The organism is Spirulina sp. LEGE 11439, assembly GCF_059821285.1.
In genome coordinates this window covers 1-57671 of the sequence record NZ_JCAMRX010000008.1, presented here as the reverse complement: position 1 = coordinate 57671, position 57671 = coordinate 1, and the positions used below count along the sequence as shown (strand labels likewise).

The 57671-nt window shown below is 43.0% G+C and carries 55 protein-coding genes (1 of these 55 running past the window's edge); 28 read left to right on the top strand and 27 right to left on the bottom strand.

Translation table 11 applies throughout. From position 1 onward, the window contains the following. Positions 1 to 691: the 5' portion of a MinD/ParA family ATP-binding protein gene (locus AC6RV6_RS08045; RefSeq protein ID WP_500240282.1), read on the bottom strand. 74 nt of this gene lie to the left of the window's left edge; 691 of the gene's 765 nt are visible here — the first part of the coding sequence; its start codon is at positions 689 to 691; the stop codon falls past the left edge of the window. A gap of 206 nt (positions 692 to 897) precedes the next feature. Here AC6RV6_RS08045 and kamA point away from each other — a divergent pair, with 206 nt between their 5' ends. Continuing rightward, positions 898 to 2196 (top strand): lysine 2,3-aminomutase, encoded by a 1299-nt coding sequence (gene kamA, locus AC6RV6_RS08040; protein ID WP_500240281.1) that lies wholly within the window; start codon positions 898 to 900, stop codon positions 2194 to 2196. A gap of 33 nt (positions 2197 to 2229) precedes the next feature. Here kamA and AC6RV6_RS08035 read toward each other — a convergent pair whose 3' ends face one another. After that, positions 2230 to 2772: a peroxiredoxin family protein gene (locus tag AC6RV6_RS08035; RefSeq protein WP_500240280.1), complete on the bottom strand. Its 543-nt coding sequence runs from the start codon at positions 2770 to 2772 to the stop codon at positions 2230 to 2232. A gap of 165 nt (positions 2773 to 2937) precedes the next feature. On the opposite strand from AC6RV6_RS08035, the gene nadA reads away from it, so the two are divergent. Beyond that, positions 2938 to 3915, top strand: coding sequence for a quinolinate synthase NadA (nadA, locus tag AC6RV6_RS08030; protein WP_500240279.1), 978 nt, complete (start codon positions 2938 to 2940; stop codon positions 3913 to 3915). A gap of 10 nt (positions 3916 to 3925) precedes the next feature. Continuing rightward, entirely contained in the window at positions 3926 to 5629 is a 1704-nt protein-coding gene (gene nadB / locus AC6RV6_RS08025) for an L-aspartate oxidase (RefSeq protein WP_500240278.1), read from the top strand. Positions 5630 to 5631: 2 nt separating this feature from the next. Here nadB and AC6RV6_RS08020 read toward each other — a convergent pair whose 3' ends face one another. The 4 genes from AC6RV6_RS08020 to AC6RV6_RS08005 form a co-directional block, all read right to left on the bottom strand. Further along, the gene (locus tag AC6RV6_RS08020; protein ID WP_500240277.1) at positions 5632 to 6645 is read right to left on the bottom strand and encodes a hypothetical protein; all 1014 of its coding nucleotides are present in this window, start codon (positions 6643 to 6645) and stop codon (positions 5632 to 5634) included. Next, positions 6645 to 7223, bottom strand: a complete 579-nt coding sequence (locus AC6RV6_RS08015) for a J domain-containing protein (RefSeq protein WP_500240275.1) — start codon at positions 7221 to 7223, stop codon at positions 6645 to 6647. The genes AC6RV6_RS08020 and AC6RV6_RS08015 overlap by 1 nt, the downstream gene beginning before the upstream one ends. A gap of 143 nt (positions 7224 to 7366) precedes the next feature. Next, positions 7367 to 7852, bottom strand: coding sequence for a hypothetical protein (locus tag AC6RV6_RS08010; RefSeq protein ID WP_500240273.1), 486 nt, complete (start codon positions 7850 to 7852; stop codon positions 7367 to 7369). A 179-nt stretch (positions 7853 to 8031) separates the two neighbouring features. Further along, positions 8032 to 8922, bottom strand: a complete 891-nt coding sequence (locus AC6RV6_RS08005) for a metallophosphoesterase family protein (protein WP_500240271.1) — start codon at positions 8920 to 8922, stop codon at positions 8032 to 8034. Positions 8923 to 9054: 132 nt separating this feature from the next. Here AC6RV6_RS08005 and AC6RV6_RS08000 point away from each other — a divergent pair, with 132 nt between their 5' ends. Then, on the top strand, positions 9055 to 10050 hold the full coding sequence (locus tag AC6RV6_RS08000) for a hypothetical protein (protein ID WP_500240270.1): 996 nt from the start codon (positions 9055 to 9057) through the stop codon (positions 10048 to 10050). 129 nt (positions 10051 to 10179) lie between these two features. Beyond that, positions 10180 to 10968 (top strand): molybdate ABC transporter substrate-binding protein, encoded by a 789-nt coding sequence (modA, locus tag AC6RV6_RS07995; RefSeq protein ID WP_500240269.1) that lies wholly within the window; start codon positions 10180 to 10182, stop codon positions 10966 to 10968. Between the two features lie 63 nt (positions 10969 to 11031). Here modA and AC6RV6_RS07990 read toward each other — a convergent pair whose 3' ends face one another. Next, positions 11032 to 11703 carry an N-acetylmannosamine-6-phosphate 2-epimerase gene (locus AC6RV6_RS07990; protein WP_500240268.1) on the bottom strand — a complete coding sequence of 224 codons (672 nt, stop codon included), beginning with the start codon at positions 11701 to 11703 and terminating at the stop codon, positions 11032 to 11034. 127 nt (positions 11704 to 11830) lie between these two features. Here AC6RV6_RS07990 and AC6RV6_RS07985 point away from each other — a divergent pair, with 127 nt between their 5' ends. Continuing rightward, entirely contained in the window at positions 11831 to 13633 is a 1803-nt protein-coding gene (locus AC6RV6_RS07985; protein WP_500240266.1) for a serine/threonine protein kinase, read from the top strand. Between the two features lie 140 nt (positions 13634 to 13773). Here the strand turns inward: AC6RV6_RS07985 and AC6RV6_RS07980 are convergent, their stop codons facing one another. Continuing rightward, complete coding sequence (locus AC6RV6_RS07980; RefSeq protein WP_500240265.1) at positions 13774 to 14481, bottom strand: tRNA-dependent cyclodipeptide synthase; 708 nt, start codon at positions 14479 to 14481, stop codon at positions 13774 to 13776. A 109-nt stretch (positions 14482 to 14590) separates the two neighbouring features. Here AC6RV6_RS07980 and cobN point away from each other — a divergent pair, with 109 nt between their 5' ends. After that, entirely contained in the window at positions 14591 to 18328 is a 3738-nt protein-coding gene (cobN, locus tag AC6RV6_RS07975) for a cobaltochelatase subunit CobN (RefSeq protein ID WP_500240263.1), read from the top strand. Here cobN and AC6RV6_RS07970 read toward each other — a convergent pair. Both AC6RV6_RS07970 and AC6RV6_RS07965 read right to left on the bottom strand, forming a co-directional pair. Next, a complete protein-coding gene (locus tag AC6RV6_RS07970) occupies positions 18325 to 18912 on the bottom strand; it encodes a type I restriction endonuclease (RefSeq protein ID WP_500240262.1) in 588 nt (195 codons plus the stop codon). The genes cobN and AC6RV6_RS07970 overlap by 4 nt on opposite strands. Positions 18913 to 18941: 29 nt before the next feature. After that, the gene (locus AC6RV6_RS07965) at positions 18942 to 21626 is read right to left on the bottom strand and encodes a zinc-dependent metalloprotease (protein ID WP_500240260.1); all 2685 of its coding nucleotides are present in this window, start codon (positions 21624 to 21626) and stop codon (positions 18942 to 18944) included. Between the two features lie 459 nt (positions 21627 to 22085). Between AC6RV6_RS07965 and AC6RV6_RS07960 the strand changes: the two genes are divergently transcribed. Then, the gene (locus AC6RV6_RS07960) at positions 22086 to 24335 is read left to right on the top strand and encodes a PP2C family protein-serine/threonine phosphatase (protein WP_500240258.1); all 2250 of its coding nucleotides are present in this window, start codon (positions 22086 to 22088) and stop codon (positions 24333 to 24335) included. A gap of 4 nt (positions 24336 to 24339) precedes the next feature. On the opposite strand, the gene AC6RV6_RS07955 is transcribed toward AC6RV6_RS07960, so the two are convergent. Continuing rightward, the gene (locus tag AC6RV6_RS07955) at positions 24340 to 25068 is read right to left on the bottom strand and encodes a C40 family peptidase (protein WP_500240257.1); all 729 of its coding nucleotides are present in this window, start codon (positions 25066 to 25068) and stop codon (positions 24340 to 24342) included. On the opposite strand from AC6RV6_RS07955, the gene AC6RV6_RS07950 reads away from it, so the two are divergent. After that, positions 25067 to 26020 (top strand): serine hydrolase, encoded by a 954-nt coding sequence (locus AC6RV6_RS07950; protein WP_500240255.1) that lies wholly within the window; start codon positions 25067 to 25069, stop codon positions 26018 to 26020. The genes AC6RV6_RS07955 and AC6RV6_RS07950 overlap by 2 nt on opposite strands. Positions 26021 to 26130: 110 nt before the next feature. On the opposite strand, the gene petL is transcribed toward AC6RV6_RS07950, so the two are convergent. Beyond that, a complete protein-coding gene (petL, locus tag AC6RV6_RS07945; protein ID WP_500240253.1) occupies positions 26131 to 26223 on the bottom strand; it encodes a cytochrome b6-f complex subunit PetL in 93 nt (30 codons plus the stop codon). 164 nt (positions 26224 to 26387) lie between these two features. On the opposite strand from petL, the gene petE reads away from it, so the two are divergent. After that, positions 26388 to 26774 (top strand): plastocyanin, encoded by a 387-nt coding sequence (petE, locus tag AC6RV6_RS07940; protein WP_500240252.1) that lies wholly within the window; start codon positions 26388 to 26390, stop codon positions 26772 to 26774. Positions 26775 to 26850: 76 nt separating this feature from the next. On the opposite strand, the gene AC6RV6_RS07935 is transcribed toward petE, so the two are convergent. The 6 genes from AC6RV6_RS07935 to AC6RV6_RS07910 form a co-directional block, all read right to left on the bottom strand. Beyond that, positions 26851 to 27900 (bottom strand): S-layer homology domain-containing protein, encoded by a 1050-nt coding sequence (locus AC6RV6_RS07935; protein WP_500240249.1) that lies wholly within the window; start codon positions 27898 to 27900, stop codon positions 26851 to 26853. 152 nt (positions 27901 to 28052) lie between these two features. Next, positions 28053 to 28388, bottom strand: coding sequence for a DMT family protein (locus AC6RV6_RS07930; protein ID WP_500240247.1), 336 nt, complete (start codon positions 28386 to 28388; stop codon positions 28053 to 28055). Positions 28389 to 28431: 43 nt separating this feature from the next. Beyond that, positions 28432 to 28845 (bottom strand): DMT family protein, encoded by a 414-nt coding sequence (locus AC6RV6_RS07925; protein ID WP_500240244.1) that lies wholly within the window; start codon positions 28843 to 28845, stop codon positions 28432 to 28434. A 39-nt stretch (positions 28846 to 28884) separates the two neighbouring features. Further along, on the bottom strand, positions 28885 to 29571 hold the full coding sequence (locus AC6RV6_RS07920; RefSeq protein WP_500240242.1) for a DNRLRE domain-containing protein: 687 nt from the start codon (positions 29569 to 29571) through the stop codon (positions 28885 to 28887). Positions 29572 to 29732: 161 nt separating this feature from the next. Continuing rightward, complete coding sequence (locus AC6RV6_RS07915; RefSeq protein WP_500240239.1) at positions 29733 to 31532, bottom strand: multicopper oxidase family protein; 1800 nt, start codon at positions 31530 to 31532, stop codon at positions 29733 to 29735. Between the two features lie 446 nt (positions 31533 to 31978). After that, on the bottom strand, positions 31979 to 32323 hold the full coding sequence (locus AC6RV6_RS07910) for a hypothetical protein (RefSeq protein ID WP_500240237.1): 345 nt from the start codon (positions 32321 to 32323) through the stop codon (positions 31979 to 31981). 387 nt (positions 32324 to 32710) lie between these two features. Here AC6RV6_RS07910 and AC6RV6_RS07905 point away from each other — a divergent pair, with 387 nt between their 5' ends. The 8 genes from AC6RV6_RS07905 to AC6RV6_RS07870 all read left to right on the top strand — a co-directional run bounded on the left by AC6RV6_RS07905 (position 32711) and on the right by AC6RV6_RS07870 (position 41921). Next, positions 32711 to 33535, top strand: a complete 825-nt coding sequence (locus tag AC6RV6_RS07905) for a class I SAM-dependent methyltransferase (protein ID WP_500240236.1) — start codon at positions 32711 to 32713, stop codon at positions 33533 to 33535. 36 nt (positions 33536 to 33571) lie between these two features. Further along, positions 33572 to 34408, top strand: coding sequence for an amino acid kinase family protein (locus AC6RV6_RS07900; protein ID WP_500240234.1), 837 nt, complete (start codon positions 33572 to 33574; stop codon positions 34406 to 34408). Positions 34409 to 34481: 73 nt separating this feature from the next. Continuing rightward, the gene (locus AC6RV6_RS07895; RefSeq protein ID WP_500240232.1) at positions 34482 to 35321 is read left to right on the top strand and encodes an amino acid kinase family protein; all 840 of its coding nucleotides are present in this window, start codon (positions 34482 to 34484) and stop codon (positions 35319 to 35321) included. Positions 35322 to 35339: 18 nt separating this feature from the next. Continuing rightward, positions 35340 to 37208, top strand: a complete 1869-nt coding sequence (modB, locus tag AC6RV6_RS07890; protein WP_500240231.1) for a molybdate ABC transporter permease subunit — start codon at positions 35340 to 35342, stop codon at positions 37206 to 37208. Between the two features lie 151 nt (positions 37209 to 37359). Then, positions 37360 to 38691: a sensor histidine kinase gene (locus AC6RV6_RS07885; protein WP_500240229.1), complete on the top strand. Its 1332-nt coding sequence runs from the start codon at positions 37360 to 37362 to the stop codon at positions 38689 to 38691. Positions 38692 to 38731: 40 nt separating this feature from the next. Further along, on the top strand, positions 38732 to 39370 hold the full coding sequence (locus AC6RV6_RS07880; protein WP_500240228.1) for a hypothetical protein: 639 nt from the start codon (positions 38732 to 38734) through the stop codon (positions 39368 to 39370). A 190-nt stretch (positions 39371 to 39560) separates the two neighbouring features. After that, positions 39561 to 40862: a CapA family protein gene (locus AC6RV6_RS07875; RefSeq protein WP_500240418.1), complete on the top strand. Its 1302-nt coding sequence runs from the start codon at positions 39561 to 39563 to the stop codon at positions 40860 to 40862. A 192-nt stretch (positions 40863 to 41054) separates the two neighbouring features. After that, complete coding sequence (locus AC6RV6_RS07870; RefSeq protein ID WP_500240227.1) at positions 41055 to 41921, top strand: HEAT repeat domain-containing protein; 867 nt, start codon at positions 41055 to 41057, stop codon at positions 41919 to 41921. Between the two features lie 24 nt (positions 41922 to 41945). Here AC6RV6_RS07870 and AC6RV6_RS07865 read toward each other — a convergent pair whose 3' ends face one another. Continuing rightward, complete coding sequence (locus tag AC6RV6_RS07865) at positions 41946 to 42275, bottom strand: antibiotic biosynthesis monooxygenase family protein (RefSeq protein WP_500240225.1); 330 nt, start codon at positions 42273 to 42275, stop codon at positions 41946 to 41948. Positions 42276 to 42459: 184 nt separating this feature from the next. On the opposite strand from AC6RV6_RS07865, the gene AC6RV6_RS07860 reads away from it, so the two are divergent. After that, positions 42460 to 43302 carry a pentapeptide repeat-containing protein gene (locus AC6RV6_RS07860; RefSeq protein WP_500240224.1) on the top strand — a complete coding sequence of 281 codons (843 nt, stop codon included), beginning with the start codon at positions 42460 to 42462 and terminating at the stop codon, positions 43300 to 43302. A 48-nt stretch (positions 43303 to 43350) separates the two neighbouring features. Here AC6RV6_RS07860 and AC6RV6_RS07855 read toward each other — a convergent pair whose 3' ends face one another. Then, on the bottom strand, positions 43351 to 43731 hold the full coding sequence (locus AC6RV6_RS07855) for a LapA family protein (RefSeq protein WP_500240223.1): 381 nt from the start codon (positions 43729 to 43731) through the stop codon (positions 43351 to 43353). A gap of 37 nt (positions 43732 to 43768) precedes the next feature. Here AC6RV6_RS07855 and AC6RV6_RS07850 point away from each other — a divergent pair, with 37 nt between their 5' ends. From AC6RV6_RS07850 to AC6RV6_RS07825, 6 genes are all read left to right on the top strand, one after another. Next, positions 43769 to 44320, top strand: a complete 552-nt coding sequence (locus AC6RV6_RS07850; protein WP_500240221.1) for an Npun_F5560 family protein — start codon at positions 43769 to 43771, stop codon at positions 44318 to 44320. Between the two features lie 111 nt (positions 44321 to 44431). Continuing rightward, positions 44432 to 45055, top strand: a complete 624-nt coding sequence (locus AC6RV6_RS07845; RefSeq protein ID WP_500240219.1) for a hypothetical protein — start codon at positions 44432 to 44434, stop codon at positions 45053 to 45055. Positions 45056 to 45115: 60 nt separating this feature from the next. After that, entirely contained in the window at positions 45116 to 45526 is a 411-nt protein-coding gene (locus AC6RV6_RS07840) for a DUF4332 domain-containing protein (RefSeq protein ID WP_500240218.1), read from the top strand. Positions 45527 to 45593: 67 nt separating this feature from the next. Continuing rightward, positions 45594 to 46007, top strand: a complete 414-nt coding sequence (locus AC6RV6_RS07835) for an ExbD/TolR family protein (protein WP_500240217.1) — start codon at positions 45594 to 45596, stop codon at positions 46005 to 46007. A gap of 24 nt (positions 46008 to 46031) precedes the next feature. Beyond that, entirely contained in the window at positions 46032 to 46454 is a 423-nt protein-coding gene (locus AC6RV6_RS07830) for an ExbD/TolR family protein (RefSeq protein WP_500240215.1), read from the top strand. A gap of 380 nt (positions 46455 to 46834) precedes the next feature. Beyond that, positions 46835 to 48709 carry a sensor histidine kinase gene (locus tag AC6RV6_RS07825; protein ID WP_500240214.1) on the top strand — a complete coding sequence of 625 codons (1875 nt, stop codon included), beginning with the start codon at positions 46835 to 46837 and terminating at the stop codon, positions 48707 to 48709. 17 nt (positions 48710 to 48726) lie between these two features. On the opposite strand, the gene AC6RV6_RS07820 is transcribed toward AC6RV6_RS07825, so the two are convergent. Genes AC6RV6_RS07820 through AC6RV6_RS07810 form a run of 3 tightly spaced genes read right to left on the bottom strand, consistent with a single transcriptional unit; the run spans position 48727 to position 50984 of the window. Beyond that, on the bottom strand, positions 48727 to 49071 hold the full coding sequence (locus tag AC6RV6_RS07820) for a helix-turn-helix domain-containing protein (protein WP_500240213.1): 345 nt from the start codon (positions 49069 to 49071) through the stop codon (positions 48727 to 48729). A gap of 41 nt (positions 49072 to 49112) precedes the next feature. After that, the gene (gene panB, locus AC6RV6_RS07815; protein ID WP_500240211.1) at positions 49113 to 49889 is read right to left on the bottom strand and encodes a 3-methyl-2-oxobutanoate hydroxymethyltransferase; all 777 of its coding nucleotides are present in this window, start codon (positions 49887 to 49889) and stop codon (positions 49113 to 49115) included. Between the two features lie 42 nt (positions 49890 to 49931). Next, entirely contained in the window at positions 49932 to 50984 is a 1053-nt protein-coding gene (locus AC6RV6_RS07810) for a ligand-binding sensor domain-containing protein (RefSeq protein WP_500240210.1), read from the bottom strand. 166 nt (positions 50985 to 51150) lie between these two features. Between AC6RV6_RS07810 and gntT the strand changes: the two genes are divergently transcribed. After that, the gene (gene gntT, locus AC6RV6_RS07805; RefSeq protein WP_500240208.1) at positions 51151 to 52584 is read left to right on the top strand and encodes a guanitoxin biosynthesis MATE family efflux transporter GntT; all 1434 of its coding nucleotides are present in this window, start codon (positions 51151 to 51153) and stop codon (positions 52582 to 52584) included. Here gntT and AC6RV6_RS07800 read toward each other — a convergent pair. The 4 genes from AC6RV6_RS07800 to AC6RV6_RS07785 form a co-directional block, all read right to left on the bottom strand. Continuing rightward, positions 52519 to 52929, bottom strand: a complete 411-nt coding sequence (locus AC6RV6_RS07800) for a VOC family protein (protein WP_500240206.1) — start codon at positions 52927 to 52929, stop codon at positions 52519 to 52521. The two genes, gntT and AC6RV6_RS07800, sit on opposite strands and share 66 nt — an antisense overlap. Positions 52930 to 53014: 85 nt before the next feature. Then, complete coding sequence (locus tag AC6RV6_RS07795; RefSeq protein WP_500240205.1) at positions 53015 to 53779, bottom strand: phosphosulfolactate synthase; 765 nt, start codon at positions 53777 to 53779, stop codon at positions 53015 to 53017. Between the two features lie 234 nt (positions 53780 to 54013). Further along, positions 54014 to 56632: an ATP-dependent chaperone ClpB gene (clpB, locus tag AC6RV6_RS07790; RefSeq protein WP_500240202.1), complete on the bottom strand. Its 2619-nt coding sequence runs from the start codon at positions 56630 to 56632 to the stop codon at positions 54014 to 54016. Next, the gene (locus tag AC6RV6_RS07785) at positions 56577 to 56774 is read right to left on the bottom strand and encodes a hypothetical protein (protein ID WP_500240200.1); all 198 of its coding nucleotides are present in this window, start codon (positions 56772 to 56774) and stop codon (positions 56577 to 56579) included. Before AC6RV6_RS07785 ends, clpB begins: the two co-directional genes overlap by 56 nt. Before the next feature lie 65 nt (positions 56775 to 56839). Between AC6RV6_RS07785 and AC6RV6_RS07780 the strand changes: the two genes are divergently transcribed. Then, complete coding sequence (locus AC6RV6_RS07780; protein WP_500240198.1) at positions 56840 to 57160, top strand: hypothetical protein; 321 nt, start codon at positions 56840 to 56842, stop codon at positions 57158 to 57160. A gap of 194 nt (positions 57161 to 57354) precedes the next feature. Continuing rightward, positions 57355 to 57603, top strand: coding sequence for a PIN domain-containing protein (locus AC6RV6_RS07775; protein ID WP_500240197.1), 249 nt, complete (start codon positions 57355 to 57357; stop codon positions 57601 to 57603). Positions 57604 to 57671: the final 68 nt, after the last annotated feature.

Sequence of the window (57671 nt, the reverse complement as noted above, 5' to 3'; positions counted from 1 at the left end):
TTCCTTCACTGGCCAAGATCATCATTTCATCGGAATGCGGTAAAACACCCGCGACGGGAACATCATAGGTTTGTTCGACTTTTTCCTGTAGGGAGGTAAAATCAAAACTGGTTGGCACTTTATTCACCACCATTAACATTTTAGGAACTTCTAATTTTCGAGCGACATCGACTGTCACTGCCGTTCCTTGATAATCTTGTCTATCCGGTCGTAAAATTAGCACTAAAATATCAGAAATTGTGATAGAAAGGAGCGTTTCTTCATTCAACCCGGGATGGGTATCAATAAATAAATAATCTAACTCTAAATCCTCGAGTAACATATCGAAGCCATCATTCAATAAACCCACATCGTAACCTTCTCGTAAAACCCGAGCAATTTCACTCGCTTTAACACTCGAAGGAACAAGAAAAATTTGACTTCCTTCCTGCTTGTTGTTGCCTAAAACATGCGTGACATCATGAGCCGCATCGGCAATACTGCATTTTCCCCAAAGATACTGATTGAGACAAGGCTCTAATTGTTGACTGTCTCCATAGCCAAAGAGTACGTGAATTCCCGGAGATTGAATATCCGTATCTACAACAGCAACTCGATACCCATAACTCGCAACAGTTGCTGCTAAATTGGCGGTAGAATTTGATTTTCCCGTTCCGCCTCGATAGGAATGGATAGATACAATTTTTGACATAATATATTCTTGAACGATGATGATTTTGGAAAAATTGTTACACTAGAAAAACAAAACAAAGGTGGAACGATCGTACAAGATCGATCGCGTCGATCGCAACTCACTATCTATGCGATCGTGGAAAACGCACACCTCCTAACAAACTCAAGTTTGAATTTAACATTTCTGAATTTAACATTATCGAACCAATTCCTACGAGAATCACAATGTCACCTTCAAGCCCATCTCTTGCAATTCGACCTCTGTTAAGTCAAACTAAAAAACCTTGGGCTGATGTCTCCCCCAAACATTGGCACGATTGGCATTGGCAGTTGAGCAACCGCTTGAATGCTTGGGAGGAGTTAGCTCAAATTATTAATCTTACTCCCGAAGAAATTCAAGGTTTAACGACAAAAAATAAATTTCGCGTTGATATTACTCCCTACTTTGCCAATTTAATTGATGCCGACGATCCGAACTGCCCCATTCGCCGCCAAGTCATTCCCTTGGGACGTGAACTCGCAGCTTTTGAAGGGATGCTCGCAGATAGCCTAGCAGAAGAGGAACACAGCCCTATTCCGGGTTTAGTTCATCGCTACCCCGATCGCGTTCTCATGCTGGTGACGACCCACTGTGCGAGTTACTGTCGCTATTGTACGCGCTCTCGCTTAGTGGGAGATTTCCAGCAAACGTTTAGAAAACCCGATCTCGAACGACAACTCGATTATATTCGTCAAACACCGCAAATTCGCGATGTTCTCCTCAGTGGAGGCGATCCGTTAACTCTTTCTCCGATCCTGCTCGATTATATTCTGTCGCGCTTGCGGGAGATCGAGCATCTCGAAATCATCCGTATTGGGACTCGCGTTCCTGTTTTTCTACCCCAACGCATTACCGACGAACTGTGTGCCATGCTGCGGAAATATCACCCACTTTGGATTAATGTTCATATCAACCATCCCAAAGAAATTACCCCAGAATTAAGCACGGCGTTGGCTAAGTTGGCAGATGCAGGTATTCCTTTGGGCAATCAGAGCGTACTTTTAGCGGGGATTAACGATCGCCTCGACATCCAAAAAGAACTTCTCCGCAAATTAGTGAAAAATCGCGTTCGCCCTTACTATCTCTATCAATGCGATTTGGTCAAAGGGGCTGGGCATTTCCGCACGACCGTGGCCAAGGGTTTGGAAATTATGGAAGGGTTGCGAGGGCATTTAAGCGGTTATGCGGTGCCAACTTATGTGATTGATGCTCCTGGAGGCGGGGGAAAAGTTCCTGTTATGCCTCAATATCTCATCAGTCAGGGGGTGAATAAGGTAGTGCTTCGCAATTACGAGGGCTATATTACGACTTATCACGAACCGAAGGACTACGATCCCGATGCGATCGATCGCGCCCAACCCGTCGATCGTATTCCTTCGGAAATCGGTCAAGAAGGGGTTTCGGGTTTGTTGCAAGGAGAAGGCGAGTTTATTAAACCCCAAGGATTCGATCGCGTCCACCATCGCGACAGCGAGCGATCGTGAAACAGAATGGGTTTGACTTCGCGAGCCGAAAAGTTAACAACGGGCAGTTATTTTTAATAATTTCTCAATAGATGCGTTCGGATCGAGAAAGGAAAATAAATGCTTATAATGTAAAATCCCTTGGCGATCGATAATAAACTGAGCCGGAAGAGGAGCGCCAAGGGCTTGGCCGACGCGATAAGTTCGGAAAACGTCACAACTGGGATTGCTGAGCAGGGGCATTTTCAAGCCTAAATCTTGGATTATTTTTTCGCTTTGTCGGCGATCGGTGCTGGTTATCATAAAAATTTCTGTTCCTTTTTCGACAAACCTTTCGTAGTTTTCATTCAATTGTTGAATGTGAGGATAACAAAGGGGACAGTATTGTTTTTCAGTAAAGATGCGTGTAAAGGCAAGAATCGCGTTTTTTTTGCCACGATAGTCTGACAAGCGCACCGTACTCCGATCTTTAATATCGGGGAGGAGAAAATCGGGAGTTTTCCGACCGACGATCGGGGAGTTTGTGGCGGGAATGGGAAAGAAATTGTTAAAAAAACGCGGGGTGAATAAGCCCCGAAAATCCATGGATGTTAACATGAAAACTCCTAGAATGCAGGGAAAGCGAGACTCAGCTTTTTAATTTTACCGCGAACGTTCCCAGCTCGCCCTCGAGGGGGAAATTTGTAGCGATCGCCCATCTCCGGCCCCGAAAATAGCGATCGCCGCTAAAATACTAAGCACTCATTCAGAAGGTTAATACTCATGTTTGCGACCGCGATCGCCGATCGTCCCAACCCTCACGCCTCTCTCCCGCAGGATCTCTTTGAGGCAATTGAAGCGCTGAAAAAGGACTTAAACGCGATTATTTTGGCACATTATTATCAAGATTCCGATATTCAAGATATTGCCGATTATATTGGCGATTCTCTCGGTTTGGCGAACCAAGCAGCCGAGACTAATGCCGAGGTCATTGTTTTTGCGGGGGTTCATTTTATGGCAGAAACGGCGAAAATTCTCAACCCCGACAAACTGGTTTTGTTACCCGATCTAGAGGCAGGTTGTTCTCTGGCAGACAGTTGCCCACCTCAAGAATTTGCCGCTTTTAAAGCTGTTCATCCCGATGCGTTAGTTATTTCTTATATCAACTGCACGGCGGAAATTAAAGCCATGAGCGATATTATTTGCACCAGTTCCAATGCGGTCAAAATCGTTCGGCAAATCCCTGAAAATAGACCAATTATATTTGCCCCCGATCGCAATTTGGGACGTTATGTCATGGAGCAAACTGGGCGAGATCTGATTTTATGGCAAGGGAGTTGCATCGTTCACGAAACATTTTCCGAGAAAAAGATCGTGCAGTTAAAAGTGCAATATCCCGATGCTGAATTTATCGCTCACCCGGAATGCGAACCTCAAGTTCTCCGGCACGCGAGTTATATTGGTTCCACCACGGCATTATTAAAATATACCCAAGAAAATACCAGTTCAAAATATATCGTAGCAACGGAACCCGGCATTTTGCACCAAATGCAAAAGAAGGCTCCACAAAAAGAATTTATCCCTGCTCCTCCGATGAATAATTGTGCTTGCAATGAATGTCCGCATATGCGTTTGAATACATTAGAAAAGTTATATTGGGCAATGAAAAATAAAACACCAGAAATTACCCTCCCTGCAAAAATTCAACGTGCCGCCTTAAAACCGATTCAGAAAATGCTAGAATTATCCGTCAAATTGTAGGAGAATTCCCTTGCCCGAATCCCCATCGCCCTCCCCCCGCCACCGAGAAGCCTCTTCTCTGGAAATGCCCGCAGCTTTTGATGTTTTGGTGGTCGGTTCTGGAGCGGCTGGCTTATATGCTGCTTTGTGCTTGCCTTTGCATTTGCGAGTGGGAATTATCACTAAAAGTGAGATAAAAGTCAGTAATAGCGACTGGGCGCAAGGAGGAATTGCGGCGGCGATCGATCCGGGAGATTCTCCCCATCTCCATTTTGAGGATACCTTGCAAGCAGGAGCGGGATTGTGTGAAGAGGAGGCCGTGCGTTTTATGGTAGAAAATGCTGCGACTTCCATCAATTCTTTGCTGGAATTTGGCGTAACCTTCGATCGCTACGGAGAAAAGTTAGCCATGACTCTCGAAGCGGCTCACTCTCGCCCTCGGGTGCTGCATAGCGCCGATCGCACGGGTCAGGCCATCGTGCGATCGCTGGCGGCGCAAGTCCTCGCGCGGGAAAATATTTGGGTTTGGGAACATGCTTTTGCCCTCAAATTATGGCACGATCGCTCTCGAAATCGCTGTCGGGGGCTTTGCTTGCTGTGGCGAGATCGCATCGTTTGGTTGCAAGCCTCAGCAGTCATTTTGGCGACGGGGGGGGGAGGTCGCGTCTATGCGAAAACTACCAATCCTCCTGTAAGTACAGGGGATGGAATCTCTCTCGCATGGCGTTGTGGTGCAATTTTGCGAGATTTGGAATTCGTGCAGTTTCACCCGACCGCCCTCAGCCAGCCCGATGCCCCTCATTTTCTCATTAGCGAGGCAGTTCGCGGAGAAGGCGCTCACTTATTGGATGAAGCCGGGCATCGTTTTGCTTTTGACTATCACCCCAAGGGAGAACTCGCCCCCCGGGATGTGGTCAGTCGGGCTATTTTTCATCATTTGCAAAAGACTGCTGAAAATCCTGCGGAAGCACGAGTCTATTTAGATACCAGTCCCATCGATCGCGATCGCCTACAATATCGTTTTCCCAATATTATTCAAAAATGCCAGTATTGGGGAATTGATGTGTTTAAACAACCCATTCCGGTCTCTCCTGCGGCGCATTATTGGATGGGAGGGGTCGCGGTGAGTCTCGATAATTCCACCTCAATTCCGGGATTATATGCTATTGGAGAAGTTGCTAGTACAGGAGTTCAAGGGGCTAATCGCTTGGCGAGTAATTCTTTATTAGAATGCGTAGTTTTTGCCGCTCAATTTGCCCAACTCGAAGTCGAACAAATTGGGAATTGCAAACCTTTAGAAGTTGTAGTCAAGACAGGAGATTGGCGGGAACAAATGCAGAAACTTGCAGAAATTCAAGCACAATTACCGATTGTCATGTGGCAAGGGGCGGGAATTTGTCGCTCGCGAGAACAATTGTTAAAGGCTCTCGATCGCGTCGAATCATGGCGCTCTCAATTAGAAAGTTTGGACATTGGAACTTACCTATTACAACTGTCTCCCGCACAAACGATTCAGTTAGAATCTTCTCTCGCTGGGGAACAATTAAAACACTGTACGGAAACATTAAATTTATTAGATATTGCGGCTTTAATTCTCAAAAGTGCGGTCTTTCGCGAAGAAAGTCGCGGCGGCCACTATCGCACTGATTATCCCGAAACGCTATCTAATTGGCAACGGCATACTCTCATTCAAGGCGATCGCTTGTGGACGGATTCTGTAAATCAAAAAACTTGAATTCATTGTTTTTCGTCCTCAACTTTTAAAATTCCTTTCAGTTGATGTAACTTTGCACTCAATATTTCTATTCTCGGTTCTTCTGCGTAGCATGAATGGATAAACTTAAGAAAATCATTTAAAGTACAAGGTTTATTCGTTCCTCCCATCCAGCCATGAAATTGCTCGTGAATTGACTCTTCAATTGTAATCAGATTATCTGTATTCGCAACTAAATGAGGATATTGTTTGGCACAATAGAGATGATGAGCTACTACTTTATATTTTGGAGGTCTTGCGCTCTTTTTTTGACCGGTTATCTGACAAATATATTTATCTCGCTGTTTAGCTCGCTGTTTAGCACTGGTAATTTCTTTTTTTAGTATTTTTTCTCGATCTTTTTGAGCATTTCCTAGTAGTTTAAGGCTGGGTTTAATTTGACTTCCTATTGATAAACACATTTGCCTTCTCGCTTTATTTTTTAACTTTTCTCCTAATTCTTTTGCTATCTTTTCAGCCCCAGTTCCGGCAAACCAATAATCACCATTAATATCGTCATAATCGACTCGTTTCTCCAATGGTAAACGAGATTGTTCAATATCTTTAAATGCTTTATTAAATCGACTACCACTTGTTTCTAAAATTCGTCGTAATGATTGCTTGTGCATCATAGGATATCCATTGATTGGCACAATTTTACCTGTTCCAGCGAGTTCATCATTAATTAAACGACGTGCCAGTGAGTTTCGCAATCGTTTTTCATGACGAGTAATAAACTCGATAATATCATGCCAAAGACCTCGCTTTTGCCGATCGAGATAAGTCGCAATTTTTAATGCTCCTGCTGGAGAATAAATACGAATTTTCTCTTTGCGATTTGTGAATTTATAATCGTCTCCTTCGACTAAATCCCAATCATCATCGGGATCGGAGTCAAAAAAATCGACAATTTCAACTAATTTATCAATGGAAATAGAGAACCATTTAGATAGCTCTTCTTCGCGAATTGTACATTTATCTTTCTTTTTAGTTGGCATCAGAGTTTATTTGTAATGGACTCGTACATAATTGTTAGACGGTTAAAAATCTGTGGATTTCCCATCTCTTTGTTGTCTGGGTGATAGATTTTAGCCAGTCTGCGATAAGCGTTTTTAATATCCTTAGTTGTAGCGATTTGAGGATCGAGTCCAAAGATATCCCACGGACGAAAATATTTAAAAATATCAATGCCATTAATGCAATTTTTTCCTTCTTCTTCTTTTTCTTCTGGCAAAATATCAACATATTTTCGATAAAATATTTCCCATGTTTTCTTGTGGCTAAGATTGAGCTTTCCTAGATCGTTTGTTGCTAATTGAAAGCGTCCAGATTTCTTTAATTCTGTTGTATTGTTGACATTAAAATACTGATAAACCGCTTTTTTGAGTTGTGTTACTGTCAAAGGTTTGACTTTTTTCGATTTCTTGGGTTTTACGGGTTTCTGACGATGATTTGTGATGACGAAGTTGGCAAACTCTTCTAATATCTCTGACTCAATGCTGTAAAGTTTGGCGAGACGTTGAATTTCGTTGGCGATCGCAGGATTAATTGAGTTTGTCTCGTTTTTCTTACTCATTGTTTGATTCTCTTGCAGTAATTATCATCTCACTTTTCGAGGTATCGCAGAAAAAACCACAAAAAGCATAAAATAGAGATCTATTGTCTGTTAAGTTACAAAAAATAACAATCAGATTGCTCGATCGCGATCGCAATTCTCTATTAACCAACTGAGCAGGCATTCACAATAACCGGAGAAGTGCGCCTTAAATTATCATAAGCGATCGCGGTATAAGTTCCATTGGGTTGAATTTGGAAAAGAAAGTTATCCGGGCTATAAGTGAGGTGTCTGATATTGGTGCCAAAATAAACGGGATTCGAACCGGAAATGACCCATCCTTGTGGCGAATTTTCAAGTCTCATGGTTTGTTGGACTGCTTCGGGTTGATTGGTGTTTTGATTGAAAAAGCGCGTCACCATTATGCCGCTATATCCATTCATGTAGAGTTCGCTCTCATAAATTATGCCAAAAGGACTATAAGTTAAACGCTGACAACTTGGAGTGAATTGAGCTAAGTGAGTTTTTTCTAGTTTAAAGGGGGTTGAATCGCGATCGCTGGTTGCTGCTAATCCAACATCGACAGAAACCGCTAAACCAAAGACTATTAATAGAGTGCGAATCATTACCCGACTTAAAGATTTCTTCATTCTTTCGCTTTCCTCAACCTCAGATATGAGTAGAATATTACAACTACAACAAAAGCTCGCTCTTGTCAAATTCTGGTGTCGATCGTTTGCTTTGTGAAGCGAGCGCTCAGAAAAAGAGAGCGCTATTTTTCTATTTTTTATCGAAATTATCTTATTTGGAATCCTTAAAGAGGACGAATTTACAAGATTTGACGGTCGATAATTCCGCGATCGAAGATTGTTCCATCCGGTGCGATCGCTTGCACGACTATGCGATCTTCGTGAACTTCATAAGCCGCAAAACCCAAGCGAGAAGCGGATCGCGCCGTCCATTGCGATCGCCCTGCCGATCGCAATCCTGCCGCACAGCCGCAAGTGAGATAAGTTGTACCTTGAATGGGATGGGTGCGTTCGTAGTGATGTTCGTGACCGTTAATATATAACTGCACGCCATAGCGGGCGAACAAAGGCGTTAATTTGGGGGCGAGAAATTCGTTATAGCCATAATGTCCGGAACTATAAACTTGATGGTGGCCAAAAACAATTTTCCAAGAGGCATCGGAGCGATTTAACTCATTTTCCAACCAAATTAATTGCTTGTCCCAGTCGGCTTTATAGTTGGTATCGAGGGCAAAAAACTGAATATTTCCTTCGCTAAATGTATAGTAACGTCCGGTCATATTAAATTCGGGATAAGCCACTTGCGGATCGCCGTTATCTGTACGAATATCGTGATTTCCTAAAACAGCTTGAAAGCGAACGCCGCGATCGCGTAAAGGTTTATAAGGAAGCTCAAAAACTGCTTCAACTTTCTCGATTTCCCCTTGGTTGTAAATATTATCCCCTGCCATAATCACAAGAGGATAGGGATTTTGGTCGTAATAGCGTTTCATCGCCCGAGCAACATCATATTGACCTTTTGCCCCGGTACCGCTATCGGCGATGGAGACAAAGCGAAAATCAGGCGGTGCGATCGAGGAATTAGGATCGATGGCGAGGGAAGAAGCATGCAGCTTAGCGCGTTTGGTCAGAGAGTCGAGTCCCGCGATCGCTAAACCCCCAGAAAGAAAGAAAAATTGACGGCGTTTCATAAAATTATTGAGTCCCGTTAAGCAATTGAGCGATAGACCGAGAGATAGTGATAAATTTGGCCTGTTAAGATTATTTCTTTGTAAAGAATTATCTCAGATTTTCGAGTCGGTGGGGTCTGGAGGACAAAATTTATGCCTGAAGAACGACAAGAACCCGTAACGGGAGAAACTCAAGCAGAAGAAGCATCGCCAAGGGATGAGGTGAGACAGTTGCAAGAGGCGATCGCGCGTTTGGAGTCAATTGCCAATCAACTCGCGCAAAAGCCGGAGACTTCTCTCCCTAGTTCGGCTTTTCAAGTCCTAGCGACAAGTGTGGAAGGGCTATCTACTGCTTTAGAAACGCCGGAAAATTACCGTGATATGGAGGTTCGGACGATATCTGAAGCGGAAACTGCGCGGGTCGCTGAAGTCATTTCCTCGGAAAAACTGGCTCAAGAATCTACGTCTAGCCAAAATGAAGATTTATTAAGCCTACAAAAACTCCAAGATGCGTGGGAATGGGTGTTGGAGAAGGTGCGGGACTTGTTGCCCGAGTCTGTGGAGGAAAATCTTTCCGATGGGGCATTAACGGGGATTTTAGGAGGCTTAATTGCCGCGATTTTTGTGGGAACGATCGCCTTTTCGGGAGGAGAAAAAGCCGAACCTGTGGCGCAAGTTCCAGACGTGAAAAAACCTGCGATCGAACAACCCGCACAGCCGAAACAACCAACCCGCGAACTTCCTCCTGAAATTACTGCACCGACTCCACCTAAACCTGTTGTCACTCCCACATCCAAGCCGTTTTCTCTCCCGTTTACTCGTCCGAAGTTAACCCCAGAACAAAGTTTAATTGCGGCTATTCAAGAACAAGTTGCAGAAATTACCGATCGCTATGCCGATGGATTAATTAGTTCTATTCAAGCTAACTTTTTTAGCGGTTCTTTAACGGTTACAGTCAGCCCGGAATGGTATGTTTTAGAACAGCCCCAACAAAATGAATTAGCCAATGAAATGTTAGCGCGATCGCGACAATTAGATTTTACTAAAATTGAAATTTTAGATGAGAAAGGAGCAATGGTTGCCAGAAGTCCGGTCGTTGGACAGGAAATGGTGATTTTTAAACGCAGTCAACCCGAAACCATTTTTTAAACTCACATTTAAAATTCAACATTGAGGAAATTTAACGTTTCTTCAGATTTATTGTAGCTGAGCAAACTGCTTTCTCTGCCAGACTGATAATATCTTTCTGAATTAATTTATATTTCGGTAAAAATTGTCATGAAAATCCCTAGAAGATATTTTTTGAGTCTGGGTTTAGTTGTCTTTTTAACAGCTTGTGGGAGTCCGGAAAGCAGGAATCTCGGAGAAGAATCCGTGACGCTTACCATATCGGTAGCAGCGAGTTTACAAGATGCGATCGCGGTAGTGGGAACAAAATATAAAGAACAATTTCCTCATGTAGAATTAGTGTTTAATTTTGGCTCTTCGGGTTCCTTACAACAACAAATCGAACAAGGTGCGCCTGTTGATATCTTTATCTCGGCTGCTAAAAGTAAAATGGATGCGCTTCGAGAGAAGGATCTCATTTTAAAAGAAACTCATCAAAGTTTGCTGCAAAATCAGATTGTTCTGATTGCACCTAAAGACAATGAAAAAATTACAGAACTTCAGGAATTAAATACGGATAAGTTTGCTAAAGTTGCTCTCGGAGATCCAGACAGCGTTCCCGCCGGACGTTATAGTAAAGAAGTGTTAGACTCTGCCAATTTTTATCAAAAACTGGAAAGTAAATTTGTGTTTGGAAAAGATGTCCGACAGATTTTAGCTTATGTTGAAACTGGCAATGTTGATGCGGGATTTGTCTATGCAACCGATGCAAAATTATGTAAAAATTGTCAAATTATTTTTGTTGCCTCCGAAGATTCTCATTCTCCTATTGTTTATCCTGTTGCTATTATTAATGATAGCCATAATATTGATTCTTCTCGCAAATTTATTGAGTTTTTATCTATGGAGACAGCAAAAAGCGTGTTTGAAGAATATGGATTTATATCAATCGTTGATTGATATTTGGCAATGCTTGTACTCTAAATCTAAATATTAGAGTGAGTTATCGGTACTAAATATTGTTCATTCCAAAACAGATTGAAAGGCTTTAACTTTTAAATCGATTCCTGTAATTGCCGTACCGACAACAACAGAATAAGCGCCTAGATCTAAGGCTTTTTTTGCCATTTTCGGTGATGCAATTCCTCCTTCACAAATTGCTGGAATATCCAATTTCTCTACAATTTGACTTAATAATTCCCATCCCGGCGGATTATTTTGGGCTGTCTGTTTTGTATATCCATAAAGTGTCGTTCCTACTATATCTGCACCGGCTTCAACGGCTTTTGTTGCACTTTCGAGATCGTCAATATCTGCCATCACTAATTTACCCAATTCGTCGTGAATTTTAGTAATTAAATGGGTAACGGTTTCTCCCTCGGGACGATCGCGCAGAGTGGCATCGATCGCAATAATATCTGCCCCTGCTTCTGCGATCGCAACGGCATCTTGAAAGCGTGGGGTAATATAAACCTCATAGCCCGGTATTTGCTGCTTCCACAATCCAATAATTGGCGTTTTGGGTAACTTTTGCCGCGTTGCTTTGACATGGGAAGGGCTATCAATTCTCACGCCTACTGCACCCTGAAGAATAGATGCTTGCGCGATCGTGGCAATAATGTGCGGATCGTGCAAGGGAGATTCAATCGGTGCCTGACACGAAACAATTAAGCGTTTTTCTAGGGTTTTCAACATAATCCTTGAAAATTATCTTTACAGAATTTAACCGGATGAAAGAATAAAAATGCAGTAAGATATTTATATCATAGAAAAGGGCTGCATCTACTCAAAAAATATGGTATAAAAAGAAAATCCTCGGACTATGAGCCAGCCTGCAAATTCTTCTAGTTCAGCTTCTCAAAACTCTTCTCGCTATCAAAAAATTAGAGAACTCGGTCGTAGCGATCGCAGACATCGCATTACTTATTTGGCAAAAGATAATAAGGTCAAAAAAACCGTTGTTATCAAACAATATATTTTTGGCGACTCTCACAGTGACTGGGCTGGACTGAAAGCCTATGAAGCTCATGCTAAAATATTATTAAATCTCAAACATCCCTCTCTTCCTCGCTATTTAAACTTTTTTCCCAGTAAAGATGGATTTTGTGCAGTACGAGAATTTAAGCAAGCAACATCTCTGGCTGTATTCCGGCATCTAAATTTAGAAATTGTACACAAAATCACGGTTTCTTTATTGGAGACACTGGCTTATTTACAGAACCAATCGCCTTTTGTTATTCACTATAACATTAAGCCAGAAAATATTTTAGTAGACGATCGCTTAAATATTCATCTTGTTGATTTTGGTTTTCCTTATATTGACAAACAAGGTAAAATGAGAGCTTCATTTGCTGGAACAGCCGGCTTTATGCCCCGAGAACAACTTCGCAACAAAGAGTTAACAGCAGCAGGGGATCTTTATGCTGTCGGTGCAAGTTTAACTTGTTTGGTTGCACAAATGCCGTCTCAAAAAATTGACAATTTACTCGCACGAGATAGCCGTATTTCGTTAGTTGAAGTTATCCCAAAAGAAATTAGTTTTAAATTTGTTGAATGGTTGGAAGGACTTCTCAAGCCTTCTCTCAATCAACGTTATTCTAATGCTTCGGTCGCATTAGAAGCATTAGAGGCGATCGATCTCAAGCGATCGCCACAGGCAAAAATAAAACCAAATACAATCGAACTGGAAAGTCAGGAATATGGGGAAAAACTGATTGTGACAATATCAGTTAATAATACCGTGCCAGATACTTTATTGCAAGGAAAATGGGAACTTTTATCTCAGAATAATAATAAATCTTCATCTTTTGCAAAGTCAAGCTGGATTGTTTTCGATCCGCCTCAATTTGAAAGTAATCGTATTAGTTGTGATGTGATTATCGATACTAAAAAATTACAAGCAGAGCAAATTTATGAACGAGAAATTATTTTACATACCAATGATGAAGAAAAAACTCATGCGATCGCGTTAAAAATTGAAACTGCACCTCTGGTCACAGAAAAATTACCTTGGCTGCATTTTGGCATATTATTAGTTGTTGGTTTATTAGGGGGTAGTCTCTATGGAATTTTATTTGGTTTAATCGAACGTTTTTCTGGAGCTTTTCCGAATTATGTTGGTTTTTTAATGGGTTTAACGATTGGTGGTATTGGTGGTGTTGCTAGTAGTTTTCATAATTACGATCTGCTTAAAAAAATGTTGGGACTCGCAACAGCGTTGGGGATAATGTCTTGGTTATTATCATTGAGACTATTTTTAGGATTATTTATGGGCATCAGATTATATAATCGTATTCCTTTATTAATCGGAACGTTAATCGGTATATTTGTGTTTGCTGTTGCTGGTTATATTCTTCGCTATAGCTATGGCCAACCCATCCAAAGTAAAGAATTTATTGTTCTTAGAGAAATATTATCAACCAAGGGATTAATCGTCTTACTCATTGCAACTTTAGGGATTTTTATTGGTTTAGGTCTAAATGCAGGGTTATTTAATCCCTTCATTCTTTTTTGCTTAATTTTAATCGGAACACCTCTCGGAATTATGCTCTATCGTTTTCATGTAAGTCAAGTGAAATTACTGACAAAGTATCGTAAAGCTAAACCTCATTTACTGAAACCATAATATGATAAGATTGAAAAAACATTTGGAGTCTAGCGAACTTAGTTTTACATACTAAGTTCGCTAGACCTAATATTTGCATATTAGAAATTGGGTTGCAATCGCTAAAATTTATAGTTTCTCAGACAAGAGTATCGACATAGCTAGCGCTTCTTAAAATGGAGAGAGACGACGATTAATTGCTTGAGTTCTTCAAAAAGTTCTGGATATTTTCCGTTGACAATCTCAACGAGAGTACTAAATGTTCCAGGATACACCATAACTGAAAATCCGCGCTTTTGAAGACAGGAAAAAATCGCAAATTCTTCTAAGAAGTAGTCACAAGATCGACGAATACGATATTCAAGCAAAGTATCCTTTGTATCGCGCGATCGCCTCATCTGATAATTACGACTGAATGCTTCAACTGACGCTCGAAATTGAGCATTACTGGCAAAAAAGTCTTGCAGATATTGATAAAAATAGGTATAGTCCTCCGAGGTCTGAATTTGACTGCAAGTCTCGAAAGTGAATTGAGTCCGATCTGCAAATGCACTAAAAATAGGTTCTTGTGTCTGGACGAAAGACGAACCCATTTTCAAGGCTTCAATGAGTGCATTTTCTGGAGTGAATGATTTTCTTGTTTCTAAGGTAATACGATGAATGCTATCTCCCACCAACACGATACAATGCAGAAAACGTCGTGAAATCCATTCAGCCATAGACCTGAGTTTTTCTGGTGTAAAACTATTGTTCTCAAGACTAATTCCCAAAAAACAGGAATCTAATTTCTCAAAATTAGTCCTCGCTGAAAGCGGAAAAACAGCATCAATTTTAGCCCAGTATCGTAACTTAGGAATTGATTGTGACATTTAAGAATTTCTGAATTGTTACTACGCGAAGATTGTACCTCAATTTTAATTACTCTTGTCTTACGTTCGTTGATAGACTAGAATGATTTCTTAATTTACGCCAAAACTCATGCACCGAATTGCTGCTACACCGGGAGGATGGAATCCAGACTCAGAAGGTGTTATTTTTATCGAACAAACTCCCGCACCGATCGCCATTTTAACGGCTGCGGATACTGAAATTCAAACCCTAGCAGCGACGATTCCTCATCTTCCTGAAAGTTTCCCCCAAATTCGTGCGGTTAATCTTTTACAACTTCAGCAACAACTCAGTATTGATGCTTATGGGGATAGCGTATTAGCAGAAGCAAAAATCATTATTTTACGTTTGTTGGGAGGGCGATCTTATTGGTCTTATGGGTTAGAAATTGTTGAAGAAATTGCTAAAAATACTGGAGCATTTTTATTTATTTTACCCGGAGACGATCGCCCGGATCTGAGCTTGATGAGTCATTCCACGGTATCGCTTACTGCTGTCGATCGCCTTTGGCAATATTTTATTGAAGGAGGAGTCGAGAATTACCTCAATGCTTTGAAATTTGTTGCGAGTTTTTGTTTAGATTTAGAATATAACTCTATTGAGGCTATTTCTGTGCCTCGGGTGGGATTATACGGGAAAAAAGAGACGCGATCGCAGTCTTCTCGAAAAGTGGGAATTTTATTTTACCGCGCTCATTATTTAGCTGGAAATATATTACCCATTGAGGCATTGTGTCAAGCCCTCAAAGAAAGAAATTTAGAACCTATTCCTTTATTTGTTTCGTCCTTGCGCGATCGCGACGTACAAAATGAACTTCTCTCCTATTTTCAACCTGAAGATAATTTTCCCATTCAAGTATTACTCAATACTACCAGTTTTTCTCTAGCAAAAATTGGCAGCGAAGAACAACCGGATCTCTGGAAAAATTTAGATGTTCCCGTGTTGCAAGTGATTCTAAGTGGTGGGACAGAAGAACAATGGGAAACGAGTTTACAAGGACTCACTCCTCGCGATGTCGCCATGAATGTTGCACTCCCAGAAGTCGATGGAAGAGTGATTACGCGGGCAATTTCCTTCAAGTCAGTGCAAACTTGGAATGAAGATTTAGAAACCGATGTTGTTGTTTATCAACCCAGACGCGATCGCATTGATTTTGTCGCAGATTTAGCCCAAAACTGGGTTAGTTTAAAACAAACTCCAGTACAAGATAGAAAAATTGCTTTAGTTTTAGCGAATTATCCCAATAAAGATGGAAGAATTGCCAATGGAGTTGGCTTGGATACTCCTCAAAGCTGCATTGAAATTCTCAAAGCATTACAACAAGAAGGCTATTATTTAGAAGATATTCCCGAGACAGGAGATGAGCTTATTTCTCGTTTAACTTCTCATGTTACTAACGATTTAGAAGCTAATGAATTACGCGCGATCGCCCAGTCGTTATCCTGCGAAAAATACCAACAATATTTTACTACTTTACCTAACAATAGCCAACAAGCAATTATCGATCGGTGGAAGGATATTGCTCAGTCATCAGTCACTCATCACCAGTCACCCGTTAATAAGAGAACAATACCGATATCGGGTATTCAATTGGGTAATATTTTCATTGGTATTCAGCCTTCACGAGGATACGATCGCGATCCGAGTTTAAATTATCACGCGCCAGATTTAGAACCCACTCACGACTATTTAGCCTTTTATTATTGGTTGCGAGAAGAATTTCAGGCACAAGCGATCGCGCATATTGGCAAACATGGTAATTTAGAATGGTTGCCGGGGAAAAGTCTTGCTTTATCCTCAGAATGCTATCCTGAAATTACTCTCGGTACGCTGCCTCATTTTTATCCATTTATCGTTAACGATCCGGGGGAAGGTTCCCAAGCAAAACGACGCGGACACGCTATTATTTTAGACCATTTAACCCCACCTTTGACTCGTGCCGAACTTTATGGATCTTTGCAACAATTAGAAGCCTTAATAGATGAATATTACGAAGCACAAACCTTAAATCCAAGTCGCTTGCCCTTACTCAGCGAGAAAATTACACAACTCGTCACGACAGAAAACCTAGATCGAGATTTAGGGATCGAAACGATTGAAACTGATGCGATCGCAGAATTTCTCACCCTTGCCGATGGCTATTTATGCGAACTGAAAGAGGCACAAATTCGCGATGGATTGCACATTTTTGGTCAATGTCCTCAAGGCAGGCAACTCAGAGATTTAATTATTGCGATCGCGCGTTCCCCCAGCTTAAATCACAAGGGATTGACTCGCGCGATCGCAGAAGATTTAAACCTAGATTTCGATCCTTTAACTGCCGATTTAAGCCAATCTATTCAAGGTAAACTTATTGGGGATATTGTTGAAGAATTAGAAGAAAAGGCCAGTTATCTCATTGAAAACTTACTTAACCCCACAATTGATACTTTAGATATCGACCAATATACCAAACAAGAGTTAGAATGGATTCAACGTATTCTGCTCCCCAATTTATACAAAACGAAACAAGAAATTGAGTATTTATTAAAAGGATTCAACGGTCAATATATCCCCTCGGGTGCATCCGGCGCACCTACCCGAGGAAGACCCGAGGTATTACCGACAGGGCGCAATTTTTACTCTGTCGATATTCGTGCCATTCCCACTGAAACCGCTTGGGATGTCGGCAGAAAAGCTGCTGAAATAGTCATCGAAAGATATACTCAAGAAAATGGAGAATATCCCCAAACTTTAGCAATATCTGTCTGGGGAACTTCTACGATGAGAACTGGAGGAGACGATATTGCAGAAGTGTTGGCATTATTAGGCGTAAAACCCGTTTGGGATGGCTTATCTCGGCGAGTGGTTGACTTTGAAATTCTTCCTTTATCGGTTTTAGGACGACCTCGGGTAGATGTTACTTTACGTATTTCTGGCTTCTTTCGCGATGGTTTTCCCAATTTAATTCGCTTAGTTTATGACGCGATCGCGGCCGTTTCTCAACTCGACGAACCTTCAGAACAAAATCCTCTCGCCACAAAGGTCAAGCAGGAAACTACCTTTTGGCAGCAGCAGGGATTAATTGAAGAAAAAGCAAATTCCCGTGCCTTAGAGCGCATTTTTGGTTCAAAACCGGGTGCTTATGGGGCAGGGTTGCAGGGGTTAATAGAGAGCCAAAATTGGCACAATGACGAAGACTTAGCGCGTGCCTATTTAAACTGGAGTAGTTACGCTTATTCTCCTTCAGAAAATGGCAGCATTCAAGGCATTTCCTCCCCTGAATCTTTTGCACGCTGCTTGCAGAATCTCCAAATCGTTCTACACAATCAAGATAATCGAGAACACGACTTATTAGACTCCGATGATTATTATCAATTTCAAGGCGGATTAACCGCCGCCGTCCGCAGTTTAAAAGGAGAAAATCCTACTACTTATTTTGGGGATAATTCTATTCCTGCTAACCCTCGAGTGCGGCAATTAAAAGAAGAAATTGCTCGCGTTTATCGATCGCGCGTCGTTAACCCCAAATGGATTGCTGGAGTCATGCGCCACGGATATAAAGGAGCTTTTGAAATGGCAGCAACTGTTGACTATTTGTTTGCTTATGATGCAACGGCAAATTGTGTCGAAGATTTCATGTATCAAGGGGTTGCAGATGCCTATTTATTTGACGAAAACGTGCAAGATTTTATTCAAGAAAAGAACCCTTGGGCATTACGAGATATGTCAGAACGATTATTAGAAGCACATCAACGCGGGTTGTGGCGATCGCCAAGTCAAAACACTTTAGATGCACTAAAAATGTTAGCAAATCAAGCAGAAGGGGTTATCGAAGATACTATTTAAAGTGTACCTAAATATTTGAGAATTGCTAAAACTTCATAGAGTTCATTTTCAGGATTGATGAGAGAGAAAAGTCGAGAAGCTGCATATTGAGGTTTTGGAGTATGCTGGGCTTTGAGAAATAAAAATTCGTTACCATTCGTAGTCATACCAAAAGTAGGATGCTGGTGTTCTGGGTTGCCCAACATATAAGCGAGAGTTTGAGGAAGGGCGCGAGTGACGACAAAATCACTGCGTTTCGACTCGATGACCGCAAGCCAAAGTTGTTCTTTGAGGACGAGAATATCGATCCGTCCTCGAATGATAATCCCTTCGTCTTCTAGGTCGATCGCCATAGTTGCTTCGGTTTCAAGGCGAAAGGGACGGCGGTAAAATCCAGCCAAATCGAGGAGAGGGGCGAGGATGACCATCTTGACACTATTTTCTAGCATGGGTGGGTCTTCCCTCAATTCTAAAAAGTTGGTTTTCACCCGGTCGAGGGATTCGCGATCGCGATCGCCCAAAACTGGCAAATCTCGATCCCACTCGGAGAAAAACTTGCGGGTAGAAGCAGGTTGCAAACCTAAAGTTTGTTTGAGAGTACGCAAGGTGATTTCTTGAGGAGAAATAATTGTCGCTAAGATTCTTGTTGGTAACGTGCATCGAGGGTTTTCGCAATGCGATCGCGGGTCTCCTCCAAATGCGCCTGCGTGTAGGTATCCCAAGGTTGTGAAATTGCCTCATCCAAGCGATCGCTTAACTGCCGCAGTTGATACCATGCTAAAGTTCGCGCATCTTCGGGAACTTGACTGCGCCCGAGAACCATGCCAATCAGGAGATTTAGATGTTCTCGCTGCAAGGAACGACGCACGCTGGAAATATTACCGTTAGCCGTAGAATGAACAATTTCCGACCAAATTCCCTCAGTTAAAGTATCGTATAACTCGGGTATTGTGAGCGCATCTTCAGAGCCGGCTTTTAACTCCAAATCCCTTAAGTTACTCAAACGCTGATTAGAGAGAAGCGATCGCAAAATGCGACCTTGAAAAAAGAAAATATAATCATGAATGGGATAATCGATCGCGGCTGTAGGGCGATGTCCCCAATGATTCCAGCGAGAAGGGGCGAGTTGATTGAGCAATTCTGGGGGGAATACCAAGGCATCTTTTGCAAATACATATTCTTGTAAAATTTGCAAGGCTTGACGCTGCTTTTCGAGGGGGACTTGCTCAAAAGGTAAGCGTCCGTTAGAGAAACCCGGGCGATCGCGGTTAAAAGAACGCCCGCCGATATAATTGGATACTAACCGCGCCTGACGAAAATAATAGGTCAGCACCTCGTTAAATCGTTCGCGAATGTCACTGTAGCGATCGCCTTGTACCGGATAGCGTTTTTGCAACTTATCCCACATTTTTAAAGCATTATCCATTTGCGATCGGGCATGGTACATGACATCCGAACTTAAATCCCAGCGATTAACATTGGGATCTTGTAAGCCCCAAACATCTTCATCTGTTGCATAAGCGAGTTCTGGTTGGGAAGATTGGCGGGCAATGTCTTCGAGAAAACGCCGTTCCGCGACAGGGATTAAAGCGCCACTGGGCTGATATCCGTAGGCGATCGCCCAGCGATCGTAAGGTCCCACCACCACGGGGAAATAATCTCCTTGTTGTATTCCTTCCGTCGCCAAATTTACACCCACATAATCCATTACCGAACTAATTAGACCTTTTGTGCGAGTAATTTCAGTATCGTGTAACTCCTCGGGTTCGAGAAGCGTAGATCCATGAAAATTATGGCGCAGTCCTAACCCGTGACCGATTTCATGGGAGACTAACCAACGCAGATATTGCGTAATATACTCTTGGCGCTGTTCGGGAGAAGGGATAGTATTGTTGAGAAGAGAAAGGGCTAAATTGCCCATTTCCAATTGTTCTTGTGCGCCAGCATTAAAGCATATTTCGCGATCTTCCGGGTGATTTTTTAACAAAATTGCAAGCAAAGATTCCTCATTTGGTTCGGTTTCTGAGGTCAACGGTAAAACTAATTCATCTGGACAGATTTCTGCGATCGCGCCTACTTGATTTAACTCGGTAAAATGTTCGTATTGTTCGGCTTTATGGCGAATGACATTGGCATTAATAACAATATCGGAGGCGAGAATTTCGCCGGTTAAAGGATTGACTTGAATGGGACCGATACCATTCGCACTTCTTCCCGCCGTACTCGACCAACGAATGACATTATAACGAATATCTTCAGGATCCCATTGGGCGCGATCGCTCATTTGGCGCACTTGAATTGCATCTTTAAATCCGGCAGATTCAAAGGCTTTATTCCAACTTAAAACCCCTTCTCGAATCGCATTGCGATATTCAGGAGGAACGGTGTTTTCAATCCAGAACACAATTGGTTTTTGCGGAGTTGAAAGAGTCGCATTCGGATCGCTAGGCTTTAAATTCCAGCGATGAATATAGCGAATAAATGCTTCCTTAGAATTGTTATCGGAAATATCTTTATAAGCTGTAAGGAAATAACCCACGCGATCGTCTGCCAAGCGGGGAATATAGCCATTATTATCGGGGATTTCTGCAACGCTATAATGAACGGCAAGATTGAAAGCACGACTATCGGGGACGGCAGCAATATAAGGCGGTCTGCGACCGGGAAGTAAGCTAAATCCATAGACGACTTGAATTTCCATATTACCCGGAAAAACTTTACTACTCTCAAAATAAGACTTGCTGGCATCCAAACTATAGAAACTGGCAAAAGATTGAGCCAGACCTGCTAAATCTTCGTCACCGAGTAACAAATCTTTTAAATCGACGAGAATATTTTTCGTCTCGGGATTAATACTTTTAATCGGCAGTGCGTAGAGAACAGAATTGCTAAAAGAGCGATCGAGGTTACGTCGTTGCGGATCGTTTGGATCGGCACGAAAATTCAAATTAGGTAGAACAAAATGTAGCTTATTATCAACCTTCTGGAAACGAAACAGAAAACTATCCTGTTGCAGGCCGTTAATTAAATATCCTTCTCCTAAACCTCTAGCAAGGGTCGCTGTAAAGAGATAATTCTTGTTGAGTTGGTCGGGACGGATTTCAAGGTATAGTTTGCGACGACCTTCGTGAAGCGTAAATAGCCCTTGAGATTGGCGCGTATTGGCGATAATCTCTGCAAAGGATTTTTGGGTAGTTTTCGCCGTCGTTTGCGGGGGAGATTTTGCCATTGTCGGAGAGGGAGGCGCGATCGCCATCAGTCCCCAACACAAACATAAGCCCAAGATAAACCATGCCCAAAATCGCAGTTGTTTCATCATGTCGTTTCCTTGCCGTCAATTTTCGCGATCGCTTCTGATTCTAGTGTAATCCTTCATTCTGTTTTCTGGGATAACAGGGGATTTTTATGCACGCCCAAGCTAATTTTAGGACAAAATTTTATTCTTTTAGAAAAGGTTATTTAAAGGAGGTAATATTGTTTTATCTATTTAACTAGCTGTTTCAAGATATGAATTCCGAAGCCGCTCATCTATCCGTAGGATGATGAGTGGTAGTTCACATTCATTAGCGATCGCTTCAAGTGCAAATTAAAGCAAATAAAAATCGGCAATCTTCAACTTAAGATGGGGATATGATTTGCCTACATCCTTTGATTTGCCTGTAGGATAGACTAGGAAGCGAACAAACTGGGGAAAATGCAGACTCCGAGATTTGCACTGACGAAGGGCGCGAAACGGGAGACATCGTTCCCCAGTTTGACAAAATTAGCGCATAATATCATGGCCAATTCAGGGGTTATTCTTCATTGTTCTCAATCGGATTGTCAAACCGCCAATCCCGAAAGCCATCAGTTTTGCTCTGCCTGTAATACGCCCCTCATTCGGCAATATTTATGGGCGATCGGTGCAGAGATCGATCGCCAACCAGGAGAACTCATCGGCGAGCGCTATCTTCTCATTCAATCGCATATCTTCCTCGACACCAAACCCGCACTACCTCCAGAATTTCCCGAAGAACCCCCAGAAGAACTTTTATCCTATCTTAGATTATTTTCCCAACGCCTCCACCTTCCTCAAGTTTACGGCAGGCTGCTTCCTGAAGAGGCAGATTCCCCCGCAACATGGCTACTGGAATATGGAACACCCCTCGATCCTCAGCAATGCGAAAATGGACAGATTTTCCCGCTTTTACCCGACCTCTGGCGACAGTCTACTGCCCTGCGTCAATTAAACTGGCTGTGGCAGATGGCTAAATTATGGCAACCCTTACAAGAAGAGAAAGTTGCATCGAGTTTACTGTCTCCTTCCCTTTTGGGCGTTCGGGGTTCCGTACTCAAATTATTAGAATTACGACCAGATCCAGAACCCCTCTCTATTGCTTGTTTAGGTGAACTTTGGTCGCCTTGGGTGTCGGATGCTTCTCCTCTCATTCGCAAGTTTTTACGAGAATTATGCGATCTCGCGATCGCAGGAGAAATTAGCGACTCTTCTCGCCTTCTCGCCCTTCTCGACTACGCGATCGGGCAATGCGGCAAGTCTCGTCAATGTCGCTATCAAATTGTTGCCCGCACGGATACGGGGAGGTTGCGATCGCACAATGAAGATGCTTGCTATCCTCCCGACGGACAAGGACTAAGCTCGCTTAAAGGCGAATGGCCTCTTGCTATTGTTTGTGATGGAATCGGCGGACACGACGGAGGAGAAGTCGCCTCTCACTTAGCCATCAATGGCATTCGCAAAGAACTACCCTCTCTCTTCGATCCACAAAATAAACCCATCGGACCCCATGCGATCGCGCAATTTCTCGAAAATACCATTCTCAATGTTAACGATATCATCGGCAATCGCAACGATAAAGAACATCGTCGAGATAAACGCCGCATGGGAACAACTTTAGTGATGGCTGTCGCTCGCAAACAACAAATGTTTTTAGCTCACGTTGGAGATTCTCGTATTTATTGGATTACTCGCGATAGTTGTCACCAAGTAACAGTCGATGACGATATTGCTTCGCGGGAAGTTCGTCTGGGATATGCTTTATATCGAGATTCTCTCACTTTTCCCAGTAGTGGCGCTTTAGTGCAAGCATTGGGGATGAATGCGTCTTCTCGTTTATATCCCAGTCTCGATCGCCTTGTTCTCGATGAGGATTGTCTATTTCTCCTGTGTTCTGATGGGTTGAGCGATCGCGATCGAGTGGAACAATATTGGCGATCGGAAATTGCCCCCATTTTAACAGGAGAAAAAAATTTAGAAACAGTTTGCGATCGCTTAATCGATCTAGCTAACGAAAAAAACGGTCATGATAATGTTACAGTGGCACTCATTCACTGCCAGATTTCCCCCCATCGAACCAATGGAAGCAATGTTATTAATTTCCCTCTACGGCAAGAGAACAATCAACCGAAAACGACTCCTCTGGCTACAGAGAAGCGCAATATTAAAGTAGAAAAACAAAACAAAAATTCGCCTTCTCTTGTACTGGGATCTCTTTTGATTCTCTTCGCAATCTTAGGAGGAGGAGGAGTATTCTCCTATTTTGTATTTCCCGAAATTCGCCACCAAGCCAACCGACTTTTAGGGAATACTCCCGTTGCCACAACTTCTACCCCGATTGATATTTCCGTCTCTTCTCCTGTTGCAAATTCTCTTGACTGGGAAAGATTAAATATTGGTGATGGAGTCTTAATAGAAGAGGCGATCGCGCTACCCAATTCACCGATAAACCCTGATGAAACCGCACGAGAATTCGTACAAATTTTACCCAAAACGGTTTTAAAGATTATCGGGAAAAGAGAGACAGTAGAAGGTGCAGTTTGGTTAAAAGTACAAGTTTGCGAATCCAAACAAAAGAGGAAGAAAGAAAGCGATCGCGAAGCTCAACTTCCTACACCACCACAAGAAGTAGAAAGTCAGCCACAGCCCCCAGAACAAACAAAAATATCAGAAGCATGGGTGCGAGTTGATATTATACCGGGCTTTGCAGGTAAACCAATTAATTCATCAGAATTCCCTCAATCTTGTCAATAATTGTTCATTGATAATTGTTCATGACTCGACCGGCACAGAGTAAATATTGGGAGTAAGTATGGGCAATTTTACCCCCTTCTGGAGAGAGAGGATCGATGCCGATACCATTGCGCCCTTTGTCTTTACCCGAACTGTGAATATACTGTCCATTGCCTAAATAAAGAGCAACATGATTCACTCGTTTTGTTTCTTGGAAAAAGATTAAATCTCCCGGTAATAATGCCTCAAAATCAACTTTCTCTGTAAAGGCTTCTTGTTGATAGGAATCCCTTGGAATCCAGATTCCTGACGCAGCAAAAGCCGCTTGCATTAATCCAGAACAATCGTAATTAGGGGCGACGGTTCCTCCCCAGAGATAATGATGATGGATTGTCATGGCCGCTTTGGTAAATGCGATAATATCGGGAATACAAGCTGCGATCGCTGCTCGGGAAAACGCGAGGGGACGATAGGGAGAAGGTGCGGGATAGAGGCGATCGCATCGTTTGCTTGGCAACCAAGCCGTATAATTATCTTCGCACAAGCAAACTGCCACTGCCGCATCCTGTTGCCGTAAAATTTTCAAATGCCTTCCTTTTGCGGCCTGCGTTGCCAAACCATCACAACGAGGAGAAGTATAGAGATCGAGGTTCGTTTTACACAAATATTCGCCACTGGCCGAAGCCGGAAGATAAACGGAAAACTCAGACATATTCATTGATAATTGCTCATTGCTCATTGATAATTGAACCATGCCTTTCTTTCAAAAACACGAACAACTCGAACAAATCGGCTCGGAAATTTTAGAGGCAACTTGGCAAAAATTTCCCAGTTTGGCACGCAATCAAATTGCTTTAACTTGGATGGTTTATGACCCTCCCGTATTCGTCAATACGGGAGGGGCAATTTCCCATGAAGAATTTTGGCATTATCCAGTCCGAGGATTCAATTATCGCGGTGTGGAACGCATTTATCCTGCCAGTCTGGTGAAATTATTCTATTTGGTGGCGATTTATGAATGGTTGGATAAAGAGATGGTCAATGGTTCTCCAGAACTCGATCGCGCCATTCGAGATATGATTGCCGAATCGAGTAATGATGCCACCAGCTTAGTGATGGATATGTTAAGCGGCACCACAAGCGGGCCGGAACTTTCTTCAGAACCCTTTACGACATGGCAATACCAACGTAATATCGTGAACCGCTATTATCAATCTTTGGGTTGGGAAGAATTAGCAACGATTAATGTCAATCAAAAAACTTGGGGAGATGGTCCCTATGGTCGAGAACGGGTGTTCGTAGGGGAAATGCTGGAAAATCGCAATATGCTGACTGCCAATGCGATCGCGCGACTCTTTCATAGTATTGTGGGTGGGGTAGCCGTCTCGAGCGATCGCTGCCAAACCATGATGAAGTTTCTCCGTCGCAGTCTCGAGCCAGTACAGTTACTCCCCGGAGATGAAAACCAAGTCCAAGGCTTTTTAGGAGAAAGTTTGCCTCCACAAGCGCAACTTTGGTCGAAAGCGGGATGGACTTCTCGGGTGCGTCACGATTGCGCTTATATTGAAGTTCCGACTCTTCCCCCTTATCTTGTGGTGGTTTTGACGGAAGGGAAAGCACAATCACAAAACCGCGAGTTATTACCTTTTATCTCAACACAAATTCTCGAAGCGATTCAAGCTGGGAAAACATGGTTGGGAATGTAGGCGATATTCTCAGGGATATTCATAGATCTGATGTTCAATTTTGCTCCCCCTTTAGACAAAAAGGGGGGAAGGAATAGGGCTATTAAAAAAATGGCTAACCCCTCAGTACATTAAATTAAGCCAGCAGCACGGAATCCCTTGTAGAGTCCAAATGCAGTGACGGTCAAAGCAGCTAAAATTCCAACATAAGCGACTACAGCCATTGAAAATCTCCTTCTTTCGGCGAATAATTAAGAGTTATTGTATCGTTTTGTTGTCTGGTTTGGCGATCGGTCTTGATTTTCTTCAAAACGAGGTTGATTCCCAACATCGAGAGAATGCGTTACAATTCTGCAACTATTCTCATTCAAGATAGGGTTTTAAAACTGTGTTTAAAAAGTTGGCGTTGTTCTTTTCTTGTATTTTATTGGTGGTGATGACTTTCGCGGTGACTGCAACTTCGGCGGCGGCTGAGAATTATACGATTAAAATGGGGGCAGATAATGGAATGCTCAAATTTGTTCCCGATGACCTCACGGTCAAACCGGGAGATACTATTGATTTTGTGATGAATAAGTTGGCACCCCATAATGTTGTTTTTAGTAAGGGTCCTGAGGGGATCGATGTCAAAACTTTTTCTTCGAATAAGCTGTTATTTTCCCCCGGACAGACTTATCGTGTCACTTTTCCTCAAGATACACCATTGGGAACTTATCAGTATTACTGTCAACCTCACAGAGGAGCGGGAATGGTTGCAAGTATCACGGTTGAATAGTGCGGTTTAAAAGATTGATGACAAAGACACAGAGAGCGAGATTTTGCTTTTTCTGTGTCTTTGTTGCCAGCAAAAATTAGCGATCGCCAGGAGTGCGTCCGCCTTCGTCATTACTTCCCCCATGAGGGCGGGAATTACCGGGATCGCAGCCTTCTGAACCGTTGCCAATCCCTTGATTGCAGTTTTGACGATTGCGCGGGGAGGTGTTAACGGTATTGGCTGGGGTCGTCCTGCGATTGATGGCGGGAAGTGGAATCCCTTCGACTCCTTCGAGATTAACGGCGTAAGGAGAAGCGATCGCTGTGGCTTTTCCGGAACTGACTAGGGCTTGATAGAGATAGGCGGCAACATCGGCACGGGTAGCAGTTTGCGTGAGATTTAAGTTTCGTACATTGGGATAGTTAACTAGCATTCCTCGCATGGCTGCGATCGCAACGACGGATCGGGCTTCGGCGGGAAGGAGATTGGCATCGTTGAATAGGCCAATGATTTTGCTGAGAACATCGGGGGTACTCTCGTAGGAGTAACCCAATCCTTGCGTTAGGGCGGTGAGGACATCCAAACGACTCATCGATCGGTTGGGGTCGAATTGGCTGCCTCGGGGGGAAAGAAAGCCCATTTGGTAAGCGGTTTGGCTGGCTTGGTAAGCCCAGTGGGTACTGGGGACATCGCTAAAGGCGATCGCGTTGCGGGTGGGGGTGCGATCGCCGAAGGCTTTGGCGATCGTGGCCGCAAATTGGGCGCGGGTGACATGATTTTCCGGCAAAAAGCGACCATTGGGAAAGCCTTTAACAATGCCAGATTCGAGGAGTTGAGAGATAAAATTGGCCGCCCAATGGGTCGTATTAATATCTTGGAATTGGGCAAGTTGATAGGAGAAGTCGATCGCCGTGCTGGGGTTGGAAAACTCTAAAACCGGCTCGTCAAAGTCGGGGTAGGGTAAAGCGGGGATCTCTGTAATGGCGGCGAGATTTAAATCGCGATCGCTGGTTTTGACAGAGGGGGTATCGAGAAGATTTTCCGGGAGGGTTTGGGAAGCGGTTGCGGCAGGCATAGCAACGGTACTGGCGAGGATCGCCCCTGCCGTTGCACGAGTCATCAATTTTACCCGGTTTGTCGGTTTCATGTCTGGGTCTTCCTTCCTTGATAATAGATTTCAGTCCCCTATACAACAGAAATGCGATCGATCCGGTTGATGTTGCAGAAGTTTGAGAAAAGTTTTTTAATGGCGATGGAAGTTTTTCTCTTGTTGCGCTATTTTTGGCTTTTTGGCATCTATCAATTATAAACAACGAGAATAATTGCCCAAGTCATTAAGAAAAAACCAAAAATTTGATAGAAATTCATTGGCTCCTTAAGAAATAAACGGGAAACTAGAGCAACACAAATCACCCCTGTGCCTAAATTAAATGCTGCCATTTCTCCTCCTGTATAAACTCCATGACCATAACGAATCGCTAAAACATTGAGAATATATTCTGGAAGCACGATCGCCCAACTCACCAAGAGAGAGAGGAAAAATCCTCGGCTGCGGAAGCGGATATGACCCAACCAAGCAAACGCCATCAGTAAACTTGATAAACATAACATTAAAGGAACTAAAATCACTGTCATCGAATATTAAATCCTAATTCTTTGTTTCTCAAATTGCTTTCAATTATCCTAGATTAGGAGATTTGCGCGTAATGAATATCATGGCAATAATCATTAGCCCAAAACCAATTAATTTTTGCAGAGATAAGGCTTCACCCAAGAGGAAACGCGAGACCAAAGCAACGCAAACGACTCCAGAACACAAGCGAAATGCAGCCATTTGCGCCCCTGTATAGACATTATATCCGAGGCGAATAGCAGAAATATTCACGAAATATTCCGGCAAAACTAACAACCAGCACAATAAGATTGCCCAGAAAAAAGGGAGTTGTTTAAATTTCAGGTGCCCCAACCATGCGATCGCCATAATCATACTCGATGTAAAAAGCAAGATAGGTACGATACAGAGTCGGTAGCGATCGGGAAGATGATGTAATTGTTTTGTCAATAAGAAACGATTAGATTTTGATTTTTGCACGAGATAAAACTCTAAAAATGGATTGATTTTTAAAAAGTGCTATTTTTGATAGCTAACACTCAATTGCGGTATTGCAAAGAAATCTTGCGTTTCCCGACTGGAAAACCCTTTCACCGATCGCGCCGTTGTTTCGTCCCCCAACAACAACCAGCCAAAATTCTCTTGAGGAGAATCCAACCATTGTTGCACATCTGTTACCATTTCCGGCGATTCCCATGTATAAATTCCTACACCTCCCACAGTTTGCACCGCACTGACGCGAGAAGCAAAATCTCCACCCACATTAGACCACAACTCCCGGTCGTAAAAGCGATGCACCCACGTTACATCCCCTTCTTTTGCCTGCGCTCCTCGTCCTCCGCGATGATAGGAATCTCCTTCTCCCCAATCCTTTAAAAGACGATGTAACTCGATGGGAAAATCTCCCTTCTGCGATCGCTCTACCGTTAACATTAAAGAGACAGCCGTTATTTTGGCATTTGTAGGAATCTCTGTCAGATCGAAAGCGATCGCACCTCTTCTGAGACTCCCTTCTGGTTGATTGGTGCGACCGACAAACAGCATTTCTCCCGCACCATTACTGAGATTTCCCGTGGCATTTTCAATTAGGGTATTATCTTGACTTGGCGAAAGCACTCGAGTTTCTCCTGCCGATACTGATGCGATCGTCGTTGTAAAGAAAAATACAGTCAGAACGATGAAAGCAAAATATCTTAATTCTTTCATTACAGTTTCCCCTCAAAGAAGAGCATATTATTTCTAGGATAACGAATCAGACGAAAAAAATGAGAAATAGCAAAATTGCAAAAGATCGCGCTATTTCTCATTCATTGTTCATTATGCAAACAAACTTCTAAAGAATCTTGAAATTTGTTGAATGATGTTAATTAAGTCTCGTTAGAGCAAGTTGTTCCCGTGCAAGGCTGACAAGGATCGGTTCCTTCTCCTTCAACTAAAACATTCTGCATCATTCCTAAATCTTCGTGAACGAGAATATGACAGTGAAAGACATACTTACCATTGTAGCCCGAAAAACGTTGTTGAATTTTGATATAACCATCATTCCCATTCGCTCGAGAAGGAATATAAAAAGTATCCCACCATTTTTGATCCGCGTCAGCAATGATTTGGGGTGTACTCATTGTATTGGGATCGAAAATTTCAACGACTCGGAAGGGATTAACATGAATGTGGAACGGATGATAAGACCCTGTTGTATTCGTAAGCGTCCATTCTTCGGCGGTATTAATATTCACAACCTGCACGGTTTCATCAGGGCCATCTGGATTGTAAGGGGTATTATCTGTTTCAAAAACTCTTTGAATCGGTTGTCCTGTCGATCCACCACAACCCCTTCCACTGGTATCAAATGAGATCGTTCGACTGTTATTGATTGTCGTAATAGGTTGTAAATAAGTAGGTGCAGTTCCCGGTATGGGATTGGGGATTTCTTTCTGCTGGTCTGTGGGAATTGGGTCTCCTTCAACGTTGACAGTGGCCAGAAGTTGAGATGTTCCTGCCGCATTTACATTAGGAAAAGCCCCTTTGTAAACTTCATATTCTCCGGCTTCTAACTGAACTAAAAAGTCGGCACGGTTGGCCGGAGAGAACTTCATTTCTGATATTGATTCTGGAGATTTTTCATAGAAGCTAATCCCATCTACCGCAATGAGAGATACGTTAACGGGATCGCCGCTATCTTTTTTCTTGAATTCTAACGTCATAAAGCCCCGAACTGTTGCGGTTGCATTAATAAAACGCCAACGCTGAAGTTCTCCGGGGCGCATGGTTAGGGTGGGTTGAGAAACCCCATTAACGGTAAACTCTTGAGAGGTGGTAATGCAGCTATAAACGTCTGTGTCATTGTTGCCAATAACTTCTTGTACGACCCACAAGATATCTTCATCAACATCGATCGCTGCTTCTCCTTCTTCCTCAACAATCAATGCACCAGCCATACCATCGACAACTTGAATCGCAGTTGAGCCATGTTTATGAGAATGATACCAATGAGTTCCAGGAGCATGAAAACTCGGCAACCAAACACAATAGTTATGTGATGGTGCCGCTTGCCCATCTTCTTCGCGAGGTTCGAGTTCGTAAAAAACGTCATCAGAAGATAAAACTGCATCTTCTCCACCAGAAACTGGCTCGTCATCAGCATTTAAGCTCATGGGTGAGACATGAAAACCGTGAAAATGCAAATTGGTTGTATTCAGACAACGGGGTTTATTGTCTGTCCCCGGACAGCCTGTATCTGGTGGTGTGGGGGTGCTACTATTGGGAGGCAAATCGTTGATTAATTGGATATTTAACTTTTCGCCTGCACTGACTTTAAAGGTCGGACCAGGTATACTACCGTTATAACATCGCGTCCCTTCACTGCGCGGATTGACTCCCGTAATGTTGATAGTATCTGTCACAACACTGAGAAGAGCAGGATCTTCAGGTGTTCCATTGGCAATGAGGTCGGGTTGAGGAAATCCACCAGTGGTCATACTGGTTGCCATTGTTGACGGGATATCCCAAGGAAGTTTAACGGCATTGGCTTTGGCAGGACGAGGCAAGACGAATGCTGCTGCTGTTGCAATTCCAGCCCCGACAAACTGACGACGATTGAACGTGGATTTAGTTGTGTTTGCCTCTGAGTTGTCAGAGGGTTGTCTCAATTCATTATTTTGTGTCATCGGATATTCTCCTTTGAATATTGCAGGGATATAAATTTGCTGTTGTCATTGGCTCGATCGCGCGAATAATTTTTTTGGATGCCAAAATCTAGGTCATTTGAATACTCGCGATGCGATCGCACTTTTTGCAAATGACTTTTCTCTCTTACGGAAAATAAGATATCTTGCTTTGATATCTATCTCGATCTGAACCAATCTTAAATTCTTTTATTTTTGAAATATGACAGGTCGTCAATAATGTTATAAATATTTACACTTTTTGCAATTAATGAAAATCCTCTTTTTCGATCGCTATTTCTGATAGTCATCATGATTATTTATGGACGCGAAAAAACAATATCCGTTGGCGTAAAATACGCTAGGATATTGTTTAATTCAGAAAGATTTTCAGATTTTTTGCTTACTTCATAAAATTGGCAAAATATGGAGGTTAACTCGATTATCCTTTATCCTTTACGAGCTTCTACTCGGATTTGATTGGCTTCATCCATTAAATTGACAATACGATTTCTCCAATTTCCACCAGTGTCTTTTGTTTTCATGGCAAGGCGACTGGAGATCCACTCGATAATTAATTGGCGTTCTTCTGCTTCGTCTCCTACATCTGCTGCCATAAAACGGAGGAAGTAAGGAACATCATAGGCAACAAAATGCCCCCAAACGTCGTAAGGTGCAACGGTCCAATCAATTTGCCACACTTGTCGTAGTAACTGGAGAAATATTTTCTCCTCGGGTGCGGATTTGCCAGCGATCGCAGCTTGCAAGGCGGCATCGAGTTTTTCTTTATTCATAACAATATCCCAAGAGAGTTTTTAAATTTGAGGACTGCTCTGCGTTGCCCTTAATTTATCACACTTTTAAAAGAGTGAAACCTTAAAAGTGCAAAGAAATATTTCACTAAGTTAAGTAATATTGTACAATTATATCGAAGATATAAAGATCTCCAAAATTCAAAAAAATATTAAATCACTCTGGAATTTATGCCCTAAACTCCATTATTGTAGATATGACTGGATTACTAGCAAAAATGAAGAAAAGAACGATCGACAGTCAAGACTTGAGAAGCGATCGCTCATTCTGGGACAAATTTGCTGGCAATCTCATGTTTTGACATCATGTTCTTTTTTAAAATACAAGATGGCAATGTTTTCACATAAAAAACATATTCCGTGCGAAAAATGCACTCATTAGAAACAACCTCGAATTCTCCTCCAGCTTCATTCGATCGCCAAGCGATCGCCTACGATCGCCGCACGGGTTTATCCGAGCAAACTTGCCGTCAGATTGTCGAGACAATACTGGAGATTGCCGCAGTCAAATCCGGAGATCTCGTGGTGGAAGTGGGTGCGGGTACCGGACAAATCGGACAATGGTTTGGACATTCACAAATTAGAGTTCGCTATTTAGGGTTCGATCTTTCTGAGGCAATGCTGGCACAATTTCAGCAACGCTTACCCGCAGGAAAACAGGATTTTATACTGCGACAAGGGGACGGAAATCAGCTTTGGCCAATCTCCGATGGTACAGCACGAGTGATTTTTGCTTCGCGATCGCTGCATTTGCTCGATCGCGATCGGGTGGTTGCAGAATGTTTGCGAATTGCCCATCCTGACGGTGCATTTTTATTCATTGGCAGCATCGAACGTCAAGAAGAAAGTGTTAAGGTTCGCATGAAACGACAGATGCGCTATCTACTCAAGCAAAAAGGCTTTCAAGGCCGAGAAAAGCATCGCGATCGCACGATTGAATTATTTCATCAACACGGTTGCTCTGTCAGTTCCCCCACTGCGATCGCGAATTGGATGGTTTCTCACACCCCCAGACAATCTTTAGAGTCTTGGCAAAATAAAGACGGTTTAGCCGGGATCGATCCACCGACAGCGATTAAACAAGAGATTTTAGCCGAATTGCAAACATGGGCAGAGTCAACCTTTAACAATCTTGACGTTCCCAGCGAATCTACAGAAACCTACCTTTTGCAAACGATACAGATTAAACGTTAACAGTTAACAGTCACCAGCGAAGAGAAACTAAAATTGATGAAAAATACTATTCTCGACCAACAAAACGAACTCCTTTCGGGACTCAGTAAATCTTTAATATCGGGTTCTTTAAGCGATCCGAATATCCTTGCTCAAACAGACAATCATCCCACCATTTCCATTTTACCCGATGCTTTCGTTCTCAAAATTGGCGGTCAGAGTTTCATCGATCGCGGACGATCTGCGGTTTTTCCGCTCATTGAAGAGATCGGCGAAAACCTCGACACCCATAAAATGATTATCGGCACCGGAGGCGGCACGCGGGCGCGACACGGCTATAGCGTCGGTTTGGATTTGGGCTTACCCACAGGAGTTTTAAGCGTATTGGGTACTTTTGTTAGCATGCAAAACGCCCGCATGATTCACTATTTGCTCGCCAAACACGGGATTCCCTTTATCGAACCCATCCAGTTTCCTCAACTGCCCCTCTATCTTGCCGAACGCGGTGCCGCCGTCTTCTTTGGGATGCCTCCTTATACCTTCTGGCACGAAAACCCCGCGATCGGTCGCATTCCTCCTCATCGCACAGATACGGGATCTTATCTTGTGAGTGAAGTGTTTGGTACCAAAGATATGATTTTCATCAAAGACGAAGAAGGATTGTACACTGCCGATCCCAAAAAAGATCGCAATGCTCAATTTATCCCCAAAATCTCCGTTGCCGAACTGAAAGCCCTAGATCTACAAGATGTGGTCGTGGAACGCCCAGTTCTTGACATGATGGAAAATGCTAAAAATCGCCGTTCGATCCGGATTATTAACGGTTTGGTCCAAGGAAACCTCACGAAAGCACTGAATGGAGAAGACATCGGTACCCTCATTTATGCCGATTAAACCGCATTAAACTCAAGCCTCATTGTCTATATTCCCTTCACTGATAACTGTTCACTGATAACTGTTCACTGAAATGACTTATACTCCCGCTAACCCAGACCAACGCAACCATCTCGAATCCATGTTGATGCGAGAAAGCCTGTTAGATCGAGATGTACAGAAATCTACCGATATGGGCGAAACTCCGATCGTGCGGATGCTACCCCACGTTCATGCCGTGAAAATTGGCGGGCGATCGATCTTGGATGCCGGGCGATCGGTAACGTATCCGGTGGTAGACGCATTGGCCGAAATTCTCAAGGAGAAAAAACTAATTCTCGGTACTGGTGGTGGGGCGCGAAGCCGTCATGTTTTTTCCATTGGTATCGATCTGGGAATGCCAGCCGGAGTATTGGCGCAACTATCGGCGGCGGATGCTTTGGGCACCGCACACATTCTCGGTACATTGCTGGCTCCTCATGGCGTAGTTGCCATTCCCCCGGAGATTTTCGGACACCTCCTTCCCCTTTTCATTCATAGCGTACCGGGAGTCATTTGCACGGGGGTTCCGCCTTATTCTCTCTGGGAACATCCCCCTGCGATCGGACGCATTCCCAGCCACGGCAGCGATGCGGGCTGTTTTTTACTCAGTGAATGTTTTGGCTGTAAAACCCTCACTTTAGTCAAAGATGTCGATGGACTCTACGATCGCGATCCCAAAACTTCTCGCGATGCTAATTTCATCCCCGAAATTTCCGTTGCTGAGTTCAAAAAACGAGAATTTCCCAGCTTACCCTTTGAACCCGTTCTTATCGATCTATTAGCACAAGCAAAATTGCTCGATCGCTTCCAAATTGTCAACGGCACCAAACCCGAACGACTCGCAGCCGCTTTAAATGGCGATCGCGTCGGGACAATCATCCACAAAGATTAATCTACAAAGATTAACATTATGCAATTCGATCTCTTTCCTCTGTGGATTTCCCTGAAAACGGCTTTTGTAGCAACAATTTTTGCGGCGACGGCTGGAATTACAATCGCCGGTTGGATGTTTGGTTATCAGGGGAAAGGGAAAGGATTCATCGATGGAATTTTTACGCTGCCTCTCGTCCTACCGCCGACGGTGGTCGGTTTTTTATTATTGCTCTTATTGGGTCGCAATAGTCCCGTTGGCTCGTTCTTACAAAAACTGGGGATTGTTCTCATTTTCTCTTGGCCGGCTGCGGTTATTGCTGCTTCTGTCGTAGCATTTCCCTTGATGTATAAAACGGTATTGGGAGCCTTCAAACAAGTCGATCGCAATTTAATCGACTGTGCGAGAACATTAGGCGCTTCAGAATTTCGCATCTTTTGGCAAATTCTGCTTCCTCTGGCTTGGCCGGGGGTTATCGGCGGTACAATTCTCGCTTTTGCGAGAGCTTTGGGAGAATTCGGTGCAACCCTGATGTTGGCGGGGAGCATTCCGGGGAAAACTCAAACCATGCCGATCGCAATTTTTTTGGCCGCCGAAGCGGGAAAAATGCAAGAAGCCCTAATCTGGACCTTGACGATGATTGCGATCGCCTTGTTAGCGATCGCTGTTATTAATCGCGGGTCGGACTCTCCAACCCTGACTCAGAGTCGCTTAGCCATTCATCTCGGTCGCTGGTTGTGTATTGTCGAACATTGGTTTGACCGCATCCTCAAAAAGTCTCGTCAAACCGCGATCGCCCAACCCAACATCACGGGAACTTCGCCAGAATTACAGGTCGAGATCCAGAAAAATCTAGCCGGGTTTAGCCTTGATAATCACTTCAGCACCGATCGCAAACCCTTGGGAATTTTGGGGGCTTCTGGGTCTGGGAAAAGTATGACCCTGCGCTGTATTGCGGGTTTGGAAACTCCCACCCGAGGGCGAATCGTTCTCAATGGGCGAATATTATTTGATTCTCGCCACCATATCAATATCCCCAGCCGATCGCGGCGTATCGGCTTTGTCTTTCAAAATTACGCCCTTTTTCCTCACATGAGAGTCGCCCGCAATATTGGCTTCGGCTTGCAAGAACTCTCGAAAGAGGAACGCCAGCAACGGGTCGGGAAATATATTCAATTGATGCAGTTAGAAGGCTTGGAATGGCGCTACCCTCGGGAACTTTCTGGGGGACAGCAGCAGAGAGTGGCCTTGGCTCGGGCGTTGGCGATCGCTCCCGAAGCCCTGCTTTTTGACGAACCCCTCTCGGCTTTGGATAGTTATCTCCGCAGCCATATCGAACAGTTGTTAACGGAAGTTTTTTCCACTTATCAAGGAGCAACTTTATTTGTCACCCACAAACTTGAAGAAGCCTATCGGGTTTGCGATCGCTTGCTAGTGCTGCATGAAGGTCGCGCGATCGCCTCCGGACGCAAGCAGGACATTTTCGAGCGTCCCTCCACTTTAACCGCCGCCAAATTAACCGAGTGTAAAAATTTTTCTCGGGTGGGTGCGATCGATGCCCAACGAGTAGAAGCCTTGGATTGGGATTGTTCTTTGCATCTCGTCGAACCCGTTCCCAATTCCTTACAATATATAGGCATTCGCGCTCATCATCTTCTTTTTCTCAATACCTCAGAAGTACAACGATCGCCTCAAAAAAATATCTTTCCTTGTTGGTTGGTTAAAAAAAGCGAAACTCAGCACCGAATGACCCTTTTCTTGCGGCTGAATTCACCTCCTGAAAATGCGATCGCTTATCATCTTCAAGCTGAAGTTTTTAAGGAAAAATGGGAGAACTTCAAAGACTTACCTTTTCCTTGGTACGTTCATTTAGATACTTTGCGCCTCATTCTCATGGAGAGAGAATAATTCACGTTGAGATTAAGTTTAGGTTAAGAAAAAGATGAGATTATTTTAATTTCCCTTGCAGAATATTGCCAAGAGAAAAACGATCTCGCAAAAAATGAAGGAGAACGATAAAGTAAAAAAGTAAATCCCACTTCACTCCCCTATTGCGATCGTGTTAACCGCACCAATGAACCTTCAATCCGTCTCTCCTTCCCGTTCTTTAGAGTTTCAACAGCTTGGTTTAGAATCGACTCTCGAAACCCTAGAGCTTTATCAATTTCAAGTTGAAGATTCGAGTATTGTTTTCGATATTGCCTGTAGTTTCGATCGCAATCCCATTTTACCCGGAGTTATCCTCACCCATCAAGGTCATTTTTGCGGCATGATTTCTCGGCGGCGATTTTTAGAGAGCATGAGTCGTCCCTATGCCCGAGAACTTTTCCTACAACGTTCCCTTAAATCCCTACACGATTTCACTCGCGTTCAATTTGAGCTTTTTACCAAAGATACTCCCATTGTCGAAGCGGCGCGAAAATCTCTCGAACGTCCTCCCGAACTTCTTTACGAACCCATTGTCGTCGAATTGAATAAACGCGACTATCGTTTGCTAGACGTGCATCATTTGCTTTTAGCCCAATCAAAAATTCATCAACTCACCAGTCAATTACTTGATGAAAGTCATTATGTCCAACAAATACAAACGGAAAAAATGGTGAGTTTGGGGCGCATGGTTGCCGGGGTCGCTCACGAAATCAGAAATCCTGTCAATTCTGTGCATGGAAATATTAATTTTTTAGCCGATTATTATAATAGTTTAGTTGAATTAGTGCAAAGTTATCAAGAAGAAATTGGCGAAAAACCCGATCGCCTGCAAGAACTGGAAGACGATCTCGATTTAGAATTTATTCTGGAAGATGCGCCTAAAATTATTAACAGTATGAAAATTGGTTCGGAACGTTTAATCGGGATCGTCACCAGTTTGCGGAATTTTTCTCGTATGGACGATCGCGATCTGCAAATTATTAATTTGCATGAATGTATTGACGGAACTCTCTTGATTTTAGAAAATCGTCTCAAACACGAAATTAAAGTCATTCGCAACTACGATCGATTACCCAACATTGCTTGCTATGCCGGCCAACTCAGTCAGGTTTTTATGAATCTTATTGCTAATGCGATCGATACGTTGATGGAAAGAAAAGAAAAAGAAGAAAATCCGACATGGCAACCGCAAATTACTGTCGTGACAAAATTTTTAGAAAAATATCGCGAACAATCGGGAATTAGTGTTAAAATTATTGATAATGGCTTGGGAATTCCTCCCGATATTCAAGGGCGAATTTTTGAGAATTTCTTCACCACAAAACCCGTTGGCAAAGGAACGGGTTTGGGTTTGGCAATCAGTTATAAAATAATTGCCGAAAAGCACCAAGGTGAGTTAAAACTCAAGTCTGAAGTGGAGATAGGAACGGAATTTGAAATTCTCTTGCCGATCGAGGGTTAAACTTAAGGAAACTCGATTCTAGAAACTAGGAGAACTTAGTATGGTTAGAACAAAGTCCGTCGTTCATTACGTCGCTGTGAGCGATCTCTCTCAACCCCCAGAAGAACACGAAGGGTTTAGAATTGAGGTGGAAGGTCGCGGAGGAGATACGAAAAAGAATCGAGACAGAGCATTAGAAATTGTCAATCAAAAGTGGGAAAATGGGGAAATTGAAGAAGATAAATTTCCCGATGGCATCACTCGAGAGAATATTTTCTATGTTCCTCCTGTCTCTGCTAAAGGTAATATGGAAGCAACCGATCGCGAATTATTACCCATTGTCCAAGGAGCACAAGAGATCGTACAGTTAACGAAACTGCAAATTGAAGTCCAAGAAGCGGCAGAAGATGCCTCTCCCTATACTCCGATTATCGAAACGATTCTAGATCGCAGTCGCCCCCTCAGCCCTGAGGAAAAAGAACTGGCAAAAGAAAAAAAATACGGTAAGATTATCGAGCGGGTGGGTGTTGCGATCGCCAATCAAGAAGAGTTTCGCGAGACTTGTACGGGAAATGGTAAGTTAATTCTCAATGCGATCGCTTGGAATTTGCAAACAAGCATCCCAGAAGCAGAAATTTCCAGTACAGCAGACTTAGAAAATGTAGAGCCAGAAACAGTATCGGAAAATAGTGAACAATAAGCAATGAGCAATAAATTATTCCTCTGATTTTCAAACGATTACTCCTGCTTTAAATTAGAGGGCGATCGCTTCTCTTTTTGATTCACTGAAAAAAAATGCGATCGCGATCGAGCATGAGAAGCCAAAAGTGCTTCTCATTTTTAATTTCCAGTGTTAGCATAGAGGGCAATTTGGTGTGAGGAACGAATTGATGTTAGTCCAAGGACGAGAAAAAATTAGAGATGAAGAAAATTCCCTAGAAAAAGAAAAAATAATGGTTTTTTGGGGGAAGCTCTTGAGAGAGATTTCCAGCGAACTGACCCCCAGCAGCCGGATTTTTTTAAGAACTCTCTTTTGTATTTTTAGTTTTATCTTAGGAGTCGGTTCCAGCACTTTTCAAGAAGTTAGCGAACTCACCGAAGAATCTACCGTTCGCTTAATTGCCGACGGTTTACCTGCAGTCCCCAAACCCGATCGCTTGCGTTTAAAAGCTGTCGGTGATATTATTCCCGGCACCAACTACCCCAGTAATCGCTTGCACCCGCGCAAAGAAGACTTATTTGCGGCAGTAGAACCGCTTTTAGAGGATGCAGAAATTGTTTTTGGTAACTTTGAAAGTACCTTGACGAATGCAACCATTTCTTCTAAACAAATGGGCAGTGGTTTAGTCTTTGCCTTTCGCACGCCTCCCGATTACAGTCAACTCATGAAAGAAGTCGGCTTTGATATTTTAAATGTCTCGAACAATCATTCTTTTGACTTTGGCGATCGCGGCTTTCAAGATACGGTTACGAATATCGAAAGTGTAGGGATTACAGCAATTGGTGAGAAAGATAAAATTGTTTATACCTATCACGAAGGGACAAAAATTGCTTGGATCGGTTTGAGTTATTTTCCCAATCAAAACTCGATCTTGAATATACCTGCGTCCTTAGCATTAGTCAAAGAAGCGGAAGCCAAAGCCGATATGGTCATTCTGTCCATTCATGCCGGATCGGAAGGAACCGCAGCCATGCACGTCAGCGATCGCACGGAATATTTTTATGGTGAAAATCGAGGCAATTTAGTCCAGTTTTCTCGCTTGGCGATCGACGCGGGTGCCGACTTGATTTTAGGACATGGACCTCACGTTCCGCGAGGCTTAGAACTCTATCGTCATAAATTAATTGCCTATTCTTTGGGCAATTTTTTAGGGTATCAAACTCTTTCTACTGAAGCGCAATTGGCTTATTCTTTGGTTTTAGAAGTAGAGTTCAACGATCGCGGCGATTTTCTCTCGGGGCAAATTCATCCAGTCCGCTTGCAGAAAAATGGTATTCCTCAACCCAGCGATCGTGGCGAAACCATCGAACTCATGCGCTATCTCACTCAAACAGATTTTCCTCATACTCCGTTAACGATTACTCCAGATGGGGAAATTCTTAAAAATGAAACAGTTTTAGCGAATGAAACGGAGCGTATCGACACTTCTCTCGTGGAGTTTTTTGTTCCAACGGGTGTTGCTGCTCCATAAAAGCGATCGGGTGCATCTTCATGGAAAAATATCAGGGCTATTCTTTCGGTTTGAATGGTGCTTAAAATAGTTGAGGAAACAAGCGATCGCGTTGACTCTCCAAAATTCAAGTCAAACAGATCGCGTTTTCCCCAGAGAATCGCTTAATATACAATTTGACTATCTTTAAAATGGGTATTAGGGAGAAGTTTTATGGATATTATTATCGGCTTGCTCATGGGGTGCGGCCTTTCAACCGTAGTCGGGACGGGGATATACCGCTCGGCTTTGGAGAAACAGCGCCGAGGTGAAGGGGCGCGTTTAGAACAACTGCGTCTTGAGTTAAACCAAGCCCATGAAAGTGAATGGCAACAGACGATCGCCGGGTTAAAAACAGAATATTTACAACAATCTCAGGAGAAAGAAAGCGAGTTAAAACAACAATTAGCCGCCGCGATCGCCGCTCGAGAAGAAGCTGAGAGATCCCTCAGCGATCGCGCGGAAGAAGCCCAACACGCGATCGCCGCTCGAGAACGAGAAGTCGAACAAACGATCGCCAAAATTGAAGAAAAACACGCCCGAGATATCGAAGAATTGCAAGCGCACAGTTCTTCTGTACCATCACCGCAACCCGTCCCGACAGCGATTCCCGAGCCACCGCCGGCAGTTCCACCCCTCGAGTCTCAGAAATACCGAGAAACCGACCGTCTAGGGACGAATCTCGTGCAACTGTTCGATAATACTTACGACCCCGATCCCGTCCTGCGCCAACAAGCCGCCCTTGCGATCGGGAATATTGCCGCAGGACAAAAAGTCAGGAGCGAGATCGAACGCGCTATTCCTATTTTAGGTAAACTATCGCAAGATACCAAGCCTGCTGTGCGTTTGGCCGCCGTGACCGCCTTGGCTCAAATCAATTCTCGCGAAGTCATCCCTTACTTGCAACGCGCCCTCAATGACTCCGATCGCAATGCGATCGTCGCTGCTAGCGAAGCCATTGCCAAATTTAAACGCCATACCCCCAAACCCGTGAAACCCATGCCTAAAAATGCCGCGGCCAAACAGGAAATTACAGGATAAACTCGATGGAGTGGTTTTCGTAACTTACGTTTCCCCGTTGATTTCGCTGCTCACTTCATAAAAAGCAGTTGTTGGCGGGGAAACAAATAAATGAGCCATTTTCTGTAAGATCTTTTCGTGAGTTTCGTTACGATTGCCATCCATGTCTTCAATATTGTCCCAGAGAATAAAAGCAATGCCTTTATCTGTATTGGGTTCTTCTCGCAATAAATAAGCCCCTTTAAAGCCATGAGTGTAAGTCGAGACCGCACTAGCAAACAAGCGTTCCGCTTCCTCAAACTTACCGGGTTTGAATTCCCCGATTGCCACATAAGCATATTTGTGCTTGAGAAAATCCATAAATTCTGCTGACATGAGATCCTCCGCGATCGGTTAGCAATTATTAGTAAACCGCAAACTCCCGATTCTCAAGCATCTTTTCAGAAAATCTTCGTTTTCCGCTTGTTTTTCTGTGGGCTTCTTCTGTTTTCCTTCTCGTTCAGCAATAATAGAGTAAAGATTTGCTAAAATTGTATCGATCGCCAGGCAGTAATAGCGAATGAATCGGCAAAATATCCTCAAACAGTATGCAGCAGGGGAACGCAATTTTTGCGATCTCGAATTACCCGAAATCGATTTGAGTTCGGCGGCATTACAAGGGGTTGATTTCACAGGAGCGATTCTCTCCAAAGCCAATTTTCAAAATGCAGATTTAAGTAACTCCAATTTGAGCAGCACAAATTTAGAAGATGCCGATCTTGAATCGACGAACTGTTCTCGTGGGGATTTGAGTATGGCAGAATTAATCAGAGCTAATCTCAGCAATGCTATTTTTAATTTAGCTTTCTTCACGGGTGCAGATTTAATGGAGGCGTATTGTTTGAATTCTCAATTTGTGGGAACAGAACTGATCGGAGTCAATTTTGCTTCTGCAACTTTAATTGGAGCCAGTTTAATGGGGGCAAATTTGACGGGATCGGATTTGAGTGGGGCAAATTTTAGTCGGACTTATCTCTACAGTGCCAATTTAAGCGAAACTATGCTAGATGGGATTAACCTACAAGGAGCGCTCTACAACCCTCAAACGCAATTTCCCTTAGATTTCGATCCGATCGCAGCGGGAGCCTGTCCGATCGCGCCTTGTGTTAACCTTTCTGGCAAGAATTTAAGCGGGATTGAGTTACCGAGTGCCAATCTTGCGGACGCGAATTTAACCCATACTAATTTACAGCGATCGAAGTTAACTTTAGCAAATTTAAGCGGTGCGGATTTAAGTGGTGCGGATTTAAGTGGTGCGGATTTAAGCGGTGCAGATTTAAGCGGTGCAGATTTAAGCGGCGCAAACCTCGAGGGAACGAAACTCAATGGGGCAATTCTTCCTGATGAGACGGTAAGCTGTTAAATCAGTTATCAGTTATCAGTTATCAGTTATCAGTTATCAGTTAAAGATTTATCGAGATTTTTTGACTCTCGATCTTTGGACTTTTCCCGATAACGTGGGGAAAAGTCCACCCAAAAGTAATCCTGCGACAACACTAAAGGTTAAGACAATACCAAAAGGAAATTCAATCGACTGAAAGGTCAAAAACTTGAGAGAAATCGGCTGAATGTTTTGGATTGAAATCGTGGCAATGACAATGAGCCAAACGGCAAGAATTAGAGAGGTGAGAAAATTAGCGATCGCTCTCATCAGATTGATTATAAAATATTGAATTTCCCTGAAATTGTAACAAAAGACGATCTCAGCCGATGCGATCGCACTTCCCTCCGCCAGAAAATTTTCTGTGCAAATTTTAAAAAAGCAGATAAAATGAGCGGTAATGCCCTTCATATGCCGCCAATCAGCCTAAAAACGGAGTCGAGTCGCTGTGAATATCACCGAAAAAACCAATGTTAGCAGCCTGCGGGGTGAAGTGACCCGCCTAAGCGATGAGTTGAAGATGCGAGATCAACTGGTACAACAGTTGTCTCAGGAACTATTTCGCTTGGTTAAAGGCAATAATCAGTTTATGCCCCAGCCCGACGTATCCGAACGTCACAAAGCTGAAATGCGGATGCTGCGGGAACAATTACAGGAAGTTGAACAACAAGTTACCTTTTATCAACAACAGATTGCGGCCCGCGATCGCGAAATTTATCAATTGCGGCAGTCGGTTCAAGAAACTGGCGATCGCACGAGAATGCTGGAACAGGCATTGCAAGAAATGCCGCAAATTTATCGACGCAAATTTGAAGAACGCATGATCCCTGTGAAGGAAAAGATCGAACGCTTGCAACGGGAAAATCGTCAACTACATGTTGAATTACAAAGCGTCAGCTATCGTCTCGCCGTCAAAACTCGCCGCAATACCTCGCGAGTCGATCTGCCCAGTTTTGCTCGCCGTTTATCGGGTCCTATCCCGAGTTTTGGTAGCGTCTAACGGCGAACAGTTATTAGTAAACAGTAAACATAGTGAATAGCGATCGTGACTGTTTTTTCATTGAGTTTTAGGGCGCAGAAGCGCCCTCCTTATTTGCCCTAAAAAATTCCCATGACTGAAATTTTTGTGATTTCCGATCGCCCCACAGATGCCCCCGATCTTGTTGCATTCAAACAAGCACTTCTCTCTCATTCTCCTAACGCTTCTGTCAAAATTTTTCCTGCTAACGCAATACCTACATCTCAAAATACAATTTATCCTCTCACTTTTAACATTCCAGAAACCCTCGAATTTCCGGCAAAATCAGTTTATCAACAGTGTCAAGATGTCGAAAAATTGCGGTGCTGGGTGACTGAGAATTTAGAGTATGCAAGCGAGGAGGGTCATTATTGGCTGCCCATTGTTCTCACGGCAAAAGGACCCTTATATGCCGAGGCGATCGCGTGGAACGAAGAAAACCAAGTCTACGAACAACCTTTCCATCTCTCTGATGCTTTACGCCAACCCCTTTACCATCTCGCTTACGAACTTTTGGCGCATTTAGCAGCCCCTCCTACCGTTTACACCTTACAATTTAGCTGGCGAGGGGAGGAAATTTTCTTCGATCGCCTTTTTCCTTTTCCCCACGAAAGCACCTGTATTTCTCTCGGGGTACAAAAACCCGATCTTTTGACCTGTCATGGGTTATGCTTAACTCATCAACCTATTTTGGATTTAGCGATCGTTCCAGGGTAGATCGTCAATTAAATTCGCGATCGCAACTCTTGATTTTGTATCGCTCATTTCCTGAACATTATGAATCTTTTAAAAACTTGGTTGGTAGCAGAACTTCCCGGCATGAGCGAGGAAGATGGCGGTTTATTACATTCTCTCGGCATCGAAAATACGGAGCAATTATTGCAACAGGGTAACACTCTAGAAAAAAGAAATGCGATCGCCGAACAACTCAAATTGCAACCCCAACAAGTGAATAAATGGGTGGCACTCGCAGATTTAGCACGCCTTCCCGGGGTGGGATGCAACCATTGTGGACTGTTGCTGCATTCTGGTATTGCTTCTGTTACCCAACTCGCTCAAACTCCTGTCTATCGACTGCATCGACAAATGTTGCGCTTTCAAGTTGCCACCCTAAAACGAGGAGATTTATGCCCGCCGATCGAACAGGTGCAACAATGGGTGAATGAAGCTCGCACCCTTTCAGCTTAGGTTATCAATTTAATTTTGAAATATTTTATGATGGTGCATTCTGCTGGCTGAATTTTGCAGAAAATTTATGCAATTTAATCGTCAAAAAAGGAAAACCACATTACCGGAAGTCAATCTTGTACCGACTATTGATGTGATCATGTGCATTTTGACTTTTTTCCTGATTATTTCTATGACCTTGAAAAGCCAACAAACGAGCAATTTAGAATTACCGACAATTGGAACGGCGGAGCAGGAAGATATTACAATTCAAGAAGAAATGTTAAGTTTTTCCCTAGATCGGGAAGGAACTCTTTTCTGGCGCGATCGCTCTCTTTCGGAAGTGGAAATGACAAAAACCGTACAAACATTTTTAGCAGAGTACCCAGAGGGCAAAATCATCCTAGCCGCCGATCGCCAGCTACCCTATCAATACATTAGCCAACTTTTGCAAAAACTGGGAAAACTTGGTGGCGATCGCGTTTCCTTAGCCATTCAGTAAACAGTTATCAGTTATCAGTTATCAATGAACTTTAGGGCGAAAAAACGAAATTCGCAAATTCCCAGACTCGACCTCATTCCCTTACTCAATGTTATGATGGTTGTTTTGGCATTTTTTATCCTCATTTCTCTCTCTTTAAAAACTTCTCTTGAGAGTATAGAGGTTCAACTTCCTCGAGGAGAAGCAGGAGGAGAAATTGTTGGCAATATAGGAGAAAATTCTGTTATTGTTTATTTGAATCCACAGGAACAATTTTTATTTAGAGAAAAAATTTTAACTGAAATAGAAATTCAAGAACAAATTTCACTCTATTTACAAGAAAATCCTCAAAATATCGTTTTCTTGGTTGCCGATCCCGATATTCCCTATGGACGAGCACTCCAAGCCTTAACTCAAATGCAGGAAATTGATAGCGATCGCGTTTCTTTAGGGTTATTTTCTCAGTAAAAAGAAGTTTGACGGCAAAAGGAAGTTTGACCAAAAAGAGTAAGAGTTCAAGCCTCTCGCTTTAGCGGTGGGAACTGATAATTGTTCATTGAAATGACGATTGTTCTGAATTTTCTTTACATATTTTCATTTTCTTTTAAGCGAACACTTTTTTAAAAAAGCAATATTAAGTATAAAGGTTAAGAATTTTAATGACTCACATATTTTGAAAAAAATATGATTAAATATATCTTAATCAAAAATTAGCAAATTTTGGCAACATCGAGTTGTTCTCAAAGAGAGTTACTTATCTTCTGAAAAGTACTTGCTCCCTTTCTCCGGCGCATCAGCAGAATTTTCCCAGCAGAATTGTTGTTCATCGTCCCCAAACAATTTCCATAATGAAAAATAAACACTCTTCAATGTCTGGGGTAGGAAATCGAGAGTGTGTCTCGATGGATACACCCTCGAAACTCAAACCGACTCCCAAACTTGTTGCCCAATTCAAACATTATACGGACAAAATTTCTTTCCCTTGGCTCGAGCGATCGCTGAGTCGGTGGAATATTTCCCAAAAATTTGCTTACACCTATGCTTTGGCTTTGGGGATTGCGATCGTGGGGACAGGAATTGGCTTGAGTTTGGGAGACTATTACGAAAGGCAAGCCTTAGAAGCACTCGATCTGGCCAATACTCAAGAACATCACCTCGAAGATTTAAAAGCTGCCGTCTCGGAGATGCGATTGCATCCGCAACAGTTAATGCCAACATTTGGCAAAGCGATCTTTTTTGACTTGGAACGCGCCCGATTTTCCCTACACGTCGATCGCACTAAGGAAAATATTGATAACCTCCTACGCTTTCTAGAAAACAATCCCCATCGCTTGGCCGTCGCTCCCGAAAAATTTGGCACAATTCTTCAAGAGTACGACACCGCGATCGAACAATATCGACAGGCGATCGCCGCATTGTGGCTGCAACTCAATTTTGCGAACCTAACTCCAGCCGAAATTCCCTCGGGACGCTTGCAACTTCTTAATTTTCTGAGCAGTCCTGCTTCTCTCAAACTCGAGATCCGTTTCAATTATCTCACCGAAGATTTAACCCAAGCCCTAACTGCGGCTGAAAATCAAAAAATACAAGCCACCCAAAACTTAAATGACATTCGGCGGCTGCGTTTATTCATGATTGTTGGAAGTATGGTATTGAGTGGTGCGATCGCAGCGTTCTTAGCATTACTGACCGGTCGTGCGATCGCGCGTCCTCTCATTACCGTCAAAAATGTTGCCCGAGAAGTCACCCGAGAATCCAACTTTAATCTCCGCGCTCCGATTACCACCACCGATGAGATCGGCGCTCTTGCTACGTCCCTCAATCAACTTATCCAGTGGATGGATGAATACACCCGAGAACTCCAGCAAACCCAAGCACAACTCGTTCATAGTGAAAAAATGTCGAGTTTGGGGCAAATGGTGGGGGGCATTGCCCATGAAATCAATAATCCCGTTAATTTTATTCACGGAAATATTGAATATCTCGATGATTATCTGCAAAATTTGCTGACCTTAATTCAACACTATCAAACAGAGTATCCTCAACCCCCTGACCCCATTCGCTCGCAAATCGACGAGATCGAGTTAGAGTTTTTAATCGAAGATTTCCCGAAAATTCTCGCTTCCATGAGACAAGGCACCCATCGCATTCAATCGATCGTGACTTCTCTCCGCAATTTTTCGCGGTTGGATGAAGCTGATATGAAAGCGGTCGATTTGCACGAGGGATTAAATAGTACGCTGATTATTCTCAATAATCGTATTGGCGATCGCATTAAAATCGTCCAAGATTATGGCGACTTGCCTTTAGTTGAATGTTATCCCGCGCAACTCAATCAAGTCTTTCTGCATTTGCTGGCGAATGCCCTTGATGCGATCGAGGAAGTTCCCCTCCATTCTCAAAAACAGCCTCAGATTGTCATTCACACGGAAAAACTCGCTTCCGAACGAGTGGGCATTACGATTAGTGATAATGGTTTCGGTATTCCCCCAGAGATTCAAGCTAAACTCTTCGATCCCTTCTTTACCACTAAACCCATTGGGCAAGGGACAGGATTGGGGCTTTCTATTGCTTATAAAATTATTGAAAAACATCAAGGGACGATCGCCGTGAATTCGACCCAAGAGAACGGGACAAAATTCATAGTCGTTCTTCCCCTCCATCGCGATCGCGCTAGCCAGGAAAAGAGCAACAACAAACAATTGTCAACTCTATTGGTGTGAAATTTTGTGAATTTTGCTTAAATTTTTCGATTACGCAGAGAAAAGTCTTCCGGTTTGTATCTTTGAGAAAGAGCAACCAATAACGAATACATTTCTTCATTACTCATCCCCTCAATCCATTTTTGTAAAGATTGAGGACTGTGACTTTGGGAGATTTCCATACCGTATTCTTCTCGCGCTCCCGGATTAATATGTTCCAGTGCTCCGAGAATTTCGTCTAAAACTGCATCTGTCGCATTGCGATTGCCGCGAAAAAATTGAGAGAGATGATTTTCGCTAATTCCCGTCAAGCGACTGATGGAAACATTGGAAATTTTATATTTATTTTTGATTTTTAAAAGGGCTTTGCGATGGATGGACATATTTGACATATTTATTGACATATTGACATATTGAGACTTTTTTAATGAGGAAACTTATGCTCTCGCACTTCATTGATAAATTCTCCCACGGCTTGGGTCGCAATTTGGCGAAGATTCAGGTAAGTTTTCGCAAAAGGAGGCTGTTTTTGGGAGAGTCCGAGCAAATCTGCCGTCACGAGCACCTGTCCGTCGCAATCAGAGCCGGCTCCGATGCCGATGGTCGGAATGGGAATCCGAGCGGTAATTTGAGCGGCCAGAGCAGAGGGAATATGTTCGAGGATAATCGAAAATGCTCCTGCTTCAGCCACGGCGATCGCATCTTGTAAAATTTGCTCTCCGCGTTCTTCTGTTTTCCCTTGTTGTTTGTACCCCAATTGATGAACGGATTGAGGGGTTAATCCCACATGACCCATAACGGGAATACCAATGGCGGTGAGTTTATTAATAGTTTTGAGAATATCCGGGCTTGCTCCTTCTATTTTAACAGCTTGCGCTCCTGCTTCTTTGAGAGCGCGTCCGGCAGAGCGCACCGCCATTTCTAGGCTTTCTTGATAGCTGAGAAACGGCAGATCGCAAACCACCAAGGCATTTTTCCTGCCGCGACTGACGGCAGCGGTGTGATGAAGCATTTCATCAAGGGTGACGGGTAAGGTGTTTTCATATCCTAACGCGACCATTGCTAAGGAATCCCCCACAAGAATAATATCGATTCCTGCTTCATCGAGAAGGTTAGCGATCGCATAATCCCATGCTGTCAGAACGGCGATCGCGCGCCCTTTTTGTTTCCACTCTATTAATTTTCGGGTTGTTACTGGCATTGGTTGTTACTCTTTACTCTTTACTCTTTACTCTTCACTTGTTTAATAATTAATAGGGGGATTGCGGACAAATGCCAGATGAGGACGGACTAAGCCCGATGATTGACTGACCCATGCTAACCCTTCGGAAGTGCCAACCCAAAGTTTATTTCCCGTGTCAGGAGAGAGAGATAAAATGCGGCTGGAGGGAAGATTGGGAATTTGTCCCATAACTTGACCGCTTTGAGGATCGAACTCATATAAGCCATTTTCGCTGCCGACCCAAACGCGACCGTTATCAGCAAAGCGAATTGAGGTGATACTCCGACCCTCAAAAGGACGAATCGAACGGATAATTTGCCGTTTGAGGGGATCGATTTCTAGCAATCCCGAAATTGTCCCGACCCAAAGGGTGCCATCGGGGGAAGTGTCGATCGCTTGCACGATCCCCCCGGGCAAACTGGTCATGCGACCGATGGGATAGGCGCTAGCGGTATCGATTCGCACCAATCCTTCGAGGGTTCCGACCCACAATTGTCCTTCTGTATCGAGGGCGAGGGTATTGGCACTGACTCCGGGTAAATCTTGCAATGTAGTCATTAACAGCCCGCGATCGGGACTGATGAGGGCTAAACCGCGATCGGTGCCCACCCAAAGATAGCCGCGATTGTCGATGAGCAGGGATAAAACGCGATTGGAGGGCAAGCGGAAGCTATAGGCAGTGAGTTCGTTACTGCGGGGATCGACTCGCACTAAACCGCGATAACTGCCCCCCCAGATGCGCCCCGAGCGATCCATTGTTAGGCTGGAAAGGGTGTAATCTGGCAAGCTGGCTCGGGCGACGATCGCGCCGGTATGGGGGTTAATTCGGGTTAAACCCATCCACGTCCCTACCCACAAATCTCCGGTATAGTCCTCTTGTAGGGCCGTAACGCGAAAATCGCGCTGGATCTGTTGTCTTTGAGGTTGCGATCGCGCCGGTGCGGTTGGGGGGGCAGTTCGCGGAAAGACAGGGGTATAGTCTCGCCCTTGCTGTCTCTCTTGGGCGATCGCAGAACTAGAAATGAGGGGAAATGCCCAAAATGCCAAACTTGCTGTAAAGCTAAGTTTTTTCATCCAATTACCCATGACTGATTCCCAAATTACCCATTCCCAATTTAGCAACTATTGAGAAAATGCGATCGGGTTGCCAACATTTCAGCTCTACTAGGTATCGTTTCTAGTATTTTAGAATTCTTAACGAAAACTAATAACTTCTCCAATGCGATCAATCTTTAAGTCTATGAGCCTAACCCAATTGAACTCGGATCATTTTCTTCCTCGTTTTTATAAGCTGGCGCTGACCAATACGCTATCTAATATTATGATTCCTTTATCGGGATTGGTTAGTGTGGCTTTTCTTGGACATTTGACAGAGATTCGCTATTTAGCAGGAGTTGCCGTTGCAACAGTTTTATTTACTTACCTCTACCGACTGTTACATTTTCTGCGCATGGGAACGACAGGAATCACTGCACAAGCTGTAGGTCAAGACGATCGCGAGGCAATGCTATTGGTGGGTTTACGCAACGGGTTGATTGCCTTAGTCTTGGGGATATTAATCGTTCTCTTACAATACCCTATCGAAAAAATTTGGTTTCTTTTACTCGATGCACCTGAAGACGTGAAAATGTCGGGTATTGCTTATTTTAAGGCTCGAATTTGGGGCGCACCTGCGGTTGCTCTCAATCTAGTCGTGATTGGTTGGCTATTGGGAAAAGAGATGAGCGGAAGAGTTGTAATTATGACAATCATTGGCAATGTAGGCAATATTGTGTTTGATTATTTTTCTATCATTCAATGGAGTTGGGGGAGTATGGGGGCAGGTTTATCGGCTTGTTTGAGTCAATATTTAACATTATTTATCGGTTTATTCTATATCAGTCAAGAAATTGATTTGGAAGAGGTTAAACAGTTAAGCGATCGCTTTTGGCAATGGTCTAGATTTAAAACAGTTTTTTTTGTTAATCGAGATACGTTTCTTAAAATATTAAGTAATCGAGCCAGTTTAGTTATTTTTACAAATATCAGTGCGGCAATTGGTACACAGGTTTTAGCAGGAAATGCTTTAATCATTGAAATGTTTCTCTTCACAATCTCTTTTATTGAAGGTTTTGGCTTGGCAGCCGAAACCTTGGCTGGAAATTTTCTCGGACAGGGCAAACAGGATCACTTACCATTTTTAGCTGTATTTTCAGTTAGCACGGGTGTTTTTTTTGCTTTTCTTTTTGCTGGGATTTCGAGTATTTTTCCTGACACAATATTTGGAATATTAACGAATCATTTTGAAGTCATTAATGAATTAAAAAATTATCTTCTTTGGCTAATTCCTCTTCTTGTTTTTAATGCAATTGCATTTATGTTTGATGGCTATTTTATTGGTTTAAGCAATACAGTAGTTGTTCGTAATTCTGCATTATTAGGGTTTACTATTGGATTTCTTCCAATTATTATACCTGCTTGGTTATATCAAGATAATAATCTCTTGTGGTTCTCTTTAGTTACATTTATGATTGTCAGAACAATTTATGTTAATTTTGAATTTATACGTGCAACACCTAATCTTCGCTCTTCCTTTTTGGAGAAATATAAAATATTGGTGCAATCAAATCTAGTAAATGTAGTCGGGAACAAAATAATACTTAAATTCAATCACATTATTGGAAGGATCGAGTAAAGCAAAAGTTAAATGTTTTTCAGGGCGATCGGCAAAACGAGTGGAAAGTTTGTGCAGAAATTTAATATCATATTTTTCTGCTTGTTCGAGTATCCGATCGAATTGAGAGCGCTCTAAAAATGTGCGTCCAAAATGACGGGGATACATCTTGGGATTTTGGTCGATTTCATTGGGAGCAAAATGACAAACCAATTGATCGCCAAAAAAATCTAGAGTTATTCTGTCATCGTATTCTCGTGCAACTTGACAATCTAAAACTTCCATATAGAATTTTTTAGTTGCACGCAAATCGTGGCTGGGTATCGCTAAATGGAAAATACTACTTGGATTTTGAGGTAAATTCATTGCTTTCTCTCCAAAGAAGACAAAATACTGGACTAAACTCATAGAGTCCGAAGATAACTGACAAATATAGTATAAGTTAATTATATTACTTGTCTTGAGAAAAATTCAAATCAATTGAATCACTTCGCAAACCCAGCCTGAGTGTTTCTAATGGAATAACATCATTAATACTAATATTCCCTAAATTTACAGAATGTCCAAATTTTTTAATTAACCAAACTTGTTGAGCTTTATCAGGAGCCTCAAATAAGAGTTGATGGGGATGAATTTGGGTAATGATTTCATCAATCAGGCCAGCACGAATTTCTCCATCATGTCGGTAGATTCCTGCTGTCCCACTTTCCCGAGCTTCAGCAATAACTTTCCACGCTCCTGCTTCTAAATCAGCTTGAATCATTTCAATCCAAAGATGAGGAGCCATTACTTTTGTGGCATCCTTGCTTCCCACTTCTGACAAAACAATAAAATCTTTTGCTAGTTCTCGGATATATTTTTGTTTTTCTTCTATAGACAGTTCGAGACTTCCAGTTGAAACTTCAACGTGAGTAATATGAAAATCTTGCAGCATGTTCCGAAATTCATAAAATTTATTTTGTAACAGAGCAACTTCAAATAAAGTTCCACCAAAATAAACTTCAAGATTAAATTTTTGATAGAGTTCTATCTTCTCTTTTAAATTTTGAGTGATGTAACCTGTTCCCCATCCTAATTTCAAAAAATCAATGAAATGACTGCTCGTTTCTAGCAAATCTCGTGCAGCGTTCAGACCAATACCGCGATCGATAACGTGCGTAATTCCGATCTGACGAGGTTTTTGCGATCGCTGAGGCAGTTCGAGAAAGTTTAGCATTTGCTTTCCTTCGTATAGTTTTTGATGATAGATTGAGGATGTAATACTTGCGCTCTTACTATTGTTGTTTTAATGAATTTATCGCGTTATAACTGTTATTAGGATGAAAGTAAACCAGTTTCTCCTAAAGCTATATCGAGTTCTTCTATTTCGATAGTCAGTCACTTTTTCGATAGTCAGTCATTTTAACGAACAATGAATGAGAAAAAGGGTGCAATATTTGCACCTCTATTTCTATGCTTTTAATAAATCCACAGATAAGCGTTTAAAGGCTAAGCGATCGCCTTCAACATCTGCAAAAATTGTATCCCCGGCAGTAAAATCACCCTGCAAAATTGCTTTGGCAATGTCGGTTTCTAAATATCGCTGTACGGCTCGTTTTAAAGGTCGCGCCCCATAGACAGGATCGTAACCCAATTCTGCTAGATAATCTAATGCTGCTTCCGACAATTTGAGAGAGAGTTTTTGCTCGCTCAAACGGTTTTCCAAACGCTGAACTTGTAATTTGACAATACGTTTTAATTGTTCCTTCAGCAAACTGCGGAAAATAATCAATTCATCTACGCGGTTGAGGAATTCAGGACGGAAATTTTCTTGCATTGCGATCATCACTCGCGATCGCATTTCCTCATAGTTAGCATCATCTCCCGCTAAATCGAGAATGTATTGCGACCCGATATTACTGGTCATAATAATGATGGAGTTTTTAAAGTCTACGGTATGCCCTTGAGAATCGGTTAAACGTCCGTCATCTAAGATTTGTAAAAGCACATTAAAGACATCATTATGTGCCTTTTCAATCTCATCAAAGAGAATGACCGAATAAGGACGGCGGCGAATGGCTTCAGTGAGTTGTCCCCCTTGTTCGTAACCGACATAACCCGGAGGCGCACCCATTAACCGAGAAACGCTATGTTTCTCCATATATTCCGACATATCGATACGAACGATCGCTTCTTCGGTATCAAAAAGATTAGCGGCGAGTGCTTTACCGAGTTCCGTTTTTCCGACCCCTGTGGGACCGAGAAAAATGAAGCTAGCAATGGGACGATTGGGATCTGATAAACCGGCCCGAGAGCGTTGAATAGCATCGGAAACGGCGGTTACAGCTTCATCTTGTCCGACAACTCGTTCGTGGAGTTCATCCTCTAAATGCAGGAGTTTTGCTTTCTCGGATTCGACCAACTTACTGAGGGGAATTCCCGTCCATTTGGAGATAATTTCGGCAATATCATCCTCTAATACTTCTTCTCGCAATAAGGATTTACCACTGGTTTGAATATCTGTCAATTGGCTTTCAGTTTCTTTAATTTGACGCTGTAGATCGGTCAGTTTTCCATAGCGTAACTCGGCGGCGCGGTTGAGGTCGTAGGCGCGTTCTGCTTGTTGAATTTCTAAATTCACGCGGTCTATTTCTTCTTTAATTCCGTTAATTTTGTCAATCACATCTTTTTCTGATTGCCACTGGGCATTTAAACGAGATTGCTCTTCTTTGAAATCGGCGAGTTCTTTTTCTAAAATAGCTAAGCGATCGCGGGCAGCTTCGTCATTATCTTTTTGCAAAGATAGCCGTTCCATTTCCAGTTGCAGGACTTTGCGATCGACTTCATCGAGTTCATCGGGTTTGGAGGTAATTTCCATTTTGAGTTTAGCGGCGGCTTCGTCTACCAAGTCGATCGCTTTATCGGGAAGGAAGCGATCGCTAATATAGCGGTTGGAAAGCATGGCCGCGGCAACTAAGGCATTATCGGCAATTTTCACGCCGTGGTGAACCTCGTAGCGCTCTTTCAGCCCGCGTAAAATGGAGATAGTATCGGCTTCGGTGGGTTCGTCGATTCTGACTTCTTGAAAGCGTCGTTCTAGGGCGGCATCTTTTTCGATATACTTGCGATACTCATCTAAGGTCGTCGCACCGATGCAGCGCAGTTCTCCTCGTGCCAGCATAGGTTTAAGGAGATTTCCCGCATCCATTGCCCCTTGAGTGGCTCCAGCACCGACGACGGTGTGGATTTCATCGATAAAGAGGATAATTTGCCCCTGAGACTCGGTAACCTCTTTGAGGACGGCTTTGAGGCGTTCTTCAAATTCGCCGCGATATTTGGCTCCGGCAATTAATGCACCCATATCGAGGGCAAACACGCGCCGATCTTTAAGTGAGTCTGGCACGTCTTGGCTGATGATGCGTTGTGCTAACCCTTCTGCGATCGCGGTTTTTCCGACTCCGGGTTCCCCAATTAAAACGGGGTTATTTTTCGTGCGACGGGAGAGAATTTGGATGGTACGGCGAATTTCCTCATCCCGACCGATAACGGGGTCGAGTTTCCCTTCTCGCGCCAGATCCGTCAGTTCTCGCCCGTATTTTTCTAATGCGTCGTATTTGCCTTCTGGGTTTTGATCCGTCACTTTTTGATTGCCTCGAATTCCTTTAATAATTTCTTTTAATTGATTTTCCGTCAAGCCGAATTCCTTAAATAGGGAGCGACCGAAGCGATCGTCTTTAGGATAGGCGAGAATGAGATGTTCGATGGAGATATAGTCATCGCCAAATTCTTTGCGGAAGGCTTCGGCGCGATCGAGGAGTAGGTCTAAACTGCGTCCTAAGTAGATCGAGTCGCTGGTTTGGGAGACTTTGGGCTGACGGGCGATAAACTCATCGGCGCGATCGCGGAGTTTCTGGACGCTAACGTTAGCTTTATTAAAAATACTGCTGGCGAGTCCTTCTTGTTCGAGAAGGGCTTTGATTAAATGTTCGCTTTCGATTTGTTGATTATTATTTTGTTTGGCAATTTCTGGGGTTTTAACGACGGCTTGCCATGCTTTTTCTGTAAATTGTTGGGGGTTGGTGGGCTGCATTTTTCTCCTCCAATAACGCGCGATCGCAAAGCGTGGCTTTTGCCGTATCGCCTCGATCTATAGTTATTGTAGAATCTCGGGGCGGGTTTTTCGGACGGGAAAATACGCCTTTGGGGGGACGGGTTTCCGTTCTCACAGGCAAGCGCGATCGTCTCCTGATAATTTACGTTACGATTGGATTGCGAATTTATCCTTTCAGAAAAAGCAATGAAAGCACTCTCAGTTACCGGAACAATTGATGAACAAGGTCAACTTTTTTTAGATCGACCTTTAAAAGTATCGCATCTGAGTACGGTACAAGTAATTGTTCTCATGCCAGAAACAGCAACGGAAATAGAAAAGGCTGAAAATAAAATAGCAGAATATCAAAATCGAGATATCATTCCGCGAGAAAGGTTTCAAAAAGAATTTAAGCAATCTTTAGAAGAATCAGGTTATGATTCTCGCGAAAAAATCATTCAATTAGTTCAAGATATTAAAAAAGAAATGGCAGATGAGTTCATTAGTAAAAAACAAAGCGATGAATGAAACTCCAGTGCGAATCTTTTTGGATACGAATATTTACATTGTTGGTGCGAGTGACGAAAATAGCAATGAATCAAAAATTCTCGATTGGATAGGATTCTATGAAGCCAAAAATCCTTGGCTAGAAACGATTATTTCGGAAGAACTACTCAATCAAATTTTAAGAGTTGCTAAACGCTTAAAAAACAAAGATTGGGGTGGCCGAAATTTTAGGCGGAATTTGGCAAAATCTCAATATTCACTATGTTTGTTTTGCAGAGAAAACATATTTTCAGATAGAAAAACTGGGTAAAATTCCTCGCGAGGATATTGGCGTTTATTTGACAGCACGAGAAGGAAAAGCACAATTTTTTATATCTGCAAATTATAAATTAATTCGGGTATTAGCTAGAGAAACAGGAGAATTTGAATGTTTGACTCCGGAGAAATTTCAAAAATATTTATGATAACAATGATTAATTTGGGTCTACCGAAGTTGTTGTGCTAAAAAGAGATAAATAGTACAGTAAAAATG

What these genes read in the sequence shown, in the direction of transcription:
- AC6RV6_RS08010 (WP_500240273.1), bottom strand. Translation starts at nt 7,852, where the DNA reads ATGAAGAAATCTTTAAGTCGGGTAATGATTCGCACTCTATTAATAGTC.
- panB (WP_500240211.1), bottom strand. Translation starts at nt 49,889, where the DNA reads ATGCCAGTAACAACCCGAAAATTAATAGAGTGGAAACAAAAAGGGCGC.
- AC6RV6_RS07810 (WP_500240210.1), bottom strand. Translation starts at nt 50,984, where the DNA reads ATGAAAAAACTTAGCTTTACAGCAAGTTTGGCATTTTGGGCATTTCCC.
- AC6RV6_RS07835 (WP_500240217.1), top strand. Translation starts at nt 45,594, where the DNA reads ATGCAATTTAATCGTCAAAAAAGGAAAACCACATTACCGGAAGTCAAT.
- AC6RV6_RS07950 (WP_500240255.1), top strand. Translation starts at nt 25,067, where the DNA reads ATGCCTTTCTTTCAAAAACACGAACAACTCGAACAAATCGGCTCGGAA.
- nadA (WP_500240279.1), top strand. Translation starts at nt 2,938, where the DNA reads ATGTTTGCGACCGCGATCGCCGATCGTCCCAACCCTCACGCCTCTCTC.
- clpB (WP_500240202.1), bottom strand. Translation starts at nt 56,632, where the DNA reads ATGCAGCCCACCAACCCCCAACAATTTACAGAAAAAGCATGGCAAGCC.
- AC6RV6_RS07860 (WP_500240224.1), top strand. Translation starts at nt 42,460, where the DNA reads ATGAATCGGCAAAATATCCTCAAACAGTATGCAGCAGGGGAACGCAAT.
- AC6RV6_RS07865 (WP_500240225.1), bottom strand. Translation starts at nt 42,275, where the DNA reads ATGTCAGCAGAATTTATGGATTTTCTCAAGCACAAATATGCTTATGTG.
- AC6RV6_RS07980 (WP_500240265.1), bottom strand. Translation starts at nt 14,481, where the DNA reads ATGTCACAATCAATTCCTAAGTTACGATACTGGGCTAAAATTGATGCT.
- gntT (WP_500240208.1), top strand. Translation starts at nt 51,151, where the DNA reads ATGAGCCTAACCCAATTGAACTCGGATCATTTTCTTCCTCGTTTTTAT.
- AC6RV6_RS07855 (WP_500240223.1), bottom strand. Translation starts at nt 43,731, where the DNA reads ATGAAGGGCATTACCGCTCATTTTATCTGCTTTTTTAAAATTTGCACA.
- kamA (WP_500240281.1), top strand. Translation starts at nt 898, where the DNA reads ATGTCACCTTCAAGCCCATCTCTTGCAATTCGACCTCTGTTAAGTCAA.
- AC6RV6_RS07830 (WP_500240215.1), top strand. Translation starts at nt 46,032, where the DNA reads ATGAACTTTAGGGCGAAAAAACGAAATTCGCAAATTCCCAGACTCGAC.
- AC6RV6_RS08000 (WP_500240270.1), top strand. Translation starts at nt 9,055, where the DNA reads ATGCCTGAAGAACGACAAGAACCCGTAACGGGAGAAACTCAAGCAGAA.
- AC6RV6_RS07955 (WP_500240257.1), bottom strand. Translation starts at nt 25,068, where the DNA reads ATGGTTCAATTATCAATGAGCAATGAGCAATTATCAATGAATATGTCT.
- AC6RV6_RS07915 (WP_500240239.1), bottom strand. Translation starts at nt 31,532, where the DNA reads ATGACACAAAATAATGAATTGAGACAACCCTCTGACAACTCAGAGGCA.
- AC6RV6_RS07900 (WP_500240234.1), top strand. Translation starts at nt 33,572, where the DNA reads ATGAAAAATACTATTCTCGACCAACAAAACGAACTCCTTTCGGGACTC.
- AC6RV6_RS07795 (WP_500240205.1), bottom strand. Translation starts at nt 53,779, where the DNA reads ATGCTAAACTTTCTCGAACTGCCTCAGCGATCGCAAAAACCTCGTCAG.
- AC6RV6_RS07985 (WP_500240266.1), top strand. Translation starts at nt 11,831, where the DNA reads ATGAGCCAGCCTGCAAATTCTTCTAGTTCAGCTTCTCAAAACTCTTCT.
- cobN (WP_500240263.1), top strand. Translation starts at nt 14,591, where the DNA reads ATGCACCGAATTGCTGCTACACCGGGAGGATGGAATCCAGACTCAGAA.
- AC6RV6_RS07780 (WP_500240198.1), top strand. Translation starts at nt 56,840, where the DNA reads ATGAAAGCACTCTCAGTTACCGGAACAATTGATGAACAAGGTCAACTT.
- AC6RV6_RS07930 (WP_500240247.1), bottom strand. Translation starts at nt 28,388, where the DNA reads ATGACAGTGATTTTAGTTCCTTTAATGTTATGTTTATCAAGTTTACTG.
- modB (WP_500240231.1), top strand. Translation starts at nt 35,340, where the DNA reads ATGCAATTCGATCTCTTTCCTCTGTGGATTTCCCTGAAAACGGCTTTT.
- petL (WP_500240253.1), bottom strand. Translation starts at nt 26,223, where the DNA reads ATGGCTGTAGTCGCTTATGTTGGAATTTTAGCTGCTTTGACCGTCACT.
- AC6RV6_RS07905 (WP_500240236.1), top strand. Translation starts at nt 32,711, where the DNA reads ATGCACTCATTAGAAACAACCTCGAATTCTCCTCCAGCTTCATTCGAT.
- AC6RV6_RS07880 (WP_500240228.1), top strand. Translation starts at nt 38,732, where the DNA reads ATGGTTAGAACAAAGTCCGTCGTTCATTACGTCGCTGTGAGCGATCTC.
- AC6RV6_RS08020 (WP_500240277.1), bottom strand. Translation starts at nt 6,645, where the DNA reads ATGCCAACTAAAAAGAAAGATAAATGTACAATTCGCGAAGAAGAGCTA.
- modA (WP_500240269.1), top strand. Translation starts at nt 10,180, where the DNA reads ATGAAAATCCCTAGAAGATATTTTTTGAGTCTGGGTTTAGTTGTCTTT.
- AC6RV6_RS07965 (WP_500240260.1), bottom strand. Translation starts at nt 21,626, where the DNA reads ATGATGAAACAACTGCGATTTTGGGCATGGTTTATCTTGGGCTTATGT.
- AC6RV6_RS07875 (WP_500240418.1), top strand. Translation starts at nt 39,561, where the DNA reads ATGTTAGTCCAAGGACGAGAAAAAATTAGAGATGAAGAAAATTCCCTA.
- AC6RV6_RS07800 (WP_500240206.1), bottom strand. Translation starts at nt 52,929, where the DNA reads ATGAATTTACCTCAAAATCCAAGTAGTATTTTCCATTTAGCGATACCC.
- AC6RV6_RS07820 (WP_500240213.1), bottom strand. Translation starts at nt 49,071, where the DNA reads ATGTCCATCCATCGCAAAGCCCTTTTAAAAATCAAAAATAAATATAAA.
- AC6RV6_RS07840 (WP_500240218.1), top strand. Translation starts at nt 45,116, where the DNA reads ATGAATCTTTTAAAAACTTGGTTGGTAGCAGAACTTCCCGGCATGAGC.
- AC6RV6_RS08035 (WP_500240280.1), bottom strand. Translation starts at nt 2,772, where the DNA reads ATGTTAACATCCATGGATTTTCGGGGCTTATTCACCCCGCGTTTTTTT.
- AC6RV6_RS07910 (WP_500240237.1), bottom strand. Translation starts at nt 32,323, where the DNA reads ATGAATAAAGAAAAACTCGATGCCGCCTTGCAAGCTGCGATCGCTGGC.
- AC6RV6_RS08005 (WP_500240271.1), bottom strand. Translation starts at nt 8,922, where the DNA reads ATGAAACGCCGTCAATTTTTCTTTCTTTCTGGGGGTTTAGCGATCGCG.
- AC6RV6_RS07935 (WP_500240249.1), bottom strand. Translation starts at nt 27,900, where the DNA reads ATGAAACCGACAAACCGGGTAAAATTGATGACTCGTGCAACGGCAGGG.
- AC6RV6_RS07895 (WP_500240232.1), top strand. Translation starts at nt 34,482, where the DNA reads ATGACTTATACTCCCGCTAACCCAGACCAACGCAACCATCTCGAATCC.
- AC6RV6_RS07960 (WP_500240258.1), top strand. Translation starts at nt 22,086, where the DNA reads ATGGCCAATTCAGGGGTTATTCTTCATTGTTCTCAATCGGATTGTCAA.
- AC6RV6_RS07870 (WP_500240227.1), top strand. Translation starts at nt 41,055, where the DNA reads ATGGATATTATTATCGGCTTGCTCATGGGGTGCGGCCTTTCAACCGTA.
- AC6RV6_RS07920 (WP_500240242.1), bottom strand. Translation starts at nt 29,571, where the DNA reads ATGAAAGAATTAAGATATTTTGCTTTCATCGTTCTGACTGTATTTTTC.
- AC6RV6_RS07825 (WP_500240214.1), top strand. Translation starts at nt 46,835, where the DNA reads ATGAAAAATAAACACTCTTCAATGTCTGGGGTAGGAAATCGAGAGTGT.
- AC6RV6_RS07845 (WP_500240219.1), top strand. Translation starts at nt 44,432, where the DNA reads ATGACTGAAATTTTTGTGATTTCCGATCGCCCCACAGATGCCCCCGAT.
- AC6RV6_RS08015 (WP_500240275.1), bottom strand. Translation starts at nt 7,223, where the DNA reads ATGAGTAAGAAAAACGAGACAAACTCAATTAATCCTGCGATCGCCAAC.
- AC6RV6_RS07990 (WP_500240268.1), bottom strand. Translation starts at nt 11,703, where the DNA reads ATGTTGAAAACCCTAGAAAAACGCTTAATTGTTTCGTGTCAGGCACCG.